We start from the raw sequence: 43,202 nt of genomic DNA, 5'->3' as shown, positions 1-43,202 counted from the left end.
TCTGAAATTCAACAGCTTTTATTTCAGAACTCTCAACACATTATTTCAAAACACCCTCAATCCCAAATCCAAACAACTCAAAACCACCAACTTACACATCAACAAATAACAAAGGTCGTCTGAAATCTCTTTCAGACGACCTTTGGTGTTCAATCTTGCATCATATTTTACCAATCTTGCTCATTCAGAAAATTACCCTCCCGAATATTACATCGCCTCGTTGACATAATATAGGCCTTCCGCAAAATTGCTTGTTTATTCTTTATCCATGTTAGTATAAACATATTTTGAACACGTATTTTAATCATGAGTAAACATATTCTGCTGGGTATTAGTGGCGGCATTGCCGCTTATAAGTCTTGCGAGTTGGTACGCTTGTTGAAAAAACAGGGACATTCAGTCAGTGTGGTAATGAGCACAGCATCAACCGAATTTATTTCACCACTGACTTTTCAGGCCTTAAGCGGAAATCCTGTTCTAACAGATACGCATGAAAATGGCTTAGGAAATGGCATGGCTCATATTAATTTAACACGTGAGGCAGATGCGTTGGTCATTGCACCGGCAACAGCCAATACGATTGCAAAAATTTCCTATGGCATTGCGGATAACCTCCTGACCAATCTTGTTGCCGCACGGAAATGTCCTTTAGCAGTTGCTCCCGCCATGAATGTAGAGATGTGGAACAATCCTGCCAATCTACGCAATATCGAACAACTACGTTCAGACGGTATTACTGTCTTCCAGCCGGCGTATGGCGAACAGGCCTGTGGGGAAATTGGACTTGGCCGAATGCTTGAAGCAGCTGATTTGGCTGATTTAATTTCCGACTTATGGATACCCAAAATCTTATTAGGCAAACGTATTTTAATCACAGCCGGAGCAACGTTTGAAGCCATCGACCCTGTACGCGGTATTACAAACATCTCTAGCGGACAGATGGGTACAGCTTTAGCACGGGCATGCAGGGCTGCAGGGGCTAAAGTAACTTTAATTTATGGACAACTCCAAACTACTATTCCGACCGGACTTTTACATACAGAACAAGCCGTAAGCGCTGAAGAAATGTTCCGCGCTGTTCACAATCATATTACCAACCAAGATGTATTTATCTCCGTTGCAGCTGTTGCTGACTATAAGGTGAAAAATAGCAGTTCCCAAAAAATAAAAAAAGATGGTTCCGGTAAAGTTCCTGTTATCGAATTAACGGAAAACCCTGATATTCTCGCTTCCATTGCTTCTTTGCCTAACACTCCCTTCTGTGTCGGGTTTGCCGCTGAAAGCGAACGCGTCCTAGAATATGCCAGAGTCAAAAGAATCAGAAAAAATATCCCTATGCTGGTTGCAAATCAAATTTCCCAGTCAATGGGAAAAACGACTAATCAAATCACCATTATTGATGACGAAAATGAGATTTCATTTCCAGAAACAGATAAACGTCAAGCAGCAGATAACATTGTCAAACATCTTGCAGCTCGTCTGAATCGTTCATCATGAACAATATAGCAAAATAATTCTCAAAATAAGTGAGAACAATGCTATTTTTCTGAAAAGTCCAAAGGTCGTCTGAAAATTTTAACGAAACCCGTTTCCCTGTTTTCAGACGACCTTCATCTTTAATCTAAACAAAAAAAGGAAAAAACCGAGGTTTCTTCCTTTTGCATTTGAGGTCAAATTTTAACCGCCGAAGTCATCCAAGAGGATGTTTTCATCTTCCACGCCCAAGTCTTTGAGCATTTTGATGACGGATTGGTTCATGATCGGAGGGCCGCACATATAGAATTCGCAGTCTTCGGGGGCTTCGTGGTTTTTCAGATGGTTTTCGTAAACCACGTTGTGGATGAAGCCTGTGTAACCGTCCCAGTTGTCTTCCGGCAGCGGGTCGGACAAGGCGACGTGCCATGTGAAGTTCGGGAACTCTGCCGCGAGTTGGTCGAAGTCTTCAACATAGAACATTTCACGTTTGGAACGTGCGCCGTACCAGAAGGTGATTTTGCGTTTGGAGTTCAAACGTTTCAACTGGTCGAAAATGTGGGAGCGCATCGGCGCCATACCTGCACCGCCGCCGATGAATACCATTTCGGCATCGGTGTCTTTGGCGAAGAATTCGCCGAACGGGCCAGAGATGGTTACTTTGTCGCCGGGTTTGAGCGACCAGATGTAAGACGACATTTGTCCAGGAGGCGCATCGGGTACGCGCGGAGGCGGCGTGGCGATACGCACGTTCAGCATGATGATGCCTTTTTCTTCTGGATATGAAGCCATGGAGTAAGCGCGCAAAATCGGCTCGTCTACTTTGGAAACGTATTGCCACAGATTGTATTTGTCCCAGTCTTCATGATATTCCTTAGGAATGTCGAAATCTTTGTAGGCGACGGTATGCGGCGGGGCTTCGATTTGGATGTAGCCGCCGGCGCGGAAGGGAACTTCTTCGCCTTCGGGAATGGCAAGCTTGAGTTCTTTAATGAACGTGGCTTTATTGTCGTTGGAGATGACGGTGCATTCCCATTTTTTCACGCCGAACACTTCTTCCGGCACTTCGATGTCCATGTCGGTTTTGACGTTGACCTGACAAGACAGACGGCAGCCTTCGCGTGCTTCGCGTTTGCTGATATGGGACAACTCGGTCGGCAGAATGTCGCCGCCGCCGCTTTTCACGACAACGCGGCATTGTCCGCACGAACCACCTCCACCGCAGGCGGAGGGAACGAAGATGCCTTGACTGGCAAGTGCACCCAACAGTTTGCCGCCGGCGGGCATAGTCAGCTCTTTTTCATCATTGACTTTGATGGTGATGTCGCCCTCGCTCACCAGCTTGGATTTGGCAAACAGAATCATCAGTGCCAAAGCCAAGACGATGACGGTAAACATCACGATACCTAAAATAATTTCCATGCCGAATCCTTTCTTATAACTGGATGCCGGAGAACGACATAAACGCCATCGCCATCAGGCCGGCGGAGATGAAGGTGATACCCAGTCCTTTGAGGCCTTTGGGTGCGTCCGAATATTTCATTTTTTCGGTAATGCCCGCCAAAGCGACAATCGCCAACATCCAGCCCAAGCCTGCACCGAAACCATACACGACGGATTCGCCGAAGTTGTATTCGCGTTGCGCCATAAACGAAACGGCACCGAAAATCGCGCAGTTTACGGTAATCAGCGGCAGGTAAATACCCAACGCGTTATAGAGGGCGGGGAAGAATTTGTCCAAGAACATTTCCAAAATCTGCACCAAAGCTGCAATCACGCCGATGAAGGTGATGAATTTCAGGAAAGTCAAATCTACGCCTTCGACAATCGCGCCGTCTTTGAGCAGCGAGTAAACGAGCTGGTTGGCAGGGACGGACAGACCGAGTACGAAGGTAACGGCAACGCCCAAGCCGAATGCGGTGGATACTTTTTTCGATACCGCCAAGAAAGTACACATGCCCAAGAAGAAGGACAGCGCCATGTTTTCAATGAAGACGGATTTCACAAAAAGGCTTAAGTAGTGTTCCATGTCTTATTTCTCCGCCTGTTCGGGTTTCCAAGTACGCAAACCCCAAATCAAAAAGCCGATGATGAAGAACGCGCTCGGTGCCAGCAGAAAGAGGCCGTTGGTTTGATACCAGCCGCCATCCTGTACGGTTTGGAAAATGGTGTAACCAAAGAGTTTGCCCGAACCGATCAATTCACGGATGCTGGCGATGATAATCAGCAACATACCGTAACCCGCGCCCTGACCGATACCGTCCACCAAGCTTTCCAGCGGCGGCTCTTTCATGGCGAAGGCTTCGGCACGACCCATCACGATACAGTTGGTAATAATCAGACCGACGAATACGGAGAGCTGTTTGGACAATTCGTAGGCATAGGCCTGCAACAATTGGTCAACCAGCGTAACCAGCGACGCGACAATCGCCATCTGCACGATAATGCGGATGCTGTTCGGGATGTAGTTGCGCACCAGCGAGATGAAGAAGCTGGAAAAACCGGTTACCAAACTGACGGAAATACCCATCACGATGGCCGTCTGAAGTTTGGTGGTAACCGCCAGCGCCGAACAAATACCCAAAACCTGCAAGGCAATCGGGTTGTTATCGATAAAGGGTGAAAACATTAAATGTTTCAAGCGTTTCATATCAGCCATTATTGTGCTCCTGCTGATTTCAATTTGTTCAGGTAGGGGATATAGCCGTTTTCGCCGAACCAGTAGTCGAACGAGCCTTGTACGCCTTTGGAAGTCAGCGATGCGCCGGAGAGTGCATCTACGCCGTGTTCTTTATCGGAACTCGCGCCTTTGCCGACGTGCAGGGCAAGTTTGCCTTGTTCGTTAAAGAGTTTTTTGCCGACGAATTTTTGTTGCCACAACGGATTGCCGATTTCGCCGCCCAAGCCCGGAGTTTCGCCTTGGTCGTAGTAGGTAATGCCGTTGATGGTGTTTCCGTCAGGTTGGATGGCGACGAAGCCGTACATGACTGACCACAAACCGTTGCCGTGCATAGGCAGGATGATTTGGCTGACTTTGCCGTCATCGCCTTTTACCAAATAAACTTCGGTGTATTTAGCGCGGCTTTTGATGCCTGCCAAATCGTCTTCAGGTTTGATTTGGATGCTTTGCGCAGGGTCTTTGGCGGCAACGCGCGCGCTGAAATCTTTCGGCGCGTCTTTCACATATTCGCCGGTCGCCAAATCGACCACGCGTTGTTCGATGCGGTCGGCAAAGGTTTTGCTGATGTCGGTATTCTTATCGAGCAAACCGGCAACGCTCAGGATGTAGCTTTGCTTATCCTGAACCTTTTGCTTTTCCTGCACCGGTTTCAAGCCGACAACCGCGCCCGCCACGATGACCGAGCAAATCAGGCTGACCGCCAAAACCACAATCAGCGTGCCGCTGAAGCTGTCTTTATCGAATTTCTTAGCCATTGCTGCGCGCCTTTCTGCGTTTGATGTTCGCTTGTGCGACGAAATAGTCGAAAATCGGGGCAAACAGGTTGGCAAACAGAATCGCCAACATCATGCCTTCAGGGTAAGCCGGATTGACCACGCGGATTAACACGCACATCACGCCGATTAGCGCGCCGTACCACCATTTGCCGACATTGGTAAATGAAGCGGAAACAGGGTCGGTCGCCATAAACAGCATACCGATGGCGAAGCCGCCGACGACCAGATGCCAGTACCAAGGCATGCTGAACATCGGATTGGTGTCCGAACCGATAACATTAAACAGCGAAGACATGGCAATCATACCGATCATCACGCCGGCAATAATGCGCCAAGAAGCGATGCGTGCAAACACGATAAACGCGCCGCCGATTAAAAGCGCCAAAGTGGATACTTCGCCAATAGAACCGGGCAAGTTACCGATAAACGCATCCATCCAAGTGATGGATTGATTGGTAACGGCATTTTTCAGGCCTTCTGAACCATTTGCCGCCCATTGCGCCAGCGCAGTTGCGCCGGAATAGCCGTCAACCGCCGTCCAAACGGTGTCGCCGGTAATATTCGCAGGATAGGCGAAGAACAAGAAGGCACGGCCTGCCAGTGCGGGGTTCATAAAATTTTTACCCGTACCGCCGAACACCTCTTTCGCAACCACCACGCCGAAGGTAATACCCAAGGCAGCCTGCCACAGCGGCAGCGTAGGCGGAACGATTAAGGCAAACAAAATCGAAGTAACGAAGAAACCTTCGTTGATTTCATGTTTACGCACGGTGGCGAACAAAACTTCCCAGAAACCGCCGACGGCAAATACGGTCGCGTAAATCGGCAGGAAGTAAATCGCGCCGAACAGCATTTTGCCCAACACGCCCGCTTCAGACGACATATTGATGCCCAAGGCGTTGGCAAGGGCGTAATGCCAATCGTTGGCGATGCTTTGTTGCAGCAAATCAGGCGTCAACGCACCGAATGCCTGCGCGCCGACGTTGTACATACCGTAAAACATGGCGGGGAACAAAGCCAGCCACACCAAAATCATCATGCGTTTGGAGTCAAGCGCGTCGCGGACGTGCGCCGCTTTGCGCGTTACCGCGCCGGATGTATAGAAAATCGTCGCCGCAGCTTCATAGAGGGCATACCATTTTTCATGCTTGCCGCCCGGCAGGAAGTGCGGTTCGATTTTTTCCAGAAAATGTTTCAAGCCCATAATCAGCCTTCCTTCTCAATGGTTTCCAGCACCTTGCGCAACAGCGGGCCGTATTCGTATTTACCCGGGCAGACAAAGCTGCACAAAGCGAGGTCTTCTTCGTCCAATTCCAAGCAACCCAAAGCCTGCGCGCTGTCGGTATCGCCGACGATTAAATCGCGCAGAAGCAAGGTAGGCAGGATGTCCAGCGGCATCACGCGCTCGTAAGTACCGATGGGAACCATAGCGCGGTCGCCGCCGTTGACGGCTGTCGTGAACTTGAAGAGTTTGTTTTTCAGGAAATGACCGAGGGTCGTACGCGTAATCGAGTATTTATCCGGCTGCGGCGCAACCCAGCCGAACAGCTCTTTGCTGCGGCCTTCTTCGATAACGGAAATCTGATTGTGGTAGCGTCCCAAATAATCATGCGCGCCTTGTGCAATTGCGCCGTTCAATACCGAACCGGAAATCACGCGGTTGTCCGCGTCAACCAATTCGCCGGCGGTGATTTGCGACACTTTCGCACCCAAAACGGTACGCAAGAGGCGTGGTTTGTTGACTTGCGGCCCGCCCAAGGCAACCACGCGCTCGGTATTCAGACGACCTGTTACAAACAAACGTCCGATGGCAATCACGTCTTGATAATTGATGGTCCAAACGGTTTTATTCGCGCCGACAGGCTCGATGAAATGAATGTGCGTACCGCTCAAACCAGCGGGATGAGGGCCGCCGAATTCGTGCGTTTCAATGTTGGCGGCGTTTTCAGACGGCACGTCCGCACCGGCTGCTTTACAAACATGGATTTTGCGTTCGGTCAGACGGCTCAACACCAGCAAACCTCGTCTGAAATCCTCGGCGGCTTCTTTGATAACGACCACAGGGTCTGCCGCCAGCGGATTGGTGTCCATCGCATTGACGAAAATGGCGAACGGCTCGGCATCGACGGCGGGGATTTTGCTGAACGGACGAGTGCGCAGCGCAGTCCACAAACCGGATTGAATCAGATTGCGGCGCACCTCTTCGCCGCTTAAGTTTGCCAACGCATCGGGCGCGTAGCGTTCGAACTCGATTTCGTCATCGCCCTCAACGGCAATCACAACCGACTGAAGCACACGTTTTTCGCCGCGGTGAATCGCAGCGATTTTGCCGGAAGCCGGCGCAGTAAACACCACGCCCGGATTTTTCTTGTCTTCAAACAGCACTTGGCCTTTTTTGACGGCATCGCCTTCCTTGACTTTCATCGAGGGGCGCATACCGGCATATTCTTCGCCAAGCAACGCGACTTCGGTAATGGCCGGACCGTCGTAAACGGCTTGCTCCGGTCTGCCCGCGATGGGCAGGTCTAGGCCTTTTTTGATTTTAATCATAGGTTTGCATTACTTGTGATGAGTTAAACAGAATAAAATGATCCAACTTTTCAGACGACGTTTGAAACGGGAAAGCGCGGGAGAGGTCGTCTGAAAGTAAAGCCTTACTTACGGAAAACAACAATTAAATGAAAACTGTAAAGTGTTCGATTTTAGCAGGAACAGCCCGCTTTATGTCAGATTTACGCAGATTTTTTCCAGCCTTCTGTCCCATATCCCGCGAGAAATAAGTCCTCAATAAAAGCACAACATATTGATGCCAAAAATTAATCTCTTCAAAACAAGCGGCAGAATACAAAAAGGTCGTCTGAAAACCGAATCACAAGAATCAGGTTTTCAGACGACCTTTTAAGGGCAGGCAAGTATCAGAACAACTGCCAAACAAAGAAAATCAGCGTGTGCAATATAAACAGCGGAATCAATACCCCTACCGACCACATCATATAACCAAAGAAAGTCGGCATCGGGATACCGCGTTGCTCAGCAATCGCCTTAACCATAAAGTTCGGCGCATTACCGATATAAGTGAGCGCACCCATAAACACCGAACCCATGGATATGGCCAACAGCGAATGGAACAAATGCCCCGTCATCAGAGCCTGAGCATCGCCGCCCGCCATATTGAAGAACACCAAATAAGTCGGCGCATTATCCAAAAAGGCGGACAACAAACCGCTCATCCAGAAATACATCGTATTAATTGGATTACCCGAAGCATCATGCACCAACGATACCACCGCGCCCAGCGCACCCGCTTCGCCTGCCTTCAAAATTGCCAAGACAGGAGAAATCGTGATGAAAATACCTAAAAACAGTTTGCCCACTTCGGCAATCGGGTCGAAATTGAATTCATTACCCGCCCTAACCTGCTTAGGCGTAATCAGCAGCGAAACAATGGTCAACACCAGCAAAATCACATCGCGCACCAAATTTTGCAACGCATAGTGGCTGCCCAAGATTTCGAATCCAGGATGGTCGGGCTTCCACAAACCGGACAGCAAAACCGAACCGACCACGCCCGCCAGCAGCAAGAAATTCCATTTACCGGCAATCCGCAAATCTTCCTCGACTTCCTCTTCCTGCTGAATCTGCTCCTCATTGGCTTCACGCGCGTGATAGCGGCTGTCGATAATATAAAACACCAGCAACAACACCACCGTACTGATCAATACGGGCATCAACATGTGTTTCACCGTCCACATGAAATCCACGCCCTTCAAGAAACCCAGAAACAACGGAGGATCGCCCAACGGCGTCAGACCGCCGCCAATATTTGCCACCAAAAAGATAAAAAATACAACAACATGCACCTTTTTCTTGCGATAATGGTTTGCCTTCAGCAGCGGACGAATCATCAACATTGCCGCACCGGTCGTTCCCATAAAGGAAGCCATCACCGTACCCGCCGCCAACAATCCGGTATTCAACGCAGGCGTACCGTGCAGCTTACCCCAAACCAAAATCCCGCCCGAAATCGTATACAAAGCCAAAAGCAGCAGGATAAACGGAATATATTCCTCAACCAGCGCATGAGCGACCGTATGAACGCCCGCGCCGAAACCGAACACAGCGGCAAACGGAACTAGAAACAGCAGCGTCCAAAACGCGGTAATCTTGCCAAAATGGTGATGCCAAGTATGCGCAAAAAAGAGCGGCCCCAACGCAATAGACAAAAGAATCAACGCGAACGGCGCACCCCAAAACAGACTGAGCGACGCGCCGTCAAAATCGGCGGCGTGCGACAAAGTGGGGAATAAGATGAGGGATAAAATTGGTAAGTGGCGCATTGTTTTTCCTTGTTTTTCTTACAGGCAAAAGCCCGAACAAACACGCCCGAACAATGCCACGAAGTCGAACAGAAAACGTCTGCGACCCATCCTGACATTGAACGGAGAAATGTTGCCATACGTAAACCTTGTTTGATTGTAAGTGAAAACCCCGCCCCAAACCAGTCAAAATAACCGACCGCCCTACCCTGTTTCCGAATCTTCAAGCAGCTGTTACACCCTATTCAGCCAACCATATTTTCAAAATCCTTTTGAAAATAAAATGCTAGGTAAACAACAATGTAAACTATCGAAATATAACTTTAGATTTATTCTTCCAAAAATTTACACAATCCGCCCTTACGCAAATAAAAAAGTTAAAGGTCGTCTGAAAAATTTCAGACGACCTTTTATTATTCAAACCAAACACAATCAGAACGTTTTGCTGAACTCGACAAACATTCTGGTTTTGCCGTATTCATTATATTTGTCGTTGCTCCATGTTTTGTGATGGGCGACGGTCAGGCGCGGGGTAATGCCTTTGAAATGGAAAGCGCGGTGCCACACGGCGAGCGAAATATCCGCTTCTTTATCGCGACGGTTTTCCTGACCGCTCAAAAGACTAGGCGTTTGATAACGGCGTTGCGCCGCACTCAGCCGCAACATGGTGGACAATCCTTTGCCCCATTCCTGCCCCCATGCGGTACGGAGGCTATAACGGTCGAAGTTGTCGGTTGTATCTTCTTTATTGCGTTCCTGATAGATGTCGAAACCGCCGACCCAATATTGGCGGGCGTTTCGGTAATAGACGACGGAATTGCTCAGAAGGCGGTTGTTGTTGTCGGAACGGGCGCGGCGGGTGTTTTTCAGACGACCCATTTCAACGGCGCTCAAGGTTTGCAGTTTAGGCTGCCACCAGCGGTTGATGTGCAGGCGCGCACCGCTGGAATAGGTGTAAGGATCGTTGCCGTAGAAACGGCGTTCGTGGAACGGGGTCAAGCCGATGTCGTTGCGCTGGTCGGCGTAGCCTGCGCCCACTGAGAAGCGAGTGGTCACGTCGTTATACTTGGTTCGTTCGGGATAAATTTTGCCGTAATTATCCGCGCCTGCCGTGGCGTACCAACCTTTGGGCAGCGACCATTTTTTCTCTGCGCCGAGTTGGTAGTTGATGGCGGTGGCGTCGATAGGCTCGGGGAAAGTCCAGTTGCCGTATGTGCGGCGGCTGGGTGCTTGGTTGATGTTTTGTTCGCGGGTTACGCTCAAGCCGGCGTTGAATTTCCACGAATCGCGCTCGCGCAATGCTTTGCGGTAGGATTCGATGCCTTTGACGAACGGCTCGGGCAGATTGGCTTCTGTTTTGAGTTTGTCAAACTGGTCGGCGGCTGCTTCGTTTTGCTTGTCTTCAAACAAAGCGATGGCAAGCTGCCAGCGGACGACGGGGGCATCGGGGGTTTCGGCGATAAATTGACGGTAATACCCGATGGCTTCTTTCATTTTGCCGTCGTTTTGGGCAACCAGTCCGCGTGCGTAGAGCGCCATGTTTTTATCGTGTCCCTGCCATTGTTCGTAAATCGGCAGGACAACCTTGATGCCCGCGATGTTGCGCGAAACAACGGCGGAATACATGGCGCGGGAAAGTAATTGGGGATTGTCGAGCAGGATTTTGGCATCGACGTTGACGACTTTTTCAGACGACGTCTCGGCGGCAGGTTTGACCGCTGCTTCTTCGACGGGGTCAGGTTCTGCCGTTTTGACCTGCAACTCGGGGGCTGGCTGGTTTTGAGTCTCGGGCGGCACGTCGGCGGCTTCCGCTGCGGACATGGCGAGCAGGGAGAGGAGTAAGAGTGTTTTTTTCATGATTTTTGCAATGTGTGAACGTTGGTATTGTAGTGATTGTGTCGAAATTTTTATGTTGAGGCCGAACAACATCATTTATTCTCTTTAGATATTGTTTCGTCTCAATATTATGTTGAGCGCGGATTTTACCGTGTTTTACAGTAAAACAAAATATTGCGGGGGCAAATAAAACGATACGGCATGATTCGGCTTTGTTCTGTTTCTGCGCGAATCCGCCCTGCCCTGCTGCTTGAATGCCGTTTGTCCAATCCTATGTAAAGGTCGTCTGAAAAGAGGTTTCAGACGACCTGTGTTTTCTTCTGAACGGTTTTCACGGATAAAACAAATGTTGTAAAAACCATAAAACAATTGTTAAAGCCCCCATACAAAAAGGTCGTCTGAAACCTCTTTTCAGACGACCTTTCCGGTATTTCTCGATTTAGCGTTTGTCCAAGTCCAAATCAGCTTTGTATTCGATGCGGCCGTGTCCTTTGTTTTCGATGGAGACGTCCAATTCTTGAGCACCACGTTTAAATTTCAAATCGGCATCATCGTTTCTGATTTCCGATTCGACCACTTGAAAACCTTTACTGCGCGCGTGGGCGATGACTCTTTTCGCCAAAGACGGAATCGGGTTGCCGCGTGCGGGCAGCTCGGCTTCGTATTCGAATTCGCCGTTGCCCTGACGGTCGGCTTTGACCGTGTGCGCGCCTGCGGGAAGGTAAATTTCGGCAGGAAGCGGAGCGGCGAAGGCGGTGGCGGAGAAAAGCGCCAAAATGCCGGTTGCCAATAAAGATTTTGTTTTAGCCATACTGTATCCTTTCGGGGAAGGCATATAAAAACGCCGCCATGTTATCGGCAAGGCAAACCCCTATCAAGCAAATAAACTTTGTTTTACGTATGACGATGTTTTTGCACGCAGCGTTTACGCGGTTTTGCGATAACCCTGCAAAACCCTGCGTCTTGCCCTGTAATAAAAGGTTTTCAGACGACCTTTTGAAACACGGCTTTTGCGCTTTCGGGTAAAATAGCCGCTTTGTTTTTATTCAGGCAGCTTCAACCAAATGTCTTCCTCCCTTTCCAAAAAAACCGCCTACCTGCTGATTGCGCTGGTCGGCATCGCGCTTGACCAACTGACCAAATGGGAAATCCTCGCCCACTTCCAAGAAGGCGAGCGCCTCAATATCATCCCCTCCTTCTTCGACCTGACCCTTGCCTACAACCCGGGCGCAGCGTTCAGCTTTCTTGCCGATCAAGGCGGCTGGCAGAAATTTTTTTTCTTAGGGCTGGCACTCGTCATCAGCGCCTATCTCGCCCGCGCTATCCTGCGCGACGAGTTCCGCCTTTCCGGTAAAATCGGTGCAGCCATGATTATCGGCGGCGCGCTCGGTAACGTCATCGACCGACTGATTCACGGCCATGTGGTTGATTTCTTACTATTTTACTGGAAGGATTGGTATTATCCTGCATTTAATGTTGCCGACAGCTTTATCTGCGTCGGTGCCGTTTTATTGGTTTTGGACGGACTGTTCCACAAAAAAGAACCCAAACCGACTGACGAACCAACAACCGACAACCCTTAAGGTCGTCTGAAATCCGGACCATACACATGACCCAAAAAACCATCATCCTTGCCAACCCGCGCGGCTTCTGCGCCGGCGTTGACCGCGCCATCAGCATCGTCGAGCGCGCACTGGAAGAATTCGGCGCACCGGTTTACGTCCGCCACGAAGTCGTCCACAACAAATTCGTCGTGGACAACCTGCGCGAAAAAGGCGCGGTATTCATCGAAGACCTCGCCGACGTACCCAAAGACGCCATCCTGATTTACTCGGCACACGGCGTCTCCAAAGCCGTGCAGCAGGAAGCCGCCGAACGCGGGTTCCGCGTATTCGATGCCACCTGCCCGCTCGTGACCAAAGTCCACAAAGAAGTCGCCCGCCTCGACGCGCAAGACTGCGAAATCATCATGATCGGACACAAAGGCCACGTCGAAGTCGAAGGCACCATGGGACAGCTTCCGCCCGGCAGAATGCTGCTGGTCGAAACCGTTGAAGATGTCGCCGGACTGCAAGTCAAAAACCCCAACAAACTCGCCTACGTCAGCCAAACCACCCTCTCCGTCGATGAAACCAAAGACATCATTGCCGCGCTGAACGCCCGCTTCCCCAACATCCGCAACCCGCATAAAGAAGACATCTGCTACGCCACGACCAACCGCCAAACAGCCGTTAAAGAATTGGCGGAAGAATGCGACATCGTCATCGTCGTCGGCTCGCCCAACTCTTCCAACAGCAACCGCCTGCGCGAAGTCGCCGCCCAACGCGGCGTCGATGCCTATATGGTCGACAACGCAGGCTACCTGCAACGCGAATGGTTCGAAGGCAAACACAAAGTCGGCGTAACCGCCGGCGCGTCCGCCCCCGAAGTTTTGGTCAGAGAAGTCCTGCAAACCATACAGCAATGGGGACACGAAACCATACGCGAAGGCGAAGGCGCGGAAGAAAGCATCGTCTTCGTCCTCCCCAAAGAACTGCGACGCGAAGGCGAAAACAAACAGATATTGAACAAAGGTTAAACTGTTTATTCAAGCCTTTTCATCCGAGCAGCAAAATAAAGAAGGTCGTCTGAAATCCGTTTTCAGACGACCTTTACCTATTTACCCCTTGCACTCGACCAGCCGTCAGCGTACATTGGTTATTATCACCTCAAAGGGGCAATATCATGAACCCATTACGCTTTTTATCGCTCTTCACCCTTGCATTCCTGACTGCCTGCGCCGCCACGCCGGAGCAACTCGCCGCACGCGCACAGGCTCAGAAACAGGAAGAACAAAACCTGCAAATCCACTTGGCCGCCCAGTGCGACCCCAAAACCGCCCGATTGATACAAAAACAATTTGAGCTGACAGACAACCGCTCCGTGCAAACGACAGAACAGCAAAAATCCTTCCGCCTGAAATATATAGATAAAGTTTCCGACCCCATGTTCCAAGCCTGCTACAAAATGGCATGGCAAAACTACATCTCCCAGCAGCAGCTCCAAGAAGCACGCTATTATTACAACTATTACGACCCTTGGGGTTACCCTTTTTACCGTCCGCCGTTTTGGTGGTAACGACGATATAGGTCGTCTGAAAACATATTCAGACGACCTGTGGTTTATATAAACACCAAGAACGTTTACAATACCCGTCCGTTTACGAACCGCATAAATAACTCATGAAAATCTGGCTCGGTCAGCATCGCACGCCCGACTTCCCTCAGGGAAGTGCCGTTACCATCGGCAATTTTGACGGCGTGCACCTCGGACACAAACACATTCTCCAAAAACTCAAGCAAGAAGCCGATGCACGGGGGCTTCCTGTCGTCGTAGTTATCTTCGAACCACAACCCAAAGAATTTTTTGCCCGACAAACCGGTAAAAAACAGCCCTACCGTATCAGCCCTCTGCGCACCAAACTAAATTTGCTTGAACAAACCGGCTGTGTCGATGCAGTTTGGGTGCTGCGGTTTAACCAAACATTTGCCGATATGGATGCCCAAGACTTTATCAACCTGCTTTTACGCAAGACGTTGAATACGCGTTATCTGCTGATTGGAGATGACTTCCGTTTCGGAGCAGGTCGCCGTGGCGATTTCGAACTTTTGGCCGCACAACCTGATATTCAAATCGATCGTACCCCATCTGTTATCGTAGAAGACATCCGTACCAGCAGTACCGCCGTGCGTAATGCGCTTTCTGACGGACGATTAGACTATGCCAAAAAACTGCTGGGACACGATTACACCTTAAGCGGAAAAGTCAAACACGGTAAAAAACTCGGCCGCACCATCAACGCCCCCACCGCCAACATCCAACTCCCTCCCCACCATTACGCCTTAAGCGGAGTATTTGTCGTTGAAGCAGACGGCACTTTCGCCACAAAACGCGGCGTGGCAAGTTTCGGATTCAACCCTACCGTCAGCAACAACCGCGCCCAAAAACTTGAAGTCCATCTGTTTGATTTCAATGAAAACATTTATGGACAACGCCTGAACGTCCGTTTTCTACACAAATTACGCGACGAAAAAAAATTCGACAGTATCGCCGAATTAAAAGTACAAATCGAACAAGACATGAAAAATGCCCGACATTGGTCTGAAACATAAGCTTGGACAGCCATTACCATAATGGCATCCTACCAAACAAATGCCTACCAAGGAGAAAAAAAAGGGGGGCTGCATAACCTCACAAAAACGTATTAAATACAGCTTATGGCAAGCCTCCAACCATTGAATCGGATAAAGTATCATCTTCTTCCGCTGCAACCGTATATTTCTCTTGCGCCCATTCACCTAAGTCAATCAATCGGCAGCGTTGACTGCAAAAAGGTCGGTATTTACTCTCTTCATTCCATATCACCGGCTTTTGACAGGTCGGACATTTCACAGTCGTTACTTCAGTCATTATTTATTCCTTCCAAATCATTCTTTATTTTATGCTTGTTACGAAAAGCTTTCTAAATGATGGCTAATTGCCTCTTCAATAGTTGGATACCAATCCATAAATGAAGACTGTAATTCCTCTAAAACCAACTCATTGAATAAATCATCTAAATTTCTCCAATCCATTGTTCCATTTGGATAGAGAAAATTTGCCATAACGACAGTATGTTTATTGTGGGAGTAATCTGATAGGGCGCAAATCATCAGATACTGCCCTGAATGCTCCAGATAAAAAATTCTTTTTTCTAAGGGAGGTCGATTATTTGGGTATCCATTTTCCATTGTTTAAACTTTTCGCCGTATTGGCTTCCGAGTTCTTAAAATTGAATTATCTGTTTTCTGTCAAGTAGGTCGTCTGAAAAACCAAACACAGTTTCAGACAACCTTTTGATCGTTGGATTTCCAATATGCTTTGTCTGTCGATCGGGATATTTCACGTTAGGGCAATGATGTACCAAATTTTGAGTTGCCGGCATATTCCAGATAAAACCTATGCAAGCCCTGAATTTTTTTAGTCAATTCAGATAAAGTCCCTTCATTTTCTAAAACATCATCTGCATAGAGCAGCCGCGTTTTTCGGCTGGCCTGAGTGTTCATAATGCGCTTGATCTCTTCTGTGTCCAAACCGCTTCTTTGCTGAACGCGAAGAATTTGGGTTGCCTCAGAAACGTCAATAACCAATACCCTATCGACAGTCGCTAAAAATTCCGGATTTTCAATCAGCAAAGGCACATCAATAATGCCGTATGCTGCGCTAGGATAGCGGGTTTTGGCTGATTTAATTTCATTCAAAATCAAAGGCAGTAATACCTCTTCCAATTCTTTTTTGGCTTGAGGTCGTCTGAAAACGAGATCCCTTAAAGCAGCACGGTTCAGACTGTTTGGGGTATGAAAAACCTTGTCGCCAAAAAGACGGCGGATAGCCGGTAATGCTATACCGTTATCCGCCGTCAGGTCTCGACTCAGGGCGTCGGCATCAATATGCTGGACTCCCAAATCAGAAAAGATTTTTGCTGCTTGAGATTTTCCGCTACCGATACCGCCTGTCAAACCTATCCATAAAGTCATATTAAAACCCTGATGTGGTCAGCCACCAAGTTACGGCATGATGTACCGGCTCATTAGCTACCAAAATAATCCAGCCGGCAATGGCCAAACTCGGACCGAAAGCAAAATATTGTCCTTTGGCAACCCGTCCGATAATCGCTCCAATCAGACCAATTAATGCTGCAATAAAAACCAATACAGGTAAAATGCCGGCCCCAAGCCATGCACCTAGAGCAGCCAGCAATTTAAAATCGCCGTTACCCATACCGATTTTTCCAGTCAAAAGCTTATAGATGAAACACAACAACCACAAGCTCATGTAACCGAAAACTGCACCTAAAACGGCAGATTTCAATGGCACGAATGTGCCGTTCAAATTAAACAGCAAGCCTAACCATATCAAAGGCAGGGTCAGGCTGTCAGGTAAATATTGAGTATCTGCATCGATAAAGGTCAATGCAATCAATATTGCAGTCAATATCAACCCACCGAATGCAGCCATGGTCCAGCCATATTGCCACGCCACTACGCCAAACAATATACCGGTCAATAATTCGATTAAGGGATAACGGATGCTAATGGGCGTTTTACACGAACCACATTTACCACCAAGCATCAGATAACTGACAATCGGAATATTTTGCCAAGCCTTTACCGGAGCATAACACTTGGGGCAGCGGGAATCCGGCTTCATCAAATTGAATGGTTGCTGTTCTTCTTCCGTTAATTCAAGTTGCAAATGCTCTTTCGCAAACTGAGTCCAGCCGCGTTCCATCATGACAGGAACGCGGTAAATGACAACATTAAGAAAACTTCCGATTAACAAACCAACAATGACAGCTAATGGAATAGCAAATGGCGCTAATGTATCCAAAGATTCCAACATATCAACCTACTACGTTACCGAGGTTAAACAGCGGCAGATACATTGCTACCAGGATTGTACCGATAATGGAGCCCAAAACCACCATAATAATCGGCTCCATCAGAGAAGATAGTTGTGATACAGAGTTATCAACTTCTTCCTCATAAAATTCAGCAGCCTTATTTAGCATATCATCAAGGGATCCGGATTCTTCACCAATAGCAGCCATTTGAATAACCATATTCGGGAACATATCCGTACTTTGCATACTTGAAGTCAAAGAGAGGCCTTGAGTAACTTTTGCACGGATGTCTTGCGTTGCTTCTTCATAGAGTATATTGCCGGCAGCACCTGATACAGAATCTAAAACCTCAACCAAAGGGACACCGGCAGCAAATAAGGTAGAAGTAGTACGAGCCCAACGTGCAATAGTTGCTTTACGAATGATAGAGCCAAAAATAGGCATACGTAAAACCATGGCATCTACACGTTTTTGAAATTCAGGAGATTTCTGATGCAATTTATATACACCAAATCCAATGCCAATTGCTGCAATAATCATGATCCAGCCATACTCGACAAAAAAGTCGGAAATACTCATGACTGTTTGTGTCATACCCGGTAATTCTGCTCCCATATTGGAGTAAACCTCTTTAAATGCAGGCAAAACCCAGCGCATCATTACGAAAATCAGTACAACCGCAACAACCACAATAGAAATTGGGTAGGTCAATGCAGTTTTTACTTTTTTCTTAATGGCTTGTGTTTTCTCTTTATATACAGCAAGTTTATCCAACAGGCTTTCTAAAACACCACCGGTCTCACCGGCCGCAATCAGATTACAATAAAAGCGGTCGAAATATTTTGGATATTTGGCAAATGATTTACCCAATGCACTACCTTGTTCCACATCTGCACGGACTTGCATCAACATTTCAGTCATGGATGGGTTGGAGTGTCCGCGTGCGACAATTTCAAAAGCCTGCATTAAAGGCAGACCTGCTTTCATCATGGTGGCGAGTTGACGGGTGAAAACTGTAATGTCTTCCTGAGTAATACGACGCTTTTTGGTTGCCTTTACTTTACTGATACGTAAAGGGCGTATCCCGCGGCGTTGGAGCTTTTTACGCGCTTCTTCTTCGTCTTTGGCGACTACTTCGCCTCGGACTAATTGATCCGTATTGGTATTTTTACCTTCAAACGTAAAACGTTTGCCTTTATTTTTTTGAGCGAATAAGCCTCTTTTTTGCTCTGCTTGAGCCATTTTGTTACCCCTTGGTTTAATGTTTAAGAATGAAGAAAACAAAAGTCCCCGTATTTCTTCGATTCAATGGTTTAATCGTTAGTGTGAGCAATAACTTCTTCTAATGAAGTCAAACCTTGCATAGCTTTTAACAAACCTGCGCGGCGTAAATCGACCATGCCTTCTTTATAGGCCATGTTCATAATATCAACTTCCGTACCATTATTCATAATGACACGTTGCATTTCCTCGGTAATCGGCATCACTTCGTAGACGCCGACACGGCCTTTGAAGCCTTTACCACGGCAACTATCGCAGCCGACAGGACGGTAGAGTTTCCAATCCTTTGCTAAATCTTCATCTGTAAATCCTGCTTTTTTTAATGCAGGAACTGGAGGACGCTCAACCTCACGCTTACAGCTCGAACACAGACGACGCAATAGTCGTTGCGCCATAATTAAGCTGACGGAACTGGCAATGTTGAATGGAGCGACCCCCATGTTCAACATACGGGATAGGGTCGCAGGCGCGTTATTGGTATGCAACGTTGAAAACACCATATGTCCGGTTTGTGCCGCTTTGATGGCAATATCCGCGGTTTCCAAGTCCCGAATCTCACCTACCATGATAATGTCAGGGTCTTGTCGCAAGAAAGATTTCAACGCCGCAGCAAAAGTCAAACCTTGTTTGTCATTGACGTTGACTTGGTTGATGCCGGGTAAATTAATCTCGGCCGGGTCTTCTGCAGTGGAAATATTGACGTCTTCTGTATTTAAAATATTCAAGCAAGTATAAAGTGATACGGTTTTACCGGAGCCTGTCGGACCTGTTACCAATACCATGCCATAAGGCCGATGAATGGCCTCAAGCAGCATTTCTTTTTGGAAGGGTTCGAATCCCAGTTGGTCAATATTTAAAGTTGCTGCATCAGAATTCAGAATACGCATTACCACTTTTTCGCCAAAAAGCGTAGGTAACGTACTTACACGAAAATCAATGGGGCGACCGTGTTTATGGAAAGCAATCTGAATACGACCATCTTGCGGTACGCGTTTTTCCGAAATGTCCAAACGCGCCATTACTTTGATGCGTGAAGCCAGCTGTCCGCGTACAGCAACAGGGGGTTGAACCACTTCCCTTAGCTGTCCATCTACACGAAAACGGACACGAGCCATTTGTTCATAAAATTCGAAATGTATATCGGATGCGCCTGCATTTAGCGCATCTGATAAGGTCTTGTGAATAAAACGTGGAATAGGCCCATCTTCAGCCTCTTCGTTGTCTATATAAAGCGCCTGAGAGGGCTGGGCAGCTTCTTGTTCTTCACTAATTTCTTTTAAGATGGTGGTAGAACGTTGTCCTAACCACTCCAGCAAAGAACTCAACTGATCATCCGGGACAACTACTAAATCAACCGTCACTCCCGAAGCAAAAGCTATTTTTTGAAAACTTTGGATTTGAGTAGGATCTGAAACCGCCAAATATACCTTTCGGCCGCGACGAAAAATCGGAACGCAGCGATTTTGAACCATCTGCTCCTCAGTTAAGACATCCATAACAATATTGTTACGTGGATAATAATGCAAATCCAATAGCGGATAACTAAAAACTCGCGCAACCAACTCGCCCAAAGACCTTGGGCTGATAATCTTATCCGCAAAAAGCATGGGCAAGATTTCCTGCCCCGTTTTCAATATATTATTGTAATGCTCTGCCTGGGTATTGTTGATTGTCTGGCTTTGAACCAAAACTCGTAATAATCCGATACTCATTGTTTGCTATCCGTTTCTTATTTTCTCTTTTTTTTGCAAAGAGTATGCTTATTTTATCATCCATTATGCCCAAAACATATCAGGACGTTCTAATATCATTCAACTTTGCTTTTCATTGTGAAAAATATGACACAAACGCCCCTTACCAAATTCTAAGGGATTATTATAAAACAACCACTGTCCGTGCAGAATCCCATTACACTACTATTTAAACGGTAAAAATAACAAAACCGAGTTTTGCAAAATCACAAAACTCGGTTTTAATTTATAAAATTAAACTATTACTAGTTACTGGCGGATACGTGCAGCAGGAGCTGGAGCTACCTCGCGAATAATCACTTCACGAACTACTTCAGGAGCAGACTTTTTAGGACCGCAACCTTCTGGCAACCAGAAGAATGATTGGGCATTTTTGTCTTTGTCAAACAAAATCTTGTATTGACAAGTTTTATGCTCACCGTTTTCACGGTAATTGAACAAATAATCCCACTCACGAACACCATACAAGCCTTCTTGGAAATGAGGACGACCGATCAATTCGTAAATTTGGTCTTTATTCATACCCGCTTCAATTTGACGGACGTTATCCCAATTCGGCCAAGTACCATGCTGAGTACCATCATGACGGAAGGTAGTTTTAGCAGCATCAGGCCATACAGGGTTATCAGTAGTACCTTCTTTGCTGACTTTGCTTAAATTACCACAAGCAGCCAACGTCAATGCCGCGATAACTGGCAAAATGATTGATAATTTCATGTTTTTTCCTTTATATCGATATCATTCTTCAACTGGGGTCGTTTGAACCGACCAACCCCTTCAGGCCTTACCATTGATAGCCTACGCTACCACCCCAGTTTACGTCTTTGCGTGTATTAACACTGACACCGGTTTTAACAGACCATTTGTTGTTATCTGAGTTATGAGCATAACCCACGGCAATAGCCTGTTCATTGCGATAGCCACCTACCGCAGCAGAAACCATGCTCTTACCTGCTTCATTCGGACGTTGCAAGAAGGCAATCGCAGTCGCACCGGCGATACCTGCACGCAAATCCTTATCCATATCATTCAAGCGGTTACCAATACCATTAACTTGATTTTGTAAATTGGTGATTGCAGTAGAGTTACCTTGCGAACGTGCAGCAACTTGATACAATTGACTACCGTTAATGGCATCAGTACTGGTTGTACTAATACGACCAGCAGCAACATTAGTGATAGTACGCTCACCACCCGCATAGCCAACACTAACGGTAGAACGAGGATTAGTACCTGCAAAGCCACTATAAGAGACACCATTTACAGTTGCACTATTAGTACCTACTGCTTCAGCAGTTGCAGAACCTGCACCCAAAGCAACGGAACCATCATGAGAAGCTGTCGCACGAGAGCCAATAGCTACTGCAGAATTAGCAGAAGCTTTAGACTGCAGGCCATAAGCAACACTTGACTGACCTGACGCAGAAGATGCTGCGCCTGTAGCAGTCGAATACATTGCAGAAGCTACAGCACCAGTACCCAAAGCAGTTGCACCTTGGGCAGTCGCACGGGCTTTTTGACCTGCAGCGGTCGTTACATTACCAACTGCTTGCGCACCTTGACCAAAAGCGGTAGCGGCAACACCATCCGCATTGGATAGAGTACCAACAGCGGTAGCAGACTCACCTGCAGAAGTGGTGCTGGTACCGATAGCAATACCGCTATGACCTGTTGCCTTTGTATTTACACCGATAGCCATACCGAAACGATCAGTGGCGCCATCGTTGTTATAGTTAGGGCGTTGAACACCAGCATCACTACTGATGCTAATGTAATTTTCAGCCGCAGCAGCAGATACTGCAAACAAACCGAAGGCAGCAAACGATACTGTCAATGCCGTATTGAGCGCGGTAAAACGATTCATGTGTGCTCTGTGTTTCATATTTTATCTCCCTGATAAAAACACATAATGATAGTTATCGAAAAGACCGAACCAAAGATAATATATGTTTTGCATATTATGATTGACAAATATTTGCCGTTTATCTAATATACATACCACTTATCCAATGCCTTACAAAAAATGTAACCGATTCAATCCATCTAAAACAAATAAATCAGTACAATCAAGATAATGGATCGATTTACAATCCAATCAATTTATACATGACTACATTATATTGGACTACCTGTCTTCTCATTTATTATTTTTTTTTATCATGACTTAACACGTTCTCTATATTATTAATTATTAACCGTATTGTTTGTTGCGAATATATAACTTACAATATATTAACAACTGGAATCAATAGAAAATATATATATAACGCTTGCAATTTTATGTCTAATTTTTATATAAAAAGCAATTTAAATTTAAAATAAACTAGAAACTTACCAATAAAGTTTTTCTAGGCTATTTTTATCTATAAGAATATTTCCATACATATATCCACAAATTCCCACCTTTTACCTCTACATCCCAACTTTCACACATCTTTCTACAACTGAAATATGCTAAAAAAGTGTTGTATTTAGACAAAATCATCTATTCTCATAGACGATGATTTTCCTAAATTCATCAATCTTATCCAAGAATACCTATTTCCACCAACTCCAAAATCAAATATTTCAAAATCACAAGCCCCTCTATTCAGCTATTCTCATTAGCTTTGGGTTTACTCATCCCGTCCTGTTTTAGATTGAATCGTCTATAATCCTCTCCTGATACCCTTTTTATACGCCCATCACATCTTGGAATATCATTATGATACGTTGGTTATACAATCAACTTTGGCATATCGCTCCTTTGTTTATCCGCCGTTATCTAAAAAAGAGAGCTGAAAAATCAACATCCTATTTGGAACACTGGGATGAAAGATTCGGCAAAAAAATGAGCAATCCCGTGCACCATCCGATTTGGATTCACGCCGTTTCCGTCGGTGAGACCCGTGCAGCGCAGCCACTCATCGAAGCATTACAGAACTATTTCCCAGATGTCCCTTTATTACTGACTCAAATGACACCGACCGGAAGGCATACTGCGCAAACCCTATATCCCAATGCGCAATGCCGTTATATTCCCTACGACAAACCAGAATGGGTTGTGCAATTTTTAACCGACCATGCCCCTCGTTTCGGTATTTTGATGGAAACAGAAATTTGGCCGAACCTGATGCATATGTGTGCTGAAAAACAGGTGCCGCTTTTTCTTGCCAACGCCCGCCTGTCTGAAAAATCGCAACGGGGGTATTTGAAAATACGCGGCTTGGTTGAACCTGCTATGCGCACCCTGAGCGGATGCTTTGCCCAAACTGCCGAAGATGCAGAACGGTTGCACTTGATTGGGGCTTCTAATGTCCACGTCTGCGGCAATACCAAATACGATGTATCGCTTCCCGAAGGGATGAAAGCACTTGCAGCCACATTTAAAGAACGGATCGGCAACCGCCCTGTCGTCGTGTGTGCCAGCACCCGTTTCTATAAAGGTCAGGACGAAGCGGAAATATTGCTTGAAGCATGGAAGCGCTACAAAGGGGATGCACTGCTGGTAATTATCCCTCGACACCCCGAGCGTTTTCAGACGACCTTTTCCCTTGCGGAAGATATGGGCTACCGTGTGCAATATCGCAGTGATAACCTTCCTGTCGACCAAGAAACGCAAATATGGATCGGAGACAGCATGGGAGAACTGTTTGCCTATTATTTGGCTGCAGATATTGCCTTCGTTGGAGGCAGCCTTGTGGATGCGGGCTGTCAGAATGTTATCGAACCGATTTCCTGCGGTATACCAACCTTATTCGGTTGTTCAACCTACAATTTCTCCGCTGTATGCCAAGATGCCATCCATGCAGGGGCGGCAGAGCAGGTTGGCACTGCTGAAAGATGGTACGAAAAAACCACATCATGGCTTACCAATCCATCGGAAAAAGAACGTTTCTCCCAAAAAGCCCTTGAGTTTATCGGCAAGCACCAAGGAGCAAGCAAACGCATGGCGGATCAAATCGCCAAAGCAGTTATACATCACTAAGTCATCTATCTCTCTAATTACTAAAAGGTCGTCTGAAACACGATAATCCTCGTTTCAGACGACCTTTTCTCATGGCCACTCCATCAAACAAAAACCGTTCCGACAAATGAAACGATAGGAACGGTTTGCATAATGATATTAATGAACTACTTAACGATAGCGATGTCCGTGATGAACTTGGCTGCCGATAACACCGCCCAATGCTGCGCCACCCAAAGTAGAACCGGTATCGCCGCCAATCAGGTTACCTGCTACACCACCCAATACTGCGCCGGTAGCGGTATTGCGTTGGGTTTGGTCCATACCTGCACATGCGCTCAAAGAAGCAGCGATAGCAATCAAGGTAACGGTTTTAGTCAAAGCCTTTTTCATGTTGTATTCTCCATCAGTGGGTTAAACAATACGCAAGCAGTATCTCACAAGGTTTCATTAATATGTCTTCTGATAAGTAAAGACTGTTTAAACTACGATAATTTACCCGGAGACCACCCTGAAGCCCTTGTAAATAAACAATTTATACAAAACAAAAGGTCATCTGAAAAACTGCCTGTTTTTGTTCACACACAGCCTTTTCAGACGACCTCTTTTTTGCCGCTCAAACCGGCTTAAGGAGCAACCCGTTTACGGTTTGCCGCAGCCAAAAGCGCGAGCATTTCTTCGGTAGTGTCCCAGCCGATGCAGGCATCGGTAATGCTTTGTCCGTAAACCTCGGGCTTGTCCTGTCTGCCTTCGAACAAATGGCTTTCCACCATCACGCCCATAATGCTGTCTTCACCGTTTTCCAGTTGCGCGGCAACGTCTTGGGCAACTTCCATCTGCCGTCTGTAATCTTTACGGCTGTTTGCGTGGCTGCAATCGACCATCAGCTTGGGCGACAAACCGACTTTTATTAATTGTTCCGCCGCCGATTTGACGTGTTCGGTGCTGTAATTCGGCTCTTTGCCGCCGCGCAGGATAACGTGGCAGTCGGGATTGCCGCTGGTATGCACAATGGCGGAATGCCCTGCTTTGGTTACAGACAGGAAGTGATGCGGATGACTTGCCGCACCAATCGCGTCGATGGCGATTTTCAGATTGCCGTCCGTACCGTTTTTGAAACCGACCGGACAAGACAGGCCGCTGGCGAGTTCGCGGTGTACCTGACTTTCCGTCGTCCGCGCGCCAATTGCGCCCCAAGAAATCAAGTCCGCGTAATATTGCGGCGTAATCATGTCGAGGAACTCCGTCGAAGCGGGCATGCCCATATTGTTCAGTGTCAGCAGCAAGCTGCGCGCCTGACGCAGACCGTAGTTGATGTCGAACGTACCGTCCAAGTGCGGGTCGTTAATCAAACCTTTCCAGCCCACCGTCGTGCGCGGTTTTTCAAAATACACGCGCATCACAATCAGCAATTCTTTTTCATATTTTTTGCGCAACACCAGCAAACGTTCGGCGTATTCCAACGCAGCTTTGGTGTCGTGGATGGAACACGGACCGATAATCACCAGCAGGCGGTTGTCCTTGCCGTGAACCAAATCGGCGATTTCATGACGTGTGCGGTGTACCAGTCCCGCCGCTTCATCAGAAATCGGCAACTCGTACAAATGGGCAATCGGTGGCAGCAGCTCTTTGACTTCTCTAATCTTAATATCATCGGTAGGGTATTGTCTGGTCATTGTTATTGCTTTCAAATTCAGATAAATCGAGGCATAGATTACCTTCTTTACCTGTTTTAAACAAGCCTTCTCTCAATTATTCGGCAATTTTATTTCAAAAAAGTATTTTTTATGTATTATAAAGCATTAAAAATCATAAAATATAAAAATATAAGCAATAATATTTCTATCAATTAAATTTAAAAATCAAAATTGCCGACAATCCTCCTACCCGATGCGTCTCTAAGTCTCTAATATGTCTAATGTAATCAAATTTAAATAACAAAAACTCAGACAATAAAAATGCTCGGTATAACCCGGATAGCAAACCCAATTCCGTATCATTATATGATACAGCCTCTCCCACTTCATATTCCCAAATCTCAAGCAAGCCAAGCCCACCCGAAATCCGTTAAAATACCGCATCCTTATTTTCAGACGACCTCAAACCATGTTGGTACTCGGAATCGAATCATCCTGCGATGAAACGGGGGTTGCGCTTTACGACACCGAACGCGGCCTGTTGGCGCACCATCTTCACACCCAAATGGCGATGCACGCCGAATACGGCGGCGTTGTCCCCGAACTTGCCAGCCGCGACCACATCCGCCGCGTCGTGCCGCTGACGCAGGGCTGTTTGCAGGAAGCGGGCGTTTCATACGACGACATCGATGCCGTCGCCTACACCCAAGGGCCGGGCTTGGGTGGCGCGCTTCTGGCAGGTTCGGGCTACGCCAACGCTTTGGCGTTTGCCCTGAACAAACCCGTCATTCCCATCCACCATCTCGAAGGTCATTTGCTCTCTCCGCTTTTGGCGGACGACAAGCCTGAATTTCCATTTGTCGCCCTGCTGGTTTCGGGCGGGCATACGCAGTTTATGGCGGTGCGCGGCATCGGCGATTACACGTTGATGGGCGAAAGCGTTGATGACGCGGCGGGCGAGGCGTTCGACAAAACCGCCAAACTCTTGGGGCTGCCCTACCCCGGCGGCGCGAAGCTGTCCGAACTGGCGAAGCTGGGCAACCCCGACGCCTTTGCGTTCCCGCGCCCCATGCTCCATTCGCACGATTTGCAGATGAGCTTCTCCGGTTTGAAAACCGCCGTGCTGACCGCCGTCGAAAAAGTCCGTGCCGAAAACGGCGGCGAAATTCCCGAGCAAACGCGCAACGACATCTGCCGCGCGTTTCAAGACGCGGTGATCGACGTCCTTGCCGCCAAAGCCAAAAAAGCCTTGTTGGATACCGGATTCAGAACTTTGGTCGTCGCGGGCGGCGTCGGTGCAAACTGGAAGCTGCGCGACGAATTTTCCCGCCTGAGCGTCAAAAAGCTGTCTGAAAAAGGCAAACCCAAGCCTAAGGAAGAAAAAATCAAAGTCTGCTTCCCGCCCATGGAATACTGCACCGACAACGGCGCGATGATTGCCTTCGCCGGCGCGATGAGGTTGCAGGAGCGGCAGCCCGCCGGCGCATTCAACGTCAAACCGCGCTGGCCGTTGTCGGATATTGTGAAGTAGTTCGGAACAAAGAAAAAAGGTCGTCTGAAAACTTGGGTTTGAGTTTTCAGACGACCTTTTTAGAGTATCTCTATTACTCGATATTTTTTTGTCCTTGCGGCAACTCCTGTTTTTCAACTGTCCACTGACCTTCTGCCGTCTCCTGCTCTTTGAATACGTCCTGTCCTCCTTGTTCTTTAAATATTTCCTGTCCGTTTAACAACTCTGGTTCTCCACCTGATTTCCGTTGCAGCAATAACTCCTGCTTACGCAAAGATTCTTGTTCCTTCAATAATTCCTGCTGACGTAAAGACTCCTGCTCTTTCAACAATTCCTGTCGGCGTAAAAGTTCTTGTTCCTTCAACAACTCCTGCTTACGCAAAGACTCTTGTTCCTTCAACAACTCCTGCTTACGCAAAGACTCTTGTTCCTTCAGTAATTTTTGTTGATCCAAAGATTGTCGCTCTTAAGGTTGTTCCTGACCTTCAATCTGTTTACTTTCTTGCTGCCGCTTAAATATTTCACCTTTTTTATATACTTGCCCTTTTCCATATGGCCGATAATATTCAACTAGATTGCCATTCCATCTGACGAAATAGCCCCTGTCTTGTTCATATTTCGGACAAGGTGTATACCAAGAATTATCTCCTTCCGAACAGTAACTCAAATACAGTTTTCCACCTTTTTTCACGTACCCCTTCACCTTACCGCTGCCACCGGGACCGTTTGAACGGCCTTCATACCACTCACCCGTAATTATATATTTTGGTGATTGTTTGATATTGAAATATTTACCATAAACACCACCTGGAATATTCTTTACATACCCCCAACTACCTGTAAAATCGGCAGATATTGCATTACCTATGAGCAAAGCAGCATACACCCCAAAAATATATTTTTTCATCGTAACCTTTTTATTTAATAAATAATAAACGTTTTGAATTTTATGACGTTACAGATTTCATGTCTATGCCATTGAAGATGAAATTCGGTAGCCATTCTTCAGAATTATAAAAAAGGTCGTCTGAAACATTTTTCAGACGACCTTTTGACAAACAGGGAACGCGGATTATGCGTTGCCTTCTTGTTGTTGCTGGTACATGGCTTCGAAGTTGATCGGAGCGAGCAGTACGGGCGGGAAGCCGGCGCGGGTTACGCTGGTGGAAATGGCTTCGCGTGCGTAAGGGAAGAGGATGTTCGGGCAGGCTACGCCTAAGAGCAGTTGAACGTCTTCTTCAGGGATGTTTTCCAGACGGAAGATGCCGCTTTGGGTCACTTCGTTCAGGAACATGGTACGCTCGGCGTTGAGTTTGGCGGTTACGGTAACGGTTACGTCAACGTTGTAGTAGCCTTCTTCCAGCTTCTCGCTGTTGGTGGAAACGCGCATATCGACTTCGGGCTCGCCTTGTTCCAAGAAGATTTGGGGGGCGTTGGGCACTTCCAAAGACAGGTCTTTGACGAACAGACGCTCAATGCTGAATACGGGTTGCAATTCTTCGCTCATTTTGTTTTCCTAGTTGGGTTTAAAGTTACGGGTTTAATAAAGAATCCAGCCTGCCTTCGCGGTGCAGGCCGTACAAATCGGTGAAACCGCCGACGTGGGTATCGCCGATGAAAATTTGCGGTATGCTGCGCTGCCCTGAAAGCTGCTGCATTTCGGCAAAGGCTTCGGGGCTGCGGTCGACGCGGATTTCGTTGATTTCGGCGACGCCCAGCGAATGCAGCAGCTTTTTAGCCATGGTGCAGTAGGGGCAGAACGCGCCTGTGTACATCGTAACGGTTTGCATGATTGTTTTCAGAGTTCTAACGGGGTTCACTATATGGGCATATGGTTTATTTTACAATACTTGAAATCGGCTATTTTGCCTGAATCTTTGTTTTCGGGGCGTGAGGGCTGCCTGCCGCCCATGTGCCAAAACGCCGTTTTTAAAGTATGATAAACGGCAATCCGAACCGTTTTTGCCATTTATAGTGGATTAACCTTAAATCAGGACAAGGCGACGAAGCCGCAGACAGTACAAATAGTACGGAACCGATTGACTTGGTGCTTCAGCACCTTAGAGAATCGTTCTCTTTGAGCTAAGGCGAGGCAACGCCGTACTGGTTTAAAGTTAATCCACTATATTTTCCACAAAACCGACGGCAAGCGGGTGGCAGATTAAATTTGAGTCAGAACAGCAACACAATCAGCCGATCATTTTTCAGGTTTGGCAAAGTAAAACCGGGCTGGTTCAAATTTAATCTACTATATTTCTTATTAAAAATCAGGAACTAAATCATGCTTTCAGGAATCCCCATCCCGAAGGACGCTATTCGTCCGCCCGAAACCGTGCTTGTTAACATTACGCCGCAGGAAACGCGCGTGGCGGTGTTGGAAGAAAACAATATCTGCGAGCTGCACATCGAGCGCAACAGCGGTCATAGTCTGGTCGGCAATATTTATCTGGGCGTGGTGCGCCGCGTGTTGCCGGGAATGCAGAGCGCGTTCATCGACATCGGTTTGGAACGTGCGGCGTTTCTGCACATCGTCGATGTTCTCGAACAACGCCGCAACCCCGAAGAAACACAGCGCATCGAACACATGCTGTTTGAAGGACAGTCGGTTTTGGTACAGGTCATCAAAGACCCAATCAACACCAAAGGCGCACGCCTTTCCACTCAAATCTCGCTGGCCGGGCGTTTCCTCGTCCACCTTCCGCAGGAAGACCACATCGGCATTTCCCAACGCATCGAAGACGATACCGAGCGCAACAGCCTGCGCGAACGCCTGACCAACCTGCTGCCCGAAGACGCATGCCACGGCTACATCATCCGCACCAACGCCGAAAACGCCACCGACGAGCAGCTTCAGTCCGACATCCACTACCTGACCAAAGTGTGGGAACACATTCAAGAACAAGCAAAAATCCAGCCTCCGGAAACCCTGCTTTATCAGGATTTGCCTTTGAGCCTGCGCGTGTTGCGCGACATGTTCAGCCTCGACACGCAAAAAATTCTGGTCGATTCAACCGAAAACCACCGCCGCATGACCCGCTTCGCTGAGCAATACGTTCACGGCGCATTGGGCAGGATAGAGTTGTTCAAAGGTGAACGCCCGTTGTTTGAAACCCACAACGTCGAGCAGGAAATCAGCCGCGCCCTGCAACCGCGCGTCAACCTCAACTTCGGCAGCTACCTGATTATCGAGTCCACCGAAGCCATGACCACGATAGACGTGAACACCGGCGGCTTCGTCGGCGCGCGCAACTTCGACGAAACCATCTTCCGCACCAACCTTGAAGCCTGTCACACCATTGCCCGCGAATTACGGTTGCGCAACCTCGGCGGCATCATCATCATCGACTTCATCGACATGGCGCAGGAAGTACACCGCGAAGCCGTGCTGCAAGAGCTTGCCAAAGCCCTCGCCTTCGACCGCACCCGCGTTACCCTCAACGGTTTCACCAGCTTGGGTTTGGTCGAACTGACGCGCAAACGTTCGCGCGAAAACCTCAGCCAAATCCTCTGCGAACCCTGCCCATCCTGCCAAGGCAGGGGTCGTCTGAAAACGCCGCAGACCATCTGCTACGAAATCCAGCGCGAAATCGTCCGCGAAGCCCGCCGTTACGACGTGCAGTCCTTCCGCATCCTCGCCGCGCCCAACGTCATCGACCTCTTCCTCGACGAAGAATCGCAATCGCTGGCGATGCTCATCGACTTTATCGGCAAACCGATTTCGCTGGCAGTCGAAACCGCTTACACGCAGGAACAGTACGATATTGTATTGCTGTAAAGACAATTTGCAAAGTGGATAATTTACACTATCATTTATAACAGCCGTTTGAATTTAATTAAAAATTTCTTTCTTGTACGATTTGGTGGTCAATGTTATCTTTCCTTTTTCCAAATAATGTCAGCGGTTCTAATTTATGAGTAAATCTATATCCGAATACGAAAGAGAAATTGCACTTTTGAACTTAAAATTGGACATATCACAAAAAGCTTTAGGCTTCATCTGTGATTTAGCTAGAGAAAATCCAGAATCAGCCAAATTTATCTCAGATGGAACGCCATTTTTTGCAAAAAATATGTTGGATATATATAAGCAAGAATTTAAAGATATGGAATCAGTACAAAATGAATTAATAGAATTTGTCTGTACGCTGTATTATGACATTAGGAACGATTTAGGATTTCCTATTGAAGATGAATAATTGAAGCCCAAAGTCGTCTGGAATGAACAGGCGACTTTTTTATTCGCTAAACCCTTCCTAATTTTCCCCTGCTATCCTCCCATTAATTAAGGAGAACACCATGCGCGTATTGCTTGCAGAAGACGACCACATGATTGCCCAAGCCGTAGCCGCCAACCTCAAAGACAGCGGCTATGCCGTCGATTGGGTCAAAAACGGCAGCCAAGTTTCTACCGCCCTTCAGGTGCAGAACTACGACTTGCTACTGCTCGACCTCGGCCTGCCCGGCAAAGACGGGTTGGACGTCCTCACCCAAATCCGACACGAAGGCAGCCAAACCCCCGTCCTCATCGTTACCGCCCGCGACGACCTCCACAGCCGCCTCAACGGACTGGACGGCGGCGCCGACGACTACATCGTCAAACCCTTCGACATGGCGGAGCTGCAAGCCCGTATGCGCGCCGTCCTGCGCCGCCACAGCGGCCACAGCCAAACCCTATTAACCAACGGCGCGCTCACCCTCAACCCCGCCACCTACCAAGTCGAAGTCAAAGGACAAGACAAACCCGTCCTCCTGAGCAACAAAGAATTTGCCGTCCTCCAAGCCCTGATGATGCGTCCCGGCATCATCCTCTCCCGCAGCGACCTTGAAGACAAAATCTACGGCTGGGGCGAAGAAGTCGAAAGCAACGCCGTCGATTTCCTCATCCACGCCCTACGCAAAAAGCTCGGCAAAGAACACATCCAAAACGTACGCGGCGTAGGCTGGCTGGTCGCCAAAGAGGTCGTCTGAAACCCCAATCCGCACATCCATGCCCGCCCATGCCATAATCAATATAGTGGATTAACTTTAAATCAGGACAAGGCGACGAAGCCGCAGACAGTACAGATAGTACGGAACCGATTCACTTGGTGCTTCAGCACCTTAGAGAATCGTTCTCTTTGAGCTAAGGCGAGGCAACGCCGTACTGGTTTAAAGTTAATCCACTATAACAAAACCTAAAACAGCCTCACCAAACACACTATGCATCACTTTATCCAGACCCTCAAACAATCCCTGCAAGTCCGTATCAGCATCGCCCTGATACTGATGTTCCTGCCTTTGTCCATCATCGCAGGCGCATTCTCCTATTACCAAACCTACCATGAAGCCGAAGAGCTTCAGGACGACCTGTTGCGCCAAACCGCCGCCTACATCAACCCCAAAACCACCGACTACACACAAATAGGCAGCGAAAACCACATCCTCATCCAAACCTTCGGACAAGAAGACACCGTCCCCCTGTCCGACACACTCGGCGAAGGATTCCACACCATCAAAGGCAGCGTTGATGACGACGACGACGATGACGACGACGAATACCGCGCCTACATCCGCCAAACCCCGCAAGGCAAAATCGCCGTACTCCAAGAAACCGAATACCGCGACGACCTCGCAGCCACCGCCGCCTACCAAAGCGTCCTCCCGCTGCTCATCGCCCTGCCCCTCATGATCCTGCTGACCGTATGGATCACCTACCGCGCCATGCGCCCCGTCAAAACCCTTTCCGCCTCCCTCGGCAAACGCCGTTCAGACGACCTCTCGCCGCTGGACGGAGAAGGCGTGCCCAGCGAAATACAAGGCTTCGTTACCGCCATCAACCAACTGCTGCAACGCACAGGCGAAAACATCCGCCGCCAGCAACGCTTCATCGCCGATGCCGCCCACGAACTGCGCAGCCCACTGACCGCCCTCTCCCTTCAGGCAGAACGGCTCACCAAGCTGCCCCAATCGGACGAAGCCCGCGAACAGACCGGACTCATCCTCCAAAGCATACAGCGCAACCGCCACCTGCTCGAGCAGCTCCTGACCCACGCCCGCGCCCAAGGCTCCGAAACCCAACGCAACCTGACCGACATCAGCCTGCAAGCCCAGTTCCGCCGCGTGCTGCAAGAACTCATGCCCCTCGCCCTCGACAAACAGCAAGACATCGGCGTCGCCGTCGAAAACGACCTGCGCATCCGAGCCGACGACACCGAAATCTACACCCTCATCAAAACCTTCACCGACAACGCCATCCGCTACACCCCCGCAGGCGGCCGCATCGACATAGGTTTCAGCGAGACCCCGACCACCCTCACCATCTGGGTGGAAGACGACGGCCCCGGCATCCCCGCCAACGAACGCAGCCGCGTAACCGACGCCTTCTACCGCATACTCGGCACGGAACAGCAAGGCACCGGACTCGGACTCTCCATCGCCGACGCCATCGCCAAACGCTACGGCGGCAAACTCATCCTCGCCGACAGCCGCAACTTCGCCCACGGCCTGCTGATACAGGCGGAACTCAACAAGCAACTGCTGCAAGCAAACTAAACAAACAAAAGGTCGTCTGAAATCCGTTTTCAGACGACCTTCTTTATTTTCCAAGCCGAATCAAGGCATCAGCATGCCGCCGTTGACGTGCAGCGTTTGACCGGTGATGTATTTTGCTTGGTCGGAAGCGAGGAACAATACCGCATCTGCGATGTCCTGCGCTTCGCCGAATTTGCCCAGTGAAGTTTGCGCTTCGAAGGTTTTGCGGGTTTCTTCAGGCAGCGCGCGGGTCATGTCGGTATCGATAAAGCCGGGGGCGACGCAGTTGACAGTAATGCCGCGGCTGCCGACTTCGCGCGCCATGGATTTGGAGAAACCGATCAAGCCTGCTTTTGCCGCGGCATAGTTGGTCTGACCGGCATTGCCCATCACACCGACGACGGATGTGATGTTGATGATGCGTCCGGCGCGTTGCTTCATCATGCCGCGCAAGACGGCTTTGGAGGCGCGGAACACGGATTTGAGGTTGACCTGCATGATGTCGTCCCACTCTTCTTCTTTCATACGCATCAAGAGGTTGTCGCGGGTGATGCCGGCGTTGTTGACCAGAATATCCAGCTTGCCGAACTCTTTTTCAATGTCGGCAATCAGGTTTTCGATGGTTTCGGGTTCGGCGGAATTCAATGCACGGCCTTCGCCGCCCCATTGCGCCAGACGCTCGCTAATCGCCGCCGCGCCGCTTTCGCTGGTCGCCGTACCGATAACTTTGGCACCTGCGGCCGCCAGCGTGTCGGCAATCGCCGCGCCGATACCGCGCGATGCGCCTGTTACCAATGCGATTTTGCCGCTTAAATCTTGTGTGCTCATGTTTACTTCCTTGTTTGGGGAATGGAGTCTGTTAATTTCAGACGACCTTATAGCATAAATAGTGTGATGAATCTAATTTTTGAGGTCGTCTGAAACAAAATAAGATGCCTCCGTATTGTCATTCCTGCGCAGGCGGGAATCCAGACTTCAATCTTTCAGAAATGTTTAGGGATTACTGTAATCTCAAATCTCTGAATTCCCGCCTGCACGGGAATGACAGTGCAGGCATTGCCTATTTTATCTGCCATATCGACAAATTTCAGACGACCTTTCCGTTTATTCGGGCAGGGTTATTTTTTGATGGGGCGGTATGTCCAGAATATAGCGCAACCAGTTGCCGAAGCTGTATTTTTGGTAGATTTCGGGTGGCAGCTCGCGATAGGGTTTGTCGACAAATTCTGCCAAACCGTCCAAACTTTTACCGTCCCAAACGAAGATGTTGTCGGGGTGGTAGAAATCGTATTTTTTGATTTCGGCGTTGGTGGTAATCAGTTTTTTACGGTAGCCGAGGGCTTCGAAGGGGCGGAACGAGAGGCCGTTGTGAACGGGCGTTTTGAAATCTATAAGGATTTTTGCCTGTTTGGCGGCTTCGAGGTTGTCTGCGAAACTTCTGACGCCGATGAAGATTTTGATGTTTTCCGTAGGATAAAAACGGCGGAGGGTATCGACATCGGTATTCAAACAGCCGATATTGAAGTCGAGCTTCCAGCCCAGCGTTTCGGCCGCTTTACCGAACGCGGAAATAATCGGGGCGCGGTCGGGCATATGCCAGCCGATGAAATAGAAATCGTTGGGCGGGTCTTCGGGCAGGTTGACATCGTGGTCGAAATAGAAGTTGGTGGTCGGCAGGAAGGGATGTTTCGGATTTCGCATATCGGCGGGATCAAAAACGTAAATACAGTCGAACCGGTCGGCGCAATCCCAAATAGCCGGAAAGCGATTGATACCGTCCCATTGGTAGTTGACCATATTGCCGGGACGGGTATGGCGTTTAATCATATCCAGAAACTCAGGCGAGTAGATGTCGCCGCGAATAAACAGGGCGTAATCCGCCTTGCCGTACGCTGCCAGTTTGTTTTCGACGTCTCGGATTAATTGGGCGGATTTAAAGTCTTTTTTGGCGTTTTTATCCCGCAGCACCAGTTGTCTGAATTTGACTTTCAGACGACTGGAAAGGGAAGGATAGCGGAAATTCAGGTTGTCCATGACGACGCTGACGACGTTGAAGCCGTGATGATTTAAGGCGGCTTCGATGACTCGGTAGATTTGGTTGTCGGCGGGCATCCCCAAAATAATCGTTTTTTGTTCGGTCGTCATGGTATCTATTTATGCTTCGTCTGATATGTCGAGGATTCGGCGGACCCAGTTGCCGAAGGCGTATTTGGCTTTTATTTCTTCAGGAAGCGGATGGTAAGGTCGTCTGAAAAAGTCTTGCAGGCCTTCGGGGTTTTCTCCGTCCCAAATAAAGATGTTGTCGGGATGGTAGAAGTCACATTCCGCTACGGCCTGATTGGTGGTAATCAGTTTTTTGTCGAAACACAGGGCGTCGAATACGCGGAAAGACAGGCCGTAATTTTCAAATTGGACAAAATCGACGACTGCCAGGCAGTTTTTAACCTTTTGCAGGTTTTGCTCGAAACTCAGGATGCTTTGTCTGTCCAAATAGGTAATGCCGTCGTTGCCGAAAATTTTGCTTGCGCGGTCGTCTTTGCAGTAAATGTGGAAATCCAAAGGTAGCCCCAGTCTGCGTGCTTCATCGAGAAAAACGGAGGTTTGATGTTCCCTACCTGCTTCGTAGCCGCCTAAAAAATAAAGGCCTTCCGTTTTTCCGTTTCCCTCAATCGGAAAATCGAAATAGAAATTGGTGGTCGCTTTGAAACGGTGTTGGGGGTATTTCTCCACATCGTTTTTATTGAACACCCAGCAGCGGTCAAAATAGGGCAGATATTCGATGATGTCGGGGAAACGGTCGATACCGTCCCATTGGTAGTTGACGCATACTTTGCTGTGTTCGCGGATGGCGGAAATAATTTCTTTGGGATAAATATTGGCGCGGATGCAAAGGGCGTAGTCTGCTTTGCCGCCTTCCAAGGAAGCCAGTTTTTCGGCTATCTGCTTGCGGTAGCGGGAATATTTCAGTTTTTTCTTATAATCGCCGTCTTTTTTAATGTGTTTATGATACAAACCGAGAATACGGCAGCCTATGTGCGGATAGTATGAATCTCTGTCATCGTAACAGAGATTGATAACATTGAAGCCGTGGAAGCGCAGATTTTTTTCTATGCACTTATCCAGCCCGTACATATATGGGGCGACCAGTATGATGGTTTTGTTCATAATTAAGATGTGATGCGGTTAATCTCAGGTACTTCAATGCAGTAAAAATTAGTTTAGATAAAACAACGTCGTACGGGTTCAAAGTTCATTCACTGCCATTTTCAGACGACCCTTTGTTGCCATCGAAAGGGTCGTCTGAAAACATCAATCTGCTTGGTTCGACAGTATTTCTTGATATAGGCCTGCCAATTCGTCTTTTTGTTCCGCAAAAGTCCGAATATGGCTTTTCGGCAGTTCAATGACTGCGCCGTCGTCCATTGCTTGATAGCGTTCGCAAACTTCGGCAATGGCACGGCTCAATTCTTCCACGCCGCTGTCAAACGGAATGACTGTGCCGTTTTCGCCGTCGATAATGTCTTCGGACACACCGCCCGCGTCAGTAGCAATTACCCAAACATCACGCAACACTGCCTCTCTGACCGTCAGCCCGAAACTTTCTTTCCATTGGGTCGGGAACAACAAAACATCGATTTCCGAGAAGAAGTGGTCGATAGTATCTTGGCTGTAAGCAGGTTCGATGCGGAAGCGTTCCACGCCGTCGAAATCACTGTCAAAGAACGAACGCGCGCCGACGTTGAGCATATTGTCCACGACAACCAGTTCGGTGTTGGGGAAACGGTGTTTCCTGAAGGCTTCCAAAATCAGATGAACGCCTTTGATTTTGGTTTTTCCGCCGACATAACCGAAGCGGATAACGTCTTTTTTCCGTTTGGATACTTGACCCAAGGGGCGGGTAACGCCGTTTTTGTTGACGAGGACGTTCCTACCCAAAGTTCTTTCATGCAGCTCGGCAAAATATTTGCTGGGCGCAAGTAACATATCGATTTTCGACAAAGCGCGGGCTATGGTTTTGCTCCGTTCGTCTTCGGTATTCCATTGCTCGCGGAAGACTTCATTTTCGTCAAGCATGAACTGGTTCGGACAAATCCACCAGGCGTCATGCAGGGTAACGAGGGTTTTGACACCAGCTTCCCGACAAATATCGACCATGCCGACGCCCATGCTTTGAATGCAGTGGATATGGGCGATGTCGGGCTCTACGAGTTCGATGATGTCTTTGACGGCTGCATCAAAACGCGGGTTTTCGTGGGCGGCCGCATCTTCTGAAGGAACGGCAACGCCGAAAACGGTCACTTTGCCGTATTCGTAACGGATGACGCTGTACGGCGGCAGCCAGCTTTTCATCGGCAAAGTCGTTACCGCATATATTTCGTAGGCTTCTTCATCGGCAAGCAGTTTGTTCAGTTGCTCGGCAACAATGGTCGCCCCGCCAAACGATTGCGGATGATAGTAAACATTAAACGATAAGACTTTGGTTTTCCCTTTTGCGGCAGATTCAAAACGGACGGCGGGCGCAAGCTGCGTGCTGCCGATGGCTTGCGGGCTGTATGTTTCCGTAACCGTACGGTATGCCGCCTGCGCCATACTGTCGCGCAGTTCGGGATTTTGAATCAGGGTAGCGAACGCTTCATACCATTGCTGTTCGCTGTCTGCCAGAAAGCCGTTTTCGCCGTTGACAATCACATCGGCAAAAGCCGCCCTTGGCGAACATACGGATGCCACTTTGGTAATCGATGCTTCAAGGTATTTGATATTGCTCTTGGCATCGTTGAAAACGAAGTTTTCCAAAGGCGCGATGCTGATGTCGCATTCGGACAAATAAGTCAGGTATTCCGTATAGTTGCAAAACGGAATACGTTCGATTTGGCTTTGTACATCGTCGAAATATTCGGGCAGCTCCAAATAGCCGATGATTCTGAACCTGACATTCGGATTTTCTTTCAATATGTTGGCAAGCGCGGGAGCGGCTTCCAAAAAGTCGATGTTATGCGTTTTGGTGCCCGAACCGTAAATAATTCGAATCAGACCGTCTTCTTGTTTTTTCAGACGACCCTCGATGCTGTTTGCCGCTGCCAGCGTTTCATCATCAAGCGCGTTTTCAACCACATAAACCGTCTCCAAACCTGCTTCCTTCATGGCTTTTGCCAGTCCGGAAGTCGAAGCGATGCCTTCGTCGCACGCCAACATGGCTTGACGGTAAAGTTTCGCGCCGTTGATCACGCCTTCTCTTTCTGCCGGTTCAAGCGAATTGATGGTGCTGCTGGTTTTCAGGACATCTTCGTCAAAAATCAAATCATCGACATCCCATAATGTTTTGATATTCAGACGACGGCATTCCGCAATCAAATCCATTACGCTGTCAAAACCGGGAACGCGGTAGAAAATCACCACACTTGCCAAAGAAATCTGTTTCTTGGCTTCATTGCTGTCCGTCCATGAAGTCACGGAACAAGGAATACCCAGCTCCTCAAGCATTTCCTGCTTTTGGATAACGCGGTATTTTTTGCATTGCGGAATACTGAGTTCGGCAATGATGGCAACTTTGGGGGCAAGCGTGTCGGCAGCATGTTTGGTCAGTCGCTGGATAAACGTTTGCGGAATCGGGTCTGCCTGAATCGAATGCCCAAAAGCTGATGCAGAACTGACAGCTTTCAATATCTGTTTTACGCTTTTAATCGAATGGGTTTGCTTGTAATGGCGGCGTAAAAACTGATATGCCTTGCCGATACTGCCCTTCTCGCGCACCAAAAGACGGAAGCCTTTGCGGTAACGGTTGGCGGAGCTGATGGCTTGCTCGGTTTTGACAAACGGCTTGAATGCCTTAACCGTCCACAAACCTTTGTATTTTGCCAATCGCCGGCTTTCTTCATGAATATGCCGTTCCAATTGTGTACGGTGGCTATGCAGTTCGTTGATGATGTTTTCAGACGACTGTCTGCTTTCATTCAATATATGAATGTTTTGCTCCAACGATTGCTTTTCCTGCTGCAAGGTATTAATTTGTTTTTTCAACAGTTTGATTTGTTTTTCTTGTTCTTCCAATTGCTCTTCTACGGTACTGTTGCGCAACAACATTTCAATTTGCTTTTGCAGGAATTCAGTCTGTTCAGCAGACAATTCGGTTTGTTGCAGCAGTTTTGCCATGACATGCTGCAATTCTTGGTTTTGATTTTGCATTTTGGTATTGTCTTCTCGCAATTGAAGGTTTAGCTCGGATAAAGATTGGATTTGTTGTTCTAGTAAGGATATTTTTTGAATACAGTCGGAATATCCCAAATGATGTTGCATAAACAGTGCGCGGTTTTTCTCGTAGACTTTTTGCCAGTCTTCGCGGTTTAAATCAGGATTTTGCTCCAAGCGGTTAATCAGTGATGACCCGTCACGGCGTTTACGGTAGCGGAACAACACTTCCGGAATACGGATGACTTCTCCGCCGTTGCTTAAGAGGCGTATCCAAAGATCCCAGTCTTCATGTGTTGCCAGGTTTTCATCAAACCCACCCAAAGAAACGAAATCCTCGGCACGATGCATAGAAATGATAGGGATGCGATTCCCCTTCAACAGACTTTCCAAACCGTCATAATCCGGCAGATTCCACAAGCCTTCTTGCGCATCAAAATACTCTGCCAACGGATACACCAGCTTACAGTCGGGATTGTTTTCCAAAACCGCGACGCATTTTTCGATGTAATCCGGCAGGATGAGGTCGTCTGAATCAAGAAACAGGAAGTATTTACCCCCCGCCAGCCGCGCCGCATGGTTTCGGGCGGCGGCAACGCCTTGATTGTTTTGTACGGCGTAACGTATGGCGGGCTTGTCCGCCAGAAACTCCCTCAAATAATCGGCGTGTTCCGGGTCAGAGCCGTCGTCAACAATGATGATTTCAAAATTCTGATGGCTTTGGCTAAGGACGGATTGGACGGTTTCTACGATGTATTCCTTACAGTTGTAGTAAGGAATCATCACGGAGACGGCGGGGGACTGGGCTTGATGATTCATGCGGATAGTTCCTTTCTGTCTGTTCGGCAGCCTTCCTTGTCTTGCTGCTCGGTGTTTTCAGACGACCTCTTAAGCAAATCGTCCTTCAACTGACCGACAGGTCGTCTGAAAATCAACTTGCTATCTGCTTCGGCATATTGCGCAGCATGGCATAGTAGCCGTTTTGCGCCATCAATTCATCGTGGGAACCTTGCTCAACTATATGACCGTCGTCCATGACAATAATACGGTCGGCTTGCTCGACGGTGGTCAGGCGGTGGGCGACGATGATGCTGGTGCGGTTTTCCATCAAGCGTTCAAGGGCTTGTTGGACGAGGCGTTCGGATTCGTTGTCCAGCGCGCTGGTGGCTTCGTCCAAAAGCAGGATGGGGGCGTCTTTCAAAATGGCGCGGGCAATGGCGACACGTTGACGCTGACCGCCGGAGAGTTGATTGCCGTTTGCGCCTATCGGCTGGTTCAAGCCGTATGGCGAGCTTTCAACCAAATCTTGCAAATTCGCGGCTTTGAGGGCTGCCAATACTTCTTCTTCAGTGGCATCGGGACGGCTGTAACGGACGTTTTCCAAAAGCGTGCCTTCAAACAAAAAGACATCTTGGGAAACAAGGGCGAATTGGGAGCGCAGGTTGTCAAGTTTGATGTCTTCTATATTCACATCATCCAAATAAACCGCGCCGGAGCTTGGTTCGACAAAACGCGGAAGCAGGTTGACGGCAGTAGATTTACCGCTGCCTGAGCGGCCGACCAGGGCTACGCGTTCGCCTTTGCGGATATCGAGATTAAAGCTGTCCAAGGCTTTTTTACCGTCTGTGTGGTAGCAGACATCGACGTTATCAAATTTCAGACGACCTTCGACATTGGTCAGGATTTTTGTACCGTTATCTTTTTCAGGCTCGGTATCGAGGAATTGGCAAACGGCATCAGAAGCAATAAACATGGTCTGCATGGGGATGCTGATGTTCGCCAAGTTTTTAATCGGACTGAGCATTTGCAGCATGGCAACGATAAACGCCATAAATTCGCCGATGGTGGTATGTCCTTGTTGGCTCTGCCAAAGGGCGATAAAGATGACAATAGCCAAAGCAAACGACGCAATCAGTTCGCTGAATGGAGAACGCGCGGCAGTGGCTTGGGTGATTTTTTTACCGAGACGGACGATGGTGTCATTGACAGCGGTGAAGCGTTCGGCAGCCTGACGTTGGCCGCCGAAGAGTTTGACTACACGGTGTCCTTGATGGACTTCGTTGACGACATTGTTCATGGTACCGATACTGAGTTGCGCTCCCGCAATAATGTCTTTCAGACGATTACGGTAATAACGGGACAACAAAGACAGCAGCGGGAACATCAGGGCAACAACCAAGCTAAGCTGCCAGTTCAAATAAAGCAGGACGCAGACCAAACCGACGACAATCATGGTATCGCGGGTTAAAACGATAAATACATTGCTGGCGTTGCTGATGGATTGTTCCGCCATTTGCACCATATTCATCAAAACCGTGCCGGACGGGGTTTCCTGATGAAATTTGGAAGAAAGTTGCAGCATCTTGGCAAACATATCGCGGCGCAGATGACTGATTGCCATGACGGAAACCCAAGTCAAGAGATAGGTACTGACGAAACGGCTGATGCCGCGAATGATGACCAAAAAGATAAAAAATACCGGCACAACCCAGACTTTATTGGGCGTACCCCAAATCAGGTAGGTAAATTGATCTTTCCAGTTTTGCAGCGTAGCGATGATGCCGCCTGCGGTGTTAAGTTCGGGCGGAGCAGAAGGCGGGGCGAAGCCTTGGTTGACTAGCGGGGCAATAAAGGCGGCGAGATAGCTTTCGGTAGCGGCAACACCGAAGATAGCAATTAAAGCAAAGATGATGCGTGCTTTATAAGGGCGGATATAAGCCATCAAGCGCATGAAGCTGCGCGAATCTTCTTGGGTAAACAGGCCGAAGGTCAGTTTTTCTATCATTGGCTCGGTGTTCCGGAGTAATGCAGATTGAATATTTTATCAATCTGTCGGATTGGTAAAGCCTATGATTATATCGCAACGAAGTTACCGATGC

Annotated in this window: 39 protein-coding genes; 11 read left to right on the top strand and 28 right to left on the bottom strand. The window is 48.3% G+C overall.

Translation table 11 applies throughout. The annotated features are described in order from the left end of the window. The first annotated feature begins 306 nt into the window (after positions 1 to 306). A complete protein-coding gene (gene coaBC / locus DBY90_RS04815) occupies positions 307 to 1,497 on the top strand; it encodes a bifunctional phosphopantothenoylcysteine decarboxylase/phosphopantothenate--cysteine ligase CoaBC (protein WP_070490875.1) in 1,191 nt (396 codons plus the stop codon). Between the two features lie 180 nt (positions 1,498 to 1,677). Here the strand turns inward: coaBC and nqrF are convergent, their stop codons facing one another. From nqrF to DBY90_RS04765, 9 genes are all read right to left on the bottom strand, one after another. Beyond that, positions 1,678 to 2,895: an NADH:ubiquinone reductase (Na(+)-transporting) subunit F gene (gene nqrF / locus DBY90_RS04810; RefSeq protein ID WP_003741084.1), complete on the bottom strand. Its 1,218-nt coding sequence runs from the start codon at positions 2,893 to 2,895 to the stop codon at positions 1,678 to 1,680. Positions 2,896 to 2,908: 13 nt separating this feature from the next. Then, positions 2,909 to 3,502 carry an NADH:ubiquinone reductase (Na(+)-transporting) subunit E gene (gene nqrE, locus DBY90_RS04805; protein ID WP_003741087.1) on the bottom strand — a complete coding sequence of 198 codons (594 nt, stop codon included), beginning with the start codon at positions 3,500 to 3,502 and terminating at the stop codon, positions 2,909 to 2,911. Positions 3,503 to 3,505: 3 nt separating this feature from the next. Continuing rightward, entirely contained in the window at positions 3,506 to 4,132 is a 627-nt protein-coding gene (locus tag DBY90_RS04800) for an NADH:ubiquinone reductase (Na(+)-transporting) subunit D (RefSeq protein ID WP_003741088.1), read from the bottom strand. Next, a complete protein-coding gene (locus DBY90_RS04795; RefSeq protein ID WP_070490879.1) occupies positions 4,132 to 4,908 on the bottom strand; it encodes a Na(+)-translocating NADH-quinone reductase subunit C in 777 nt (258 codons plus the stop codon). Before DBY90_RS04795 ends, DBY90_RS04800 begins: the two co-directional genes overlap by 1 nt. Beyond that, positions 4,901 to 6,133: an NADH:ubiquinone reductase (Na(+)-transporting) subunit B gene (locus DBY90_RS04790; RefSeq protein ID WP_070490881.1), complete on the bottom strand. Its 1,233-nt coding sequence runs from the start codon at positions 6,131 to 6,133 to the stop codon at positions 4,901 to 4,903. The genes DBY90_RS04795 and DBY90_RS04790 overlap by 8 nt, the downstream gene beginning before the upstream one ends. Positions 6,134 to 6,135: 2 nt before the next feature. Then, positions 6,136 to 7,479 (bottom strand): Na(+)-translocating NADH-quinone reductase subunit A, encoded by a 1,344-nt coding sequence (locus tag DBY90_RS04785; RefSeq protein ID WP_070490883.1) that lies wholly within the window; start codon positions 7,477 to 7,479, stop codon positions 6,136 to 6,138. 365 nt (positions 7,480 to 7,844) lie between these two features. Then, entirely contained in the window at positions 7,845 to 9,266 is a 1,422-nt protein-coding gene (locus DBY90_RS04780; RefSeq protein WP_070490885.1) for a sodium:proton antiporter, read from the bottom strand. 411 nt (positions 9,267 to 9,677) lie between these two features. Continuing rightward, a complete protein-coding gene (locus DBY90_RS04770) occupies positions 9,678 to 11,102 on the bottom strand; it encodes a surface lipoprotein assembly modifier (protein ID WP_070490931.1) in 1,425 nt (474 codons plus the stop codon). A 418-nt stretch (positions 11,103 to 11,520) separates the two neighbouring features. Further along, the gene (locus DBY90_RS04765) at positions 11,521 to 11,892 is read right to left on the bottom strand and encodes a hypothetical protein (RefSeq protein WP_003741102.1); all 372 of its coding nucleotides are present in this window, start codon (positions 11,890 to 11,892) and stop codon (positions 11,521 to 11,523) included. Between the two features lie 253 nt (positions 11,893 to 12,145). On the opposite strand from DBY90_RS04765, the gene lspA reads away from it, so the two are divergent. The 4 genes from lspA to ribF all read left to right on the top strand — a co-directional run bounded on the left by lspA (position 12,146) and on the right by ribF (position 15,232). Further along, positions 12,146 to 12,664, top strand: a complete 519-nt coding sequence (gene lspA, locus DBY90_RS04760) for a signal peptidase II (protein WP_070490887.1) — start codon at positions 12,146 to 12,148, stop codon at positions 12,662 to 12,664. Positions 12,665 to 12,690: 26 nt separating this feature from the next. After that, positions 12,691 to 13,659, top strand: a complete 969-nt coding sequence (gene ispH, locus DBY90_RS04755; protein WP_070490889.1) for a 4-hydroxy-3-methylbut-2-enyl diphosphate reductase — start codon at positions 12,691 to 12,693, stop codon at positions 13,657 to 13,659. A gap of 146 nt (positions 13,660 to 13,805) precedes the next feature. Next, entirely contained in the window at positions 13,806 to 14,198 is a 393-nt protein-coding gene (locus tag DBY90_RS04750; RefSeq protein WP_070490891.1) for a hypothetical protein, read from the top strand. 104 nt (positions 14,199 to 14,302) lie between these two features. Then, positions 14,303 to 15,232 carry a bifunctional riboflavin kinase/FAD synthetase gene (gene ribF, locus DBY90_RS04745; protein ID WP_070490893.1) on the top strand — a complete coding sequence of 310 codons (930 nt, stop codon included), beginning with the start codon at positions 14,303 to 14,305 and terminating at the stop codon, positions 15,230 to 15,232. Positions 15,233 to 15,335: 103 nt separating this feature from the next. On the opposite strand, the gene yacG is transcribed toward ribF, so the two are convergent. The 8 genes from yacG to DBY90_RS04705 form a co-directional block, all read right to left on the bottom strand. Continuing rightward, complete coding sequence (gene yacG, locus DBY90_RS04740) at positions 15,336 to 15,530, bottom strand: DNA gyrase inhibitor YacG (RefSeq protein ID WP_083286674.1); 195 nt, start codon at positions 15,528 to 15,530, stop codon at positions 15,336 to 15,338. Positions 15,531 to 15,568: 38 nt separating this feature from the next. Beyond that, complete coding sequence (locus tag DBY90_RS04735; RefSeq protein ID WP_083286675.1) at positions 15,569 to 15,850, bottom strand: hypothetical protein; 282 nt, start codon at positions 15,848 to 15,850, stop codon at positions 15,569 to 15,571. Positions 15,851 to 16,006: 156 nt separating this feature from the next. Continuing rightward, positions 16,007 to 16,636, bottom strand: a complete 630-nt coding sequence (gene coaE, locus DBY90_RS04730; protein WP_070490895.1) for a dephospho-CoA kinase — start codon at positions 16,634 to 16,636, stop codon at positions 16,007 to 16,009. Position 16,637: 1 nt separating this feature from the next. Beyond that, positions 16,638 to 17,501: a prepilin peptidase gene (locus tag DBY90_RS04725; RefSeq protein ID WP_070490898.1), complete on the bottom strand. Its 864-nt coding sequence runs from the start codon at positions 17,499 to 17,501 to the stop codon at positions 16,638 to 16,640. Position 17,502: 1 nt separating this feature from the next. Further along, a complete protein-coding gene (locus DBY90_RS04720) occupies positions 17,503 to 18,744 on the bottom strand; it encodes a type II secretion system F family protein (protein ID WP_060974403.1) in 1,242 nt (413 codons plus the stop codon). Between the two features lie 71 nt (positions 18,745 to 18,815). Further along, positions 18,816 to 20,495 (bottom strand): type IV-A pilus assembly ATPase PilB, encoded by a 1,680-nt coding sequence (gene pilB / locus DBY90_RS04715; protein ID WP_060974402.1) that lies wholly within the window; start codon positions 20,493 to 20,495, stop codon positions 18,816 to 18,818. Between the two features lie 288 nt (positions 20,496 to 20,783). Continuing rightward, positions 20,784 to 21,251: an outer membrane protein assembly factor BamE gene (locus DBY90_RS04710; RefSeq protein WP_049228456.1), complete on the bottom strand. Its 468-nt coding sequence runs from the start codon at positions 21,249 to 21,251 to the stop codon at positions 20,784 to 20,786. A gap of 67 nt (positions 21,252 to 21,318) precedes the next feature. Then, the gene (locus tag DBY90_RS04705) at positions 21,319 to 22,398 is read right to left on the bottom strand and encodes a YadA family autotransporter adhesin (protein ID WP_234405100.1); all 1,080 of its coding nucleotides are present in this window, start codon (positions 22,396 to 22,398) and stop codon (positions 21,319 to 21,321) included. 840 nt (positions 22,399 to 23,238) lie between these two features. On the opposite strand from DBY90_RS04705, the gene waaA reads away from it, so the two are divergent. Next, on the top strand, positions 23,239 to 24,501 hold the full coding sequence (gene waaA / locus DBY90_RS04700; protein WP_107986609.1) for a lipid IV(A) 3-deoxy-D-manno-octulosonic acid transferase: 1,263 nt from the start codon (positions 23,239 to 23,241) through the stop codon (positions 24,499 to 24,501). Between the two features lie 150 nt (positions 24,502 to 24,651). On the opposite strand, the gene DBY90_RS04695 is transcribed toward waaA, so the two are convergent. Further along, positions 24,652 to 24,873 carry a glycine zipper 2TM domain-containing protein gene (locus DBY90_RS04695; protein ID WP_045074239.1) on the bottom strand — a complete coding sequence of 74 codons (222 nt, stop codon included), beginning with the start codon at positions 24,871 to 24,873 and terminating at the stop codon, positions 24,652 to 24,654. A 233-nt stretch (positions 24,874 to 25,106) separates the two neighbouring features. Next, the gene (aroG, locus tag DBY90_RS04690) at positions 25,107 to 26,156 is read right to left on the bottom strand and encodes a 3-deoxy-7-phosphoheptulonate synthase AroG (RefSeq protein WP_107986607.1); all 1,050 of its coding nucleotides are present in this window, start codon (positions 26,154 to 26,156) and stop codon (positions 25,107 to 25,109) included. Positions 26,157 to 26,586: 430 nt separating this feature from the next. On the opposite strand from aroG, the gene tsaD reads away from it, so the two are divergent. Then, complete coding sequence (gene tsaD, locus DBY90_RS04685) at positions 26,587 to 27,648, top strand: tRNA (adenosine(37)-N6)-threonylcarbamoyltransferase complex transferase subunit TsaD (protein WP_107986605.1); 1,062 nt, start codon at positions 26,587 to 26,589, stop codon at positions 27,646 to 27,648. A 73-nt stretch (positions 27,649 to 27,721) separates the two neighbouring features. Here the strand turns inward: tsaD and DBY90_RS04680 are convergent, their stop codons facing one another. From DBY90_RS04680 to grxC, 4 genes are all read right to left on the bottom strand, one after another. Continuing rightward, positions 27,722 to 28,081: a hypothetical protein gene (locus DBY90_RS04680; protein WP_107986603.1), complete on the bottom strand. Its 360-nt coding sequence runs from the start codon at positions 28,079 to 28,081 to the stop codon at positions 27,722 to 27,724. A gap of 12 nt (positions 28,082 to 28,093) precedes the next feature. Then, positions 28,094 to 28,534, bottom strand: coding sequence for a hypothetical protein (locus DBY90_RS04675; RefSeq protein ID WP_070490915.1), 441 nt, complete (start codon positions 28,532 to 28,534; stop codon positions 28,094 to 28,096). A gap of 165 nt (positions 28,535 to 28,699) precedes the next feature. Beyond that, entirely contained in the window at positions 28,700 to 29,134 is a 435-nt protein-coding gene (secB, locus tag DBY90_RS04670; protein WP_003741126.1) for a protein-export chaperone SecB, read from the bottom strand. A gap of 25 nt (positions 29,135 to 29,159) precedes the next feature. Then, positions 29,160 to 29,417, bottom strand: a complete 258-nt coding sequence (gene grxC / locus DBY90_RS04665) for a glutaredoxin 3 (protein WP_003741129.1) — start codon at positions 29,415 to 29,417, stop codon at positions 29,160 to 29,162. A 491-nt stretch (positions 29,418 to 29,908) separates the two neighbouring features. Here grxC and DBY90_RS04655 point away from each other — a divergent pair, with 491 nt between their 5' ends. The 4 genes from DBY90_RS04655 (at position 29,909) to DBY90_RS04635 (ending at position 34,158) form a co-directional block, all read left to right on the top strand. Beyond that, a complete protein-coding gene (locus DBY90_RS04655) occupies positions 29,909 to 31,402 on the top strand; it encodes an Rne/Rng family ribonuclease (RefSeq protein ID WP_107986601.1) in 1,494 nt (497 codons plus the stop codon). 136 nt (positions 31,403 to 31,538) lie between these two features. Then, positions 31,539 to 31,823, top strand: coding sequence for a hypothetical protein (locus tag DBY90_RS04650; RefSeq protein WP_070491006.1), 285 nt, complete (start codon positions 31,539 to 31,541; stop codon positions 31,821 to 31,823). Positions 31,824 to 31,923: 100 nt separating this feature from the next. Further along, positions 31,924 to 32,595 carry a response regulator gene (locus DBY90_RS04645; RefSeq protein ID WP_070491008.1) on the top strand — a complete coding sequence of 224 codons (672 nt, stop codon included), beginning with the start codon at positions 31,924 to 31,926 and terminating at the stop codon, positions 32,593 to 32,595. A 231-nt stretch (positions 32,596 to 32,826) separates the two neighbouring features. Continuing rightward, positions 32,827 to 34,158: an ATP-binding protein gene (locus DBY90_RS04635; RefSeq protein ID WP_070491010.1), complete on the top strand. Its 1,332-nt coding sequence runs from the start codon at positions 32,827 to 32,829 to the stop codon at positions 34,156 to 34,158. Positions 34,159 to 34,218: 60 nt separating this feature from the next. On the opposite strand, the gene fabG is transcribed toward DBY90_RS04635, so the two are convergent. The 5 genes from fabG to msbA all read right to left on the bottom strand — a co-directional run bounded on the left by fabG (position 34,219) and on the right by msbA (position 43,108). Further along, on the bottom strand, positions 34,219 to 34,965 hold the full coding sequence (gene fabG, locus DBY90_RS04630) for a 3-oxoacyl-ACP reductase FabG (protein WP_003684588.1): 747 nt from the start codon (positions 34,963 to 34,965) through the stop codon (positions 34,219 to 34,221). 276 nt (positions 34,966 to 35,241) lie between these two features. After that, positions 35,242 to 36,282, bottom strand: a complete 1,041-nt coding sequence (locus DBY90_RS04625) for a hypothetical protein (protein ID WP_070491012.1) — start codon at positions 36,280 to 36,282, stop codon at positions 35,242 to 35,244. A gap of 9 nt (positions 36,283 to 36,291) precedes the next feature. Beyond that, positions 36,292 to 37,302, bottom strand: coding sequence for a hypothetical protein (locus tag DBY90_RS04620; RefSeq protein WP_070491014.1), 1,011 nt, complete (start codon positions 37,300 to 37,302; stop codon positions 36,292 to 36,294). 144 nt (positions 37,303 to 37,446) lie between these two features. Next, positions 37,447 to 41,142 (bottom strand): glycosyltransferase, encoded by a 3,696-nt coding sequence (locus DBY90_RS04615; protein ID WP_070491016.1) that lies wholly within the window; start codon positions 41,140 to 41,142, stop codon positions 37,447 to 37,449. A 112-nt stretch (positions 41,143 to 41,254) separates the two neighbouring features. Further along, positions 41,255 to 43,108 carry a lipid A export permease/ATP-binding protein MsbA gene (msbA, locus tag DBY90_RS04610; RefSeq protein WP_070491018.1) on the bottom strand — a complete coding sequence of 618 codons (1,854 nt, stop codon included), beginning with the start codon at positions 43,106 to 43,108 and terminating at the stop codon, positions 41,255 to 41,257. Between the last annotated feature and the right edge of the window lie 94 nt (positions 43,109 to 43,202).

This window comes from Neisseria mucosa (assembly GCF_003044445.1).
In the GTDB taxonomy this organism is placed as follows: domain Bacteria; phylum Pseudomonadota; class Gammaproteobacteria; order Burkholderiales; family Neisseriaceae; genus Neisseria; species Neisseria mucosa_A.
Note: the sequence above shows the minus strand (reverse complement) of the source record. Positions and strands in the feature narration are given on the sequence as shown.

Coding starts and splice junctions, on each gene's coding strand:
- lspA (WP_070490887.1), top strand. CDS start 12,146: ATGTCTTCCTCCCTTTCCAAAAAAACCGCCTACCTGCTGATTGCGCTG.
- DBY90_RS04800 (WP_003741088.1), bottom strand. CDS start 4,132: ATGGCTGATATGAAACGCTTGAAACATTTAATGTTTTCACCCTTTATC.
- coaE (WP_070490895.1), bottom strand. CDS start 16,636: ATGACTTTATGGATAGGTTTGACAGGCGGTATCGGTAGCGGAAAATCT.
- DBY90_RS04645 (WP_070491008.1), top strand. CDS start 31,924: ATGCGCGTATTGCTTGCAGAAGACGACCACATGATTGCCCAAGCCGTA.
- nqrE (WP_003741087.1), bottom strand. CDS start 3,502: ATGGAACACTACTTAAGCCTTTTTGTGAAATCCGTCTTCATTGAAAAC.
- ispH (WP_070490889.1), top strand. CDS start 12,691: ATGACCCAAAAAACCATCATCCTTGCCAACCCGCGCGGCTTCTGCGCC.
- pilB (WP_060974402.1), bottom strand. CDS start 20,495: ATGAGTATCGGATTATTACGAGTTTTGGTTCAAAGCCAGACAATCAAC.
- yacG (WP_083286674.1), bottom strand. CDS start 15,530: ATGACTGAAGTAACGACTGTGAAATGTCCGACCTGTCAAAAGCCGGTG.
- waaA (WP_107986609.1), top strand. CDS start 23,239: ATGATACGTTGGTTATACAATCAACTTTGGCATATCGCTCCTTTGTTT.
- DBY90_RS04650 (WP_070491006.1), top strand. CDS start 31,539: ATGAGTAAATCTATATCCGAATACGAAAGAGAAATTGCACTTTTGAAC.
- DBY90_RS04635 (WP_070491010.1), top strand. CDS start 32,827: ATGCATCACTTTATCCAGACCCTCAAACAATCCCTGCAAGTCCGTATC.
- grxC (WP_003741129.1), bottom strand. CDS start 29,417: ATGCAAACCGTTACGATGTACACAGGCGCGTTCTGCCCCTACTGCACC.
- nqrF (WP_003741084.1), bottom strand. CDS start 2,895: ATGGAAATTATTTTAGGTATCGTGATGTTTACCGTCATCGTCTTGGCT.
- DBY90_RS04675 (WP_070490915.1), bottom strand. CDS start 28,534: ATGAAAAAATATATTTTTGGGGTGTATGCTGCTTTGCTCATAGGTAAT.
- DBY90_RS04790 (WP_070490881.1), bottom strand. CDS start 6,133: ATGGGCTTGAAACATTTTCTGGAAAAAATCGAACCGCACTTCCTGCCG.
- DBY90_RS04725 (WP_070490898.1), bottom strand. CDS start 17,501: ATGTTGGAATCTTTGGATACATTAGCGCCATTTGCTATTCCATTAGCT.
- DBY90_RS04705 (WP_234405100.1), bottom strand. CDS start 22,398: ATGAATCGTTTTACCGCGCTCAATACGGCATTGACAGTATCGTTTGCT.
- DBY90_RS04625 (WP_070491012.1), bottom strand. CDS start 36,282: ATGACGACCGAACAAAAAACGATTATTTTGGGGATGCCCGCCGACAAC.
- DBY90_RS04750 (WP_070490891.1), top strand. CDS start 13,806: ATGAACCCATTACGCTTTTTATCGCTCTTCACCCTTGCATTCCTGACT.
- secB (WP_003741126.1), bottom strand. CDS start 29,134: ATGAGCGAAGAATTGCAACCCGTATTCAGCATTGAGCGTCTGTTCGTC.
- DBY90_RS04770 (WP_070490931.1), bottom strand. CDS start 11,102: ATGAAAAAAACACTCTTACTCCTCTCCCTGCTCGCCATGTCCGCAGCG.
- aroG (WP_107986607.1), bottom strand. CDS start 26,156: ATGACCAGACAATACCCTACCGATGATATTAAGATTAGAGAAGTCAAA.
- DBY90_RS04615 (WP_070491016.1), bottom strand. CDS start 41,142: ATGAATCATCAAGCCCAGTCCCCCGCCGTCTCCGTGATGATTCCTTAC.
- DBY90_RS04720 (WP_060974403.1), bottom strand. CDS start 18,744: ATGGCTCAAGCAGAGCAAAAAAGAGGCTTATTCGCTCAAAAAAATAAA.
- ribF (WP_070490893.1), top strand. CDS start 14,303: ATGAAAATCTGGCTCGGTCAGCATCGCACGCCCGACTTCCCTCAGGGA.
- coaBC (WP_070490875.1), top strand. CDS start 307: ATGAGTAAACATATTCTGCTGGGTATTAGTGGCGGCATTGCCGCTTAT.
- msbA (WP_070491018.1), bottom strand. CDS start 43,108: ATGATAGAAAAACTGACCTTCGGCCTGTTTACCCAAGAAGATTCGCGC.
- DBY90_RS04795 (WP_070490879.1), bottom strand. CDS start 4,908: ATGGCTAAGAAATTCGATAAAGACAGCTTCAGCGGCACGCTGATTGTG.
- DBY90_RS04655 (WP_107986601.1), top strand. CDS start 29,909: ATGCTTTCAGGAATCCCCATCCCGAAGGACGCTATTCGTCCGCCCGAA.
- DBY90_RS04765 (WP_003741102.1), bottom strand. CDS start 11,892: ATGGCTAAAACAAAATCTTTATTGGCAACCGGCATTTTGGCGCTTTTC.
- tsaD (WP_107986605.1), top strand. CDS start 26,587: ATGTTGGTACTCGGAATCGAATCATCCTGCGATGAAACGGGGGTTGCG.
- DBY90_RS04695 (WP_045074239.1), bottom strand. CDS start 24,873: ATGAAAAAGGCTTTGACTAAAACCGTTACCTTGATTGCTATCGCTGCT.
- DBY90_RS04620 (WP_070491014.1), bottom strand. CDS start 37,302: ATGAACAAAACCATCATACTGGTCGCCCCATATATGTACGGGCTGGAT.
- DBY90_RS04785 (WP_070490883.1), bottom strand. CDS start 7,479: ATGATTAAAATCAAAAAAGGCCTAGACCTGCCCATCGCGGGCAGACCG.
- DBY90_RS04710 (WP_049228456.1), bottom strand. CDS start 21,251: ATGAAATTATCAATCATTTTGCCAGTTATCGCGGCATTGACGTTGGCT.
- DBY90_RS04735 (WP_083286675.1), bottom strand. CDS start 15,850: ATGGAAAATGGATACCCAAATAATCGACCTCCCTTAGAAAAAAGAATT.
- DBY90_RS04780 (WP_070490885.1), bottom strand. CDS start 9,266: ATGCGCCACTTACCAATTTTATCCCTCATCTTATTCCCCACTTTGTCG.
- fabG (WP_003684588.1), bottom strand. CDS start 34,965: ATGAGCACACAAGATTTAAGCGGCAAAATCGCATTGGTAACAGGCGCA.